The organism is Paraburkholderia sp. CHISQ3 (assembly GCF_030464945.1).
GTDB classification, from domain to species: Bacteria; Pseudomonadota; Gammaproteobacteria; order Burkholderiales; family Burkholderiaceae; genus Paraburkholderia; species Paraburkholderia megapolitana.
In genome coordinates, this window is record NZ_JALPRG010000003.1 from 634,387 (window position 1) to 692,057 (window position 57,671).

The 57,671-nt window shown below is 61.7% G+C and carries 36 protein-coding genes (2 of these 36 only partly in view); 16 read left to right on the forward strand and 20 right to left on the reverse strand.

Annotated features, from left to right (window positions below; all coding sequences use genetic code 11):
* The 5 genes from M0D65_RS09735 to M0D65_RS09755 all read right to left on the reverse strand — a co-directional run.
* A protein-coding gene (locus tag M0D65_RS09735; protein ID WP_091008687.1) for an efflux transporter outer membrane subunit crosses the window boundary here: on the reverse strand, positions 1-381 show its beginning. Its footprint begins 1,089 nt before the window's first position; 381 of the gene's 1,470 nt are visible here — the first part of the coding sequence; its start codon is at positions 379-381; its stop codon lies off the left edge, out of view.
* A gap of 2 nt (positions 382-383) precedes the next feature.
* Positions 384-3,713, reverse strand: a complete 3,330-nt coding sequence (locus M0D65_RS09740) for an efflux RND transporter permease subunit (protein WP_266252470.1) — start codon at positions 3,711-3,713, stop codon at positions 384-386.
* Complete coding sequence (locus tag M0D65_RS09745) at positions 3,710-6,823, reverse strand: efflux RND transporter permease subunit (protein WP_266252471.1); 3,114 nt, start codon at positions 6,821-6,823, stop codon at positions 3,710-3,712. The genes M0D65_RS09740 and M0D65_RS09745 overlap by 4 nt, the downstream gene beginning before the upstream one ends.
* Before the next feature lie 18 nt (positions 6,824-6,841).
* A complete protein-coding gene (locus tag M0D65_RS09750) occupies positions 6,842-8,086 on the reverse strand; it encodes an efflux RND transporter periplasmic adaptor subunit (RefSeq protein WP_266252472.1) in 1,245 nt (414 codons plus the stop codon).
* A 513-nt stretch (positions 8,087-8,599) separates the two neighbouring features.
* Positions 8,600-10,414, reverse strand: a complete 1,815-nt coding sequence (locus tag M0D65_RS09755) for a beta-N-acetylhexosaminidase (protein ID WP_266252473.1) — start codon at positions 10,412-10,414, stop codon at positions 8,600-8,602.
* A gap of 574 nt (positions 10,415-10,988) precedes the next feature.
* Between M0D65_RS09755 and M0D65_RS09760 the strand changes: the two genes are divergently transcribed.
* Entirely contained in the window at positions 10,989-13,898 is a 2,910-nt protein-coding gene (locus M0D65_RS09760) for a sugar-binding domain-containing protein (RefSeq protein WP_266252474.1), read from the forward strand.
* Positions 13,899-13,999: 101 nt separating this feature from the next.
* Positions 14,000-15,184, forward strand: a complete 1,185-nt coding sequence (locus M0D65_RS09765; protein WP_266252475.1) for a hypothetical protein — start codon at positions 14,000-14,002, stop codon at positions 15,182-15,184.
* Between the two features lie 27 nt (positions 15,185-15,211).
* On the opposite strand, the gene M0D65_RS09770 is transcribed toward M0D65_RS09765, so the two are convergent.
* The 4 genes from M0D65_RS09770 to M0D65_RS09785 all read right to left on the reverse strand — a co-directional run bounded on the left by M0D65_RS09770 (position 15,212) and on the right by M0D65_RS09785 (position 19,861).
* Complete coding sequence (locus M0D65_RS09770) at positions 15,212-16,417, reverse strand: glycosyltransferase (protein WP_266252476.1); 1,206 nt, start codon at positions 16,415-16,417, stop codon at positions 15,212-15,214.
* Complete coding sequence (locus M0D65_RS09775) at positions 16,414-17,166, reverse strand: polysaccharide deacetylase family protein (protein ID WP_266252477.1); 753 nt, start codon at positions 17,164-17,166, stop codon at positions 16,414-16,416. Before M0D65_RS09775 ends, M0D65_RS09770 begins: the two co-directional genes overlap by 4 nt.
* 506 nt (positions 17,167-17,672) lie before the next feature.
* Complete coding sequence (locus M0D65_RS09780) at positions 17,673-18,059, reverse strand: hypothetical protein (RefSeq protein ID WP_266252478.1); 387 nt, start codon at positions 18,057-18,059, stop codon at positions 17,673-17,675.
* Between the two features lie 65 nt (positions 18,060-18,124).
* Positions 18,125-19,861, reverse strand: a complete 1,737-nt coding sequence (locus M0D65_RS09785) for a peptidase S10 (protein WP_266252479.1) — start codon at positions 19,859-19,861, stop codon at positions 18,125-18,127.
* Positions 19,862-20,746: 885 nt separating this feature from the next.
* Between M0D65_RS09785 and M0D65_RS09790 the strand changes: the two genes are divergently transcribed.
* The 8 genes from M0D65_RS09790 to M0D65_RS09825 all read left to right on the forward strand — a co-directional run bounded on the left by M0D65_RS09790 (position 20,747) and on the right by M0D65_RS09825 (position 35,901).
* The gene (locus M0D65_RS09790) at positions 20,747-21,823 is read left to right on the forward strand and encodes a toxic anion resistance protein (protein WP_266252480.1); all 1,077 of its coding nucleotides are present in this window, start codon (positions 20,747-20,749) and stop codon (positions 21,821-21,823) included.
* Between the two features lie 22 nt (positions 21,824-21,845).
* Entirely contained in the window at positions 21,846-22,598 is a 753-nt protein-coding gene (locus M0D65_RS09795; protein ID WP_266252481.1) for a VWA domain-containing protein, read from the forward strand.
* 114 nt (positions 22,599-22,712) lie between these two features.
* Positions 22,713-23,312, forward strand: coding sequence for a TerD family protein (locus tag M0D65_RS09800; protein WP_170275720.1), 600 nt, complete (start codon positions 22,713-22,715; stop codon positions 23,310-23,312).
* Positions 23,313-23,405: 93 nt separating this feature from the next.
* On the forward strand, positions 23,406-24,371 hold the full coding sequence (locus tag M0D65_RS09805) for a hypothetical protein (protein ID WP_266252482.1): 966 nt from the start codon (positions 23,406-23,408) through the stop codon (positions 24,369-24,371).
* A gap of 108 nt (positions 24,372-24,479) precedes the next feature.
* The gene (locus M0D65_RS09810; protein ID WP_266252483.1) at positions 24,480-30,587 is read left to right on the forward strand and encodes an MG2 domain-containing protein; all 6,108 of its coding nucleotides are present in this window, start codon (positions 24,480-24,482) and stop codon (positions 30,585-30,587) included.
* 86 nt (positions 30,588-30,673) lie between these two features.
* Positions 30,674-33,079, forward strand: a complete 2,406-nt coding sequence (gene pbpC / locus M0D65_RS09815; protein ID WP_266252484.1) for a penicillin-binding protein 1C — start codon at positions 30,674-30,676, stop codon at positions 33,077-33,079.
* A gap of 481 nt (positions 33,080-33,560) precedes the next feature.
* On the forward strand, positions 33,561-34,274 hold the full coding sequence (locus tag M0D65_RS09820; RefSeq protein WP_245811286.1) for a carbonic anhydrase: 714 nt from the start codon (positions 33,561-33,563) through the stop codon (positions 34,272-34,274).
* A gap of 511 nt (positions 34,275-34,785) precedes the next feature.
* Entirely contained in the window at positions 34,786-35,901 is a 1,116-nt protein-coding gene (locus tag M0D65_RS09825; RefSeq protein WP_266252485.1) for a porin, read from the forward strand.
* A 362-nt stretch (positions 35,902-36,263) separates the two neighbouring features.
* Here M0D65_RS09825 and M0D65_RS09830 read toward each other — a convergent pair whose 3' ends face one another.
* Complete coding sequence (locus M0D65_RS09830) at positions 36,264-37,823, reverse strand: SulP family inorganic anion transporter (RefSeq protein WP_266252486.1); 1,560 nt, start codon at positions 37,821-37,823, stop codon at positions 36,264-36,266.
* 75 nt (positions 37,824-37,898) lie between these two features.
* On the reverse strand, positions 37,899-38,567 hold the full coding sequence (locus M0D65_RS09835; RefSeq protein WP_091006444.1) for a carbonic anhydrase: 669 nt from the start codon (positions 38,565-38,567) through the stop codon (positions 37,899-37,901).
* A 275-nt stretch (positions 38,568-38,842) separates the two neighbouring features.
* Here M0D65_RS09835 and irlR point away from each other — a divergent pair, with 275 nt between their 5' ends.
* Both irlR and M0D65_RS09845 read left to right on the forward strand, forming a co-directional pair.
* Positions 38,843-39,514 carry a heavy metal response regulator transcription factor IrlR gene (irlR, locus tag M0D65_RS09840; protein WP_091006442.1) on the forward strand — a complete coding sequence of 224 codons (672 nt, stop codon included), beginning with the start codon at positions 38,843-38,845 and terminating at the stop codon, positions 39,512-39,514.
* A 5-nt stretch (positions 39,515-39,519) separates the two neighbouring features.
* The gene (locus M0D65_RS09845; protein WP_266252523.1) at positions 39,520-40,917 is read left to right on the forward strand and encodes a heavy metal sensor histidine kinase; all 1,398 of its coding nucleotides are present in this window, start codon (positions 39,520-39,522) and stop codon (positions 40,915-40,917) included.
* A gap of 115 nt (positions 40,918-41,032) precedes the next feature.
* Here the strand turns inward: M0D65_RS09845 and M0D65_RS09850 are convergent, their stop codons facing one another.
* Positions 41,033-41,362, reverse strand: coding sequence for a DUF4148 domain-containing protein (locus M0D65_RS09850; RefSeq protein ID WP_266252487.1), 330 nt, complete (start codon positions 41,360-41,362; stop codon positions 41,033-41,035).
* 89 nt (positions 41,363-41,451) lie between these two features.
* Positions 41,452-41,760, reverse strand: coding sequence for a DUF4148 domain-containing protein (locus M0D65_RS09855; protein WP_266252488.1), 309 nt, complete (start codon positions 41,758-41,760; stop codon positions 41,452-41,454).
* 276 nt (positions 41,761-42,036) lie between these two features.
* Between M0D65_RS09855 and M0D65_RS09860 the strand changes: the two genes are divergently transcribed.
* Positions 42,037-43,425, forward strand: coding sequence for an MFS transporter (locus M0D65_RS09860; RefSeq protein WP_266252489.1), 1,389 nt, complete (start codon positions 42,037-42,039; stop codon positions 43,423-43,425).
* Positions 43,426-43,498: 73 nt separating this feature from the next.
* On the opposite strand, the gene M0D65_RS09865 is transcribed toward M0D65_RS09860, so the two are convergent.
* The 7 genes from M0D65_RS09865 to M0D65_RS09895 form a co-directional block, all read right to left on the reverse strand.
* On the reverse strand, positions 43,499-45,679 hold the full coding sequence (locus tag M0D65_RS09865; protein ID WP_266252490.1) for an alpha-galactosidase: 2,181 nt from the start codon (positions 45,677-45,679) through the stop codon (positions 43,499-43,501).
* A gap of 4 nt (positions 45,680-45,683) precedes the next feature.
* Complete coding sequence (locus M0D65_RS09870) at positions 45,684-46,535, reverse strand: carbohydrate ABC transporter permease (protein ID WP_266252491.1); 852 nt, start codon at positions 46,533-46,535, stop codon at positions 45,684-45,686.
* Positions 46,535-47,500, reverse strand: a complete 966-nt coding sequence (locus tag M0D65_RS09875) for a carbohydrate ABC transporter permease (protein ID WP_266252492.1) — start codon at positions 47,498-47,500, stop codon at positions 46,535-46,537. Before M0D65_RS09875 ends, M0D65_RS09870 begins: the two co-directional genes overlap by 1 nt.
* On the reverse strand, positions 47,497-48,678 hold the full coding sequence (locus M0D65_RS09880) for an extracellular solute-binding protein (RefSeq protein WP_308076655.1): 1,182 nt from the start codon (positions 48,676-48,678) through the stop codon (positions 47,497-47,499). The genes M0D65_RS09875 and M0D65_RS09880 overlap by 4 nt, the downstream gene beginning before the upstream one ends.
* 87 nt (positions 48,679-48,765) lie before the next feature.
* Positions 48,766-49,938: an ABC transporter ATP-binding protein gene (locus M0D65_RS09885; protein ID WP_266252494.1), complete on the reverse strand. Its 1,173-nt coding sequence runs from the start codon at positions 49,936-49,938 to the stop codon at positions 48,766-48,768.
* A gap of 32 nt (positions 49,939-49,970) precedes the next feature.
* A complete protein-coding gene (locus tag M0D65_RS09890) occupies positions 49,971-52,082 on the reverse strand; it encodes a hypothetical protein (RefSeq protein ID WP_266252495.1) in 2,112 nt (703 codons plus the stop codon).
* Positions 52,083-52,214: 132 nt separating this feature from the next.
* Positions 52,215-53,255: a LacI family DNA-binding transcriptional regulator gene (locus M0D65_RS09895; protein ID WP_266252496.1), complete on the reverse strand. Its 1,041-nt coding sequence runs from the start codon at positions 53,253-53,255 to the stop codon at positions 52,215-52,217.
* A 407-nt stretch (positions 53,256-53,662) separates the two neighbouring features.
* Between M0D65_RS09895 and M0D65_RS09900 the strand changes: the two genes are divergently transcribed.
* From M0D65_RS09900 to M0D65_RS09910, 3 genes are all read left to right on the forward strand, one after another.
* Positions 53,663-55,792, forward strand: a complete 2,130-nt coding sequence (locus M0D65_RS09900) for a TonB-dependent receptor (RefSeq protein ID WP_266252497.1) — start codon at positions 53,663-53,665, stop codon at positions 55,790-55,792.
* A 114-nt stretch (positions 55,793-55,906) separates the two neighbouring features.
* Positions 55,907-56,782 (forward strand): helix-turn-helix domain-containing protein, encoded by an 876-nt coding sequence (locus M0D65_RS09905; RefSeq protein ID WP_266252498.1) that lies wholly within the window; start codon positions 55,907-55,909, stop codon positions 56,780-56,782.
* A gap of 86 nt (positions 56,783-56,868) precedes the next feature.
* Positions 56,869-57,671: the 5' portion of a PhzF family phenazine biosynthesis protein gene (locus M0D65_RS09910; RefSeq protein WP_266252499.1), read on the forward strand. It continues 97 nt past the right edge of the window; only the first 803 of its 900 coding nucleotides appear in the window; it begins with the start codon at positions 56,869-56,871; its stop codon lies off the right edge, out of view.

Genomic DNA, 57,671 nt, shown 5'->3' on the forward strand with positions numbered 1-57,671 from the left:
GATGGGTGGCAGATTCGTGCTGGCGGAGCCGGTCGCACTACGCGCGCGCGTGGCCGACCCCGTGACTCCGATGGTCGGGAACAACTGGCTGCGCGCCTCCCGCACTTCGGCAAGCGCCTGCTGATAGTTCGCGTAGTCCTGGCGCACGGTCTGGTTCGACACGGACACGAGCGGTTCGAGCTGATCGATCAGCGGATCGTTAAACGCAGTCCACCAGTCGCCCTTCGGTGCGGACGCAGCGGGTTCGGCCTGGGTCCAGCCGGGCAGTTCCTTGTAGGTCGCGGCGACCGGCACGGGGGGCCGGCGATAATCCGGGCCGACCATGCAACCGCCAAGCAGCAAGGCGAGCGCGGCGACCAGCGGCAGACGGGGTGTCTTCATCTTCATGCCTTGGTTTCCGGTGTAGCCGGGGTATCTGGGGTTTCCGGGTTTTCCTGCTGTCTGCTCCACGGCATGCGTGCAGACCACCGTGCAAGCCTCGCGCGCAAACGGTCGAGGTACAGATAGATCACAGGCGTCGTGTACAGCGTAAAGGCCTGACTGACGATCAGACCGCCCATCACCGTAATACCGAGCGGCTGGCGCAGCGACGCGCCCTGACCGATGCCGATCGCGAGCGGCACCGCGCCGAGCACGGCGGCGAAGGTCGTCATCATGATCGGACGCAGTCGCACGACAGCCGCGTTATGCATGGCCTCCCGCGCATTCTGCCCTTCGGTGCGTTGCAGGTGGATCGCGACGTCGACCATCATGATGCCGTTTTTCTTGACGATGCCGATCAACAGCATGATGCCGATAAAGGCGATCGCCGAGAACGACGTGCCGAACACGAGCATGGCGAGCGTCGCACCGATCAGGGCCGACGGCAGGGTCGAGAGGATCGTGATCGGATGGATCGCGCTCTCGTAGAGGATGCCGAGCACGAGATAGACCACGAAGAGCGCCGCGAGGATCAATAGCGGAATCGTCCCGGCCGATTGCGAATACGCTTGCGCCGCGCCGGCAAACGAGCCGTGAATCGAGGCGGGCATGCCAATGTCGCGGGAGGCCTGGTCGAGTATCGCCGAGGCAGTACTGAGCGAGCCGCCGAGCGGCAGATTGAACGACACGGTCGCGGCGACGAGGCCGCTTTGATGGCTCACCTGGGTCGCCGTTTGACTGTTGCTGTAAGTCATGAACGCCGGCAACGGCACCATGGTTTCGGCGGAGGTGCTGTCCGCGCTGCCGCTCGAGCTGCCGCCCTTGCTGTTGGCGATGCTATTGGTGGTCTGGTTCGCTTCGGCGTTTGAGTTCAGCGAGTTGGTCCCGGCGGCCGTGCTCTGCGCGGTATTGACCGCGCTCACCGTGCCGCCGGGCATCTGCGTCTGCTGCGTGCCGTTGGCATTGCCCGCCGCCGTACTCATGAAGATCTGGTTAAGCGTCTGCGGGTATTGCCAGTATTTCGGCGCGACTTCCATCACGACGAAGTACTGGTTGACCGCGTTATAGATCGTCGAGACGGTGCGCTGGCCAAATGCGTCGTACAACACGTTGTCGATCTGGTTGGGCTGAAAACTGTAGCGCATCGCAGTCGCGCGATTGATGTTGATCAGGGTCTGCAAGCCGTGTTGCTGCAAGTCGGAGTTCACATCCTGAATCTGCGCGCGGTGTTTGTTGAGTTCGTCGACGAGCAACGGCGTCCATTTGAACAATGCCGCGGAATCGTCGCTGGTCAGCGTGTACTGATACTCGGCGGCCGACTGCCGGCCGCCGATGCGCAGATCCTGCGCAGCCTGCAGGAACAGCTGCGCGCCGGACACCTGGCTCAACCGCGGACGCAGGCGGTTGACGACCTCGGTGGCGGACGCGTGGCGCTGGGCGAGCGGCTTCAATTCGATGAAGACCTGCGCGGTATTGAGCGCGCGGCCGCCGGTAAAGCCGGCCACCGATGCGACGGCCGGATCGGTTTGCACGATCGCCTGCAACTGCGCGAGTTTCTTCTCCATTGCGGTGAACGAAATGCTCTGGTCCGCGATGATCTGGCCGATCAGGATGCCGTTGTCCTGCTCCGGAAAGAACGTGCCCGGCACGAAGCGCAGCAGGAAGATGTTGAGCACGAGCAGACCGATCAGCGTCAGGATGCAGATCAGCGCATGATCGAGCACGGCGTCGAGCGAGCGCGAATAGGCCGCCTTGAAGCGCTCGAACTGGTTTTCCACCCAGAGCCCCCAGCCCGCGCTGGAATGTCCCGCGTTTTTGCGGGTCAGCACGTACGCACACATGGTCGGCGTGACGGTCAGCGAGACCACCAGCGAGATCAGGATCGCAATAGAAAGCGTCACCGAAAATTCGTGGAACAGCAGGCCGAGGATGCCGGGCATCAGCAGGATCGGCAGGAACACCGCAATCAGCGACAGGCTCATCGAGACCACGGTGAAGCTCACCTCCTGGCTGCCGCGCAAGGCGGCCTCGCGCGGACTGAGGCCGGCTTCGAGGTAGCGCGTCGCATTCTCCAGCACGACGACGGCATCGTCGACCACGAAGCCGGTACTGATCGTCAACGCCATCAGCGAGAGGTTGTCGATGCTGTAGCCGAGCAGGTACATCGGCCCGAATGTCCCGATGATCGACAGCGGTAACGCGACAGCCGGCACGAGCACCGCGCGCGGCGAGCGCAGGAACACGAACACGACGCCGATCACGAGCAGCACGGCGATGAACAGCGTGCGCAACGTGTCCTGCACCGAGGCATCGACCGATTGCGACGCATCGATCGCGACTTCGACGTGCACGTCTTTCGGCAACGTGGCTTCGATGGACGGCAACACGTTGTTGATCTGCTTGACCGTGTTGACCACGTTGCTGCCGGGCGTCGGATAGATGATCGCCAGCACGGCGGACTTGCCGTTAAAGAGCCCCGCGTTGCGGATGTTTTCGTTCGAATCGATGACCTGCGCGACGTCGCGCAGCATCAGCGGCGCGCCGTTGCGATAGGCGATGACAAGGTCGAGGTAATCCTTCGCCTTGGTGGCCTGATCGTTGGAAGTGACCTGGTAGCGCTGGCCATTTAGATCGAGATGACCTTTCGCGCTGTTGGCGTTGGCGGCACTGATGGCGGCCCGTACGTCTTCGAGACCGACGCCGTAACTGTTGAGCTTGCCGGGGTCCAGTTCGACGCGCACCGACGGCAGCGCGCCGCCGCCCAGCGTAATCTGGCCCACGCCGGTGACCTGCGACAACTGCTGCTGGATGACCGAATCGGTCGAGTCGTAGAGCTGCGCGAGCGTCAGCGTCTTCGAGGTCAGCGCGAGCACCATGATCGGCGAATCGGCCGGATTGTATTCGCGGTAGATCGGGTTGCTGCGCAGCGTACTCGGCAGGTCGGCGCGGGCGGCCTGGATTGCAGCCTCGACGTCGCGCGCGGCGCCGTTGATGTCGCGGTTCAAACCGAACATCACCACGATCAGCGACGAGCCAACCGAACTCGTCGAGGTCAGTTCGGCCACGTCGGCAATCGTCCCGAGCCGGCGTTCGAGCGGTTCCGCGACGGTCGATGCCATGATGTCGGGGCTCGCGCCGGCCATGCTCGCCTGCACGACGATGACCGGAAACGCGATGTTCGGCAGCGGCGCGACCGGCAGCCGGAAGTAGGCCAGCAAGCCGGACAGCGCAATCGCGATCGCCAGCAAGGTCGTGGCGACCGGTCTGCCGATAAAGAGCGCCGTGATGTTCACTGCGCACCCTCAGCGATACCGGGCTGCGATTTGCGCCGGCGGCGCACGCGCTCGGCGAGGCGATCGAAGAACAGATAGATGACCGGCGTCGTGAACAGTGTCAGCAACTGGCTCAGCGTCAGCCCGCCGATAATCGCCAGACCGAGCGGCCGGCGCAGCTCGGAACCCGTGCCGGTGCCGAGCAGCAGCGGCAGCGCGCCGAGCATCGCGGCGAGCGTGGTCATCAGGATCGGCCGGAAGCGCAGCAGCGAGGCTTCGAAAATCGCGTCGCGCGGCGACTTGCCGTGGTTGCGCTCGGCGTCGAGCGCGAAGTCCACGATCATGATCGCGTTCTTCTTGACGATACCGATCAGCAGCACGATACCGATGATGCCGATCACGTCGAGATCGCTGCCCGCGATCATCAGCGCGAGCAACGCGCCGATACCGGCCGACGGCAGCGTCGAGAGGATCGTCACCGGATGGACGAAGCTTTCGTACAGCACGCCGAGCACGATATATACGGCGACCAGCGCGGCGACCAGCAGGTAGACCTCGCTCGACAGCGAATCCTCGAACGCCTGCGCGGCGCCCTGGAACGTGGAGGTGATCGACGGCGGCAGGTTCACGGCCTGCTGGGCGCGCTTGATCTCGTCCACGGCCGTGCTCAGCGACGAGCCCGGCGCGAGGTTGAATGACACCGTGACGGCAGGGAACTGCGCCAGATGGCTGACCACGAGCGGCGACTTGACGACCTTGATCGTCGCGATGCCGTTGAGCGGCACCTGGCCGCTACTGCTCGTCTGGCTCGGCAGATACAGGTTGCCGAGCGACTGCACGGTCGGCAGGGATTCAGGCTTTGCGACCAGGATCACGCGGTACTGATCCGACTGCTGGAAGATCGTCGACACAATGCGCTGGCCGAGCGCGTCATAGAGTGCGTTGTCGATCGTGGCGGGCGTGATGCCGTAGCGCGCGGCCAGTTGCCGGTTGACCTCGACGTTGATGCTGAGGCCGTCGTTGTTCATGTCGCTCGTCACGTCGGTGATCGAGGCAATCTTCTGCATCCGCGCGATCAGCTCGGGGACGTACTTCTGGAACGCCTGCTGGCTCGGTCCGCGCAGCACGAACTTGTACTGGTTCGGCGACACGGTGGTGTCGAGCGTCAGGTCCTGCTCGGGCTGCAGGAACAGCTTGATGCCCGGCACGTCGGCGACTTCCTGCTGCAGCCGCCGCGCGATTTCCACCGCGCTCAACGAGCGGTCGTCCTTCTGCTTCAGGTTGATCAGGAAGCGACCGTTGTTCAGCGTCGTATTGGTGCCGTCGATCCCCACGTACGACGTCACCGAAGTCACGTCCGGGTCTTTCAGGATCGCTTCGGCCAGCGCGGACTGCCGCTTCGCCATGGCCTGGTAGGACACCGTGTTGTCGGCGACGCTAAGACCCTCGATCACGCCGACGTCCTGAACCGGGAACAGCCCCTTCGGAATCACGACATACAGGATTCCGGTAAGCGCGAGGGTGAGCACGGCCACCGTCAGCGTCAGCTTCTGGTGATCGAGCACCCAGCGCAAACCGCTCTCGTACGCATTCAGCGTCTTGTTGAACAGGTTTTCGCTGACGCGCTCGAAGCGGCTCGGATGCCGTTGCGCCTGAGCTCGCAGAATGCGCGCGCACAGCATCGGGACGAGTGTCAGCGAAATCACCGCCGAGATAACGATCGTTACCGCGAGCGTGACTGCGAATTCGCTGAACAATCGCCCGATCACGCCGCCCATGAACAGCAGCGGGATCAGCACGGCGATCAGCGACACGGTCAGCGACAGGATCGTGAAGCCGATCTGTCCGGCACCTTCGAGCGCGGCCTCGAGCGGCGTCTTGCCTTCCTCGAGATAGCGCACGATGTTCTCGATCATGACGATCGAATCGTCGACCACGAAGCCGGTCGCGATGATCAGCGCCATCAGCGACAGGTTGTCGATGGAGTAGTGCAGCTCGTACATCATCGCCAGCGTGGCGATCAGCGAGACCGGTACGGAAATGCTCGGAATCAGCGTTGCGGGCACATTGCGCAGGAACACGAAGATCACCATCACCACGAGCCCGATTGCGAGCGCGAGTTCGAACGCGGCGTCGGAGACCGACGAGCGGATCGCCTTCGTACTGTCGGCGACGACCGTGACTTTTACGCCGGCGGGCAACGATGCTTCGAGCGTGGACAACTGCTTCGTGATCTGGTCGACGGTGGCGATCACGTTCGCGCCCGGCTGACGCTGCACGTTGAGAATGATCGCCGGCGAGTGGTTGAACCACGCACCTTGCGCCGTGTCTTGCGCCGCCGTGCTGACGCGCGCGACATCGCGCATGAACACCGGGGCGCCGTTCTGATACGCGATAACGGTGTCCAGGTACTGCTGCGGATCGGCGATCTGATCGTTGGCGTTAATCGTGTAGTCGAGCTCCGGGCCGTCGAAGTTGCCCTTCGGCTGGCTCACGTTGACATTGCCGAGCAGCGTGCGCAGATCGTCGAGACTCAGGCCGTAGGCGGCCAGTTTTTGCGGGTCGGCCTCGACCCGGATAGCCGGCACGTTGCCGCCCGAGGTGGTGACCACACCGACGCCGCTCACCTCGGAGATCTTCATCGCGAGGCGGTTGTTGGCGGCGTCCTGCAACTGCGTCAACGACATCGACGTGGACGTGACGGCGAGCGTCAGGATCGGCTGGTCGGCCGGGTTCACCTTGGCGTATGTGGGCGGTGCGGGCAGGCCGCTCGGCAGGTAGCTGTTCGCCGCGTTGATGGCCTGCTGGACGTCCTGTTCCGCAATGTCGAGGTTCAGCGCGAGATCGAACTGCAACGTGATCACCGACGATCCATCCGAGCTGAACGACGTCATCTGCTGCAGGCCGGGAATTTCGCCGAGCTGCACCTCGAGCGGCGCGGTGACCGTCGTCGCCATCACGTCGGGGCTCGCGCCGGGATAGAACGTCTGTACCTGGATGGTCGGGTAGTCGACGTCGGGCAGCGCGGAGACCGGTAGAAAGCGCACGGCGACCAGACCCACCATCACGAGGGCGATCACCAGCAGCAAGGTCGCTACCGGCCTCAGCACGAACACGCGGGAAATATTCATCGGCGCGCGGGTCCGTGGTTACGAGGCTTGCGATGCATCGGCGCCTGCCTGGCGATGCGCGGCGTGCTGTGCACGAGCGGCGGATGCGCCGGCGGCGTCGCTTGCCGGCGCGGCGGGTTTGGCACCGGCCACCCTGATCTTCGCGCCGTCGCTCAGGCGGTCCATGCCGTCGGTTACGACGCGGTTGCCGGCGGTGAGGCCGGTCAGGATGACGGTGTTCTTGCCGTCGTTGGGGCCGAGCGTGACCTTGTGCACGGAGACCGTGTTGTCGGCATTGACGAGAAACACGTAGTTGCCGGGCGCGCCGCTCTGCACGGCGGGCGTCGGTACGAGCACGGCGTTCTGCAGCGTATCGACCTGCAGCTTGACGTTGACGAACTCGTTGGGGAAGAGCGCTTCGTTATCGTTTGCGTAAGTCGCCCGTAAGGTTACGGTGCCGGTGCTCGTCGCCATCTGGTTGCTGATCGCATACAGCGTACCGGTCGCGATTTCCTTGTTGGTGTCGCTTGTGTACGCGGTCACCGGCAGCTTTGCGCCCGAATTGAAGCGCGTCAGCACGGAGGCGAGCGAGTTCTGCGGCACGGTGAATTCGACGGTGGTCGGCTTCATCGTGGTGATGACCACGACGCCGCTCGTACTCGACGAGGTCACGTAGTTGCCCGGATCGACGAGACGCAGGCCGACGCGGCCGGCAACCGGCGCGGTGATGTGGCAATAGATCAGGTCCAGCTCGAACTGCGCGATGTTGGCGCGATCCGCCTTGACCGCGGCTTCGTCCTGCTGCACCGTGAACTGCTGGTCCACATAGGTCTGTTCGGCGATCGACTTCTGCTGGTTCAATTGCGTATAGCGCGCGAGGTCGGAGCGCGCCTGGGCGAGGCTCGCGAGGTCCTTCGCCAGTTGCGCCTCGGCCTGCTGCTTGTCGATCTCGTACTGGCGCGGGTCGATCTGCACGAGGAACTGGCCTTTCGCCACATCCTCGCCTTCGTGGTAGGCCACCTGTGTGAGGTAGCCGCTTAACTGCGGCAGCACGGTGACGGTTGCGACCGGTGTGACGGTGCCCAGTTCGCTCAGTACTTCGGGCATGTCTCCGAGGGTCGCCGGGGCCACGGTGACGACCTGCGCCGGCGTGGCGACCTTGGGTTTCTTCCCGCGCAATACGTGAACGAGCACCAGCGCGATCACGATCAGCAGTACCAGTACGAGCACGATGCGCCCGTAGTGCCGACGCTGTCCTGGTTGGTTGGACCCGACCTCGCTCATATAACCTCGGTAAAGAGTGATTGCCGCAGACAAATAAGAGCAGCCGCTGCGAAAGGACCCGGTGCCGGGTGTTTAATTGCCATGCAAGATAGCTAACTCAGCAATCGCTTGACGAGAGAGTCTAGCGAATCGCACGTCGCGTGTTTATACCCGCCTGCTTCTAGAGGTTGCAAGCCGTTACGAAAGCAGCCTGCCGCAACGCTCTGTAAAGAAACCAGGATTTCGCAAGAAAGCGGTGGGCTGGTTTGGGGTGGCACGGACAGAAGAGGGCATGTGTCGTGTTGTGAAGTCCTGAGTCAGGGTTGCGGAAGACCGCGCCGCGATGAGTTCGCTTGTCGGCGCATGTTACGCGTCGAAGGTTGCGGGAAGATTACGCAGAGGAGTGCGGGGAGGTGGGGCGGGTCGTGCAGCGCGGGGGGCGGCGTTTCGGCTTGATCAGGATCGCCAGTGCGAAGCGCCGTTCCTATGCGTTATGCAGGAACGGCGCTTCGATCAATTCACAGATGCGTTAGCTCATTTCCACGCAATCTCCGGCGACCTGTAGAACGCGACACCGAACGCGTCCCAGCGCTGACCTTGCGTGATCAGTCGTTGCTGGAAGGCCGTCCAGTCGTGCGAGGACAGTTTCGACCAGCCGATCTCCGCCATCGACGCCATGCGCGGGAACGCCATGTAATCGGCATATTCCTGCTGCGTCGCCCATACCGTGTTGTTATCGGGCAGGGCGGTCGAGCCGACGTAGGTCCGGTCGCTCCACAGCGGCGCCTCGAGGCCGGCTATCTGCCGGGCCGGCAAGAGGTTGATCGAACCATCGGTCGACGAGAGCTCGGTAGTCGGATCCCATGAGTAGGATTTCTGCACGCTCGTGTAGCCCTCCCACAGCAGACCCCATGGCGTGAGCTGGCTGTACTTCATGTCGAGGTACGCATGGTCGGCCGGCGAGAAAATGAACTTCGCCCCTTGCGCGATTCCCGATACGGCGTCCTGAACATCCGCCGACTGTGTCGCGGTACCGATCGTTGCACGGTCCGTATCGTCGCCCCAGTATTCGAGCAGTGTGCCGGCGGGAATCTTCGCGGAACCGATCTGATGCCAGCCGATCGGCGTTTTCCCGGCCGCGGTGACCGTGCCGGTTGCAGCGCTCACATAGTCGCCGTACTCCGCCGGTGTGATACCCGTCGGGGTTTCGTCGCCGCCGACATGCACGTAGGGTCCCGCCGTCATGCCGGCCAGGCTGCTCAATACCGTGCCCAGATAGCTGCGCATGTTGGCCAGATGGGCCGGATCCGTCAGGCACAACAGGCTCAGCCCGGGACCGTCGAAACCGGAGTAAGGCTGAAGCGCCGTGTTACTGCAGTTCAGGTTGGCAAGCGAAGCCTGGGCCGCGCTGACGTGGCTCGGTCCGTCGATTTCCGGTACGACGGTAATCGAGCGATCGGCGGCATAGCGCACGATGCCGCGGTAGTCATCGGCGGTGTAGTACCAGGGCCGCGCGGGCACCGTCGGGAAGCTGCTGAGCGTGCTGCCGCTTTGCGTGCTGGCGCCGATCGCCGTCAGGGACGGGAGTGCGGAGATCGCGATACGCCAGCCCTGATCGTCCGCGAGGTGCAGGTGCAGCGTGTTGATTTTCAGCAGCGTGATTTCGTCGATGTAGTGCTTGACCTGAGCGACGGTGAAGAAGCGTCGCGAGACATCGAGCATCGCGCCGCGATAGGCGTACCGCGGCCAGTCGGCGATCACCACACCCGGCGCGGACCATATGCCGGTTTGCTGGCTCGTGCTGTAGACGGCGTTCGGCAGCAACTGCAGGAGCGTCTGGATACCCATGTACACGCCGTGTGCGGTTGCGGCGCGAATCACCACGCCGAGTTTTCCGGAGACGAGCGTATAGCCTTCCTGTCCGAGCGCGCCCTGGCGGCTCGAGTCCACGTCGAGCACAATGAAGTTCTCGTGGCGCACGTCGTCACGGCCATTGGCCGCCGGCAAGGTGAAGCCGGTCGATTTGCCGACGATGCCGCGCAGATAGGACACGGCGGCGGTCAGATCGGCGCTTCCGCTGGTGACGATGTGGGTGTCCGCGGAGAGAGTGAAGCTGCCGCTCGGCAGAGCGTGTTCGAACACCGGGACCGGAAGCAGCGACGGGGCGCTGGCGTCCGGGCCACTGCCTGCCTTTGCCGCCCTGATCGCGGCGCTGTCATCGAGCGCCGCAGCGATGCTTTTTAATGATGTTGTTTCTTGTAGTGACGCCGCAGCCGCGCTGCTCGATCCGAACGGATCGCAGGTGGCCAGCAACAGAGCGACGGCGCAAAGAACGCCAGGATGCCTCATGTTCGCACTCCAGAAAATGGGGTTGAGATGGTGTTGACGTATCGGCACAGCTTGCGAAGCGCATGCATGCAATCAAAACGGAAACGGGCAATCTCTAATGCGGTGAGGGATGTGGAAGGGTTCGCGCGATCTTTGACCTGTGGGATATCAGGACCTGAAAAGAAAAACGCTTTTGGCGTGAAAAGAAATTACATCACTAATGATGGGATTCCTGTAATGGTTAACCCTTTTTAAACATTGGCACATTCTTCTGAATTCTCAATAATTCTCAACTTATGCTGGTGAGATTCTTATGGAAGCTTTGATGTAGGCACATGCAGCTTGCATACGGTGCGTTGAACAACAGGGGCCCGGTGTTCATTAAAATTACTAAAATTTTGTCAAATATCCGTTGCAATTCGAAAATCATGGATTAATTCAAACATCTTGACTTGTATAAATCGAGCCATATAAACTGAGTAACACGTTGAAGAGATGTGAGTTTATAAATCAATGTTTATGCAGTCAACTAAACATTGTTCTATTGAATCTGTTTAGCACAATAAATAAACAAAATATAAATGGAGAAGACAGCATGCAATCGAAACAGCGCCGTAGATTCCTTGTGTACAGCACGACATTGGCCGGAAGCGGCTGGCTGGCCGCATGCGGAGATGGTCTCCAGAGCACGGATAGGGCGCTAGGGGAAGCGGGAGCAGGTGCGACACCCGCTGCACCCTCAGCGCCAGGGGCACCAGTGACACCCGGCACGCCAGGACCCGGCGCCATACCAGTATCGCCGCCCGCGAACCTCGCGGCATCGGGCGAGATCGCCGGGCAGTGGACGTTCATTGCCGCATCGGAACGTCCGACCCTCACGGGCGCGCAACTGGCAAGCGCCGCAGGCGCGCCCGGCATGTCGGCCGCGACGGTGCCCGGCACCGCGCTGACCAGCATGATCGCGAACGGCAAATACCCCGATCCGTTCTACGGCAAGATCGTCACCGATACGATTCCGGACACGCTGAAGGACACGAACTACTGGTACCGGACAACCTTCGCGACGCCGCCATTGCGGCCCGGCCAGCGCTTGTGGCTGCGCTTCGACGGCGTCAACTACATGGCCAGCATATGGCTCAATGGCGCGCTTGTCGGCACGCTCGAAGGCGCGTTCAAGCACGGCTATTTCGATGTGACGAAGCTCGTCGCGGCCACAGGCGGTGTCGCGTATCTCGCGGTCAGCGCGATCAAGCTCGACTTTTCGGAAGGGCCGTTGAAGCCGAGCTATGCGAGCGGCGTCACGCGAGGCGGCCGTAACGGCGGCCCGACCGGCGTCACGCTGAAGAACGGCCCGACGTTCTTCTGTACCGCCGGATGGGACTGGCTACCGACCATCCCCGACCGCGACCTCGGTATCTGGCAACCGGTGTCGTGGTTCACGACCGGCGCGGTACGCATCGCGGATCTGCTCGTAGACAGCACGCTCGCGGATGATCTGGGCAGTGCCGCGCTGCAACTCGATCTCTCGCTCGACAATCGCTCGGGCACGAACCTCGCCGCCACGGTGACCGGAAAAATCGGCGCGGACATCGCGTTCAGCCACGCGATCACGATCCCCGCAGCCGACCAGCCGACGACCATCACGCTGACATCGGCCGACGTGCCGCAACTGTCGCTGGCCAATCCAAAGTTGTGGTGGCCGAACGGCTATGGCGAGCCGAATCTGTACGCGGTGTCCGTATCGATTGCGCTGCAGGGACAGGTGTCCGATACGCGGAGCGTCAACATCGGCCTGCGCCGTATCGAGTATTCGCGCAACATCGGCTTCGGACCGCAGCTGAGCATCACCGTCAACAAGCTGCCCGTTCTCATCATGGGCGGAAACTGGGGGCTCGACGAAGCGCTCAAACGGATTCCGCGCGAACGGCTGTTCAATCAGGTCCGACTGCATCGCGACGCGAATCTGAATCTGATCCGCAACTGGAACGGACAGAGCACGAGTCGTGATTTTTTCGACGCCTGCGATACGTACGGGATTCTCGTCTGGCAGGACTTCTTCTATTCGACGGAAGGGCCGGCACCCGTCAACGTCACGCGCGATCTCGACAATATTCGCGACGTCATCGTCCATTACCGCAATCATCCGTCGGTCCTGCTATGGTGCGGCGGCAACGAGGGCTCGCCGCCGGCGGCGCTCGTCAGCGGACTCGACTCACTCGTCAAGACGCTCGATCCGCAGCGCCTGTGCCTGACGAGTTCCGCGGGCGACACCGGCACCGGTGCGGTGAACGGCTACTCGTCGGGCGGCCCGTACAACTGGGAGCCGCCGTCGGCCGCGTTCAGCCGCGGCTACGGTACGTCGAGTACGGCCTTCCACAACGAGGTCGGCTCGCACTCGATCCCGACGCTGGAATTCGTCGAGGCGATGTTGCCGTCTTCATCGTGGGAATGCCCCGACGATTTCTGGGCGGATCGCGATATCAACGGCAATGGGGCGTATCTGGCGGGACAGCAGGGCGGTGCGGGCTACATCGCGATGACCGGCGCGCGCTACGGTGCGATCGCCAATCTCGCCGACTTCGTCCGCAAGGCGCAGATGATGAACTATGAGTGCATCAGGTCGCTCTTTGAGGCGAATGCCGCCGTGATGATCGGACCCGCGACGGGCAAGATTACGTCGCCCGCGACCGGCGTGATCATGTGGATGACGAATCCCGCGCAACCGAGCTTCGTCTGGCAGATGTACAGCCACGATCTCGAACAGCACGCGTCGTTTTTCGCGGTTCAGCATGGTTGCCGCCGCATCAACGCAATTCTCGATGCACGTACGTTCGACGTAACGATTGCCAACCACACGGCGAAGGCGGTCTCGGGGAGCGTCGAGATGCGCGTGTACAACCTGGACAGCACACTGGCCGGGAAGGTCACGCAGAACATCGCGAGCGTTGCGCCGACGTCGTATCAGGTGGTCGCCAATCCTGGCACACAGATCGCTGCGGCGACATCCGACGTCTGCATCGTCACGCTCACGCTGCGCGGCGCGAGTGGCGCGACGGTTGCGGACAATCTCTACTGGTGCCAGAAGAATGGGCAGGATACGGACTACACGTCGCTCGACACGATGAAGGCTGCGGCTATTGCGATCAGCGCATCGGCGGCGGAACTCGACGATGTCACCACGCGTATTACCGCGAACGTACAGAACATCGGCAGTTCGATCGCGCTGATGACACACCTGCAATTGTTCGATTCGTCGAGCGGTCAGCGCATCCTGCCCGCCTTCTTCAGTGACAACTATCTGAACCTGGTGCCCGGCGCATCGACGCAGATCGTCATCGATGTGCCGCATGCGAAAGGCAAACCGGTGGCGGGCGCGGGGCTGCGTGTCGATGGCTGGAAGCTCGATCGTGTGAATTCGAAGCTTGGATTGAGCGGTATACCGGTGATCTTCAACGAGAGAGCGCTCGCGGTGACGAGCCCGGTTAGCACGTTTGGCAAATGCTAGCGCTAGCGCCGACACTCGCGCCAGAGCGCTCGCGGTGAGCAAATTCTCGAGCGGTTTGGGCTTACACTGCTAAGCCCTTATCCTTGGCGTTCACCAGAATCATGATCAAGTTCGCGCTGCTTGCCCTCGCGTTGTGCTCGACGTGTAGCTGGGGCGCCAGTCTTAAAGGCGGCGTTTATCGCGGGGACCTGGCCGGCCAGCCGGTCGTGATGTCGATCCAGCCGAAGGCCAACAGCGGGACGTACGCCGGAACCTACTTTTACGAGCGCTACGGCAACGATATCGGTATCGAAGGCACACCGGACCACCTGAGCGAGTTTCCGTTGCGCAAGGACGGCTCGAAAGGCAAGTCGACCGGCGTCTGGTCCGGCGCGGCGTCCGGTGACGCGTTTGCAGGTCAATGGAGAAATCCGGCTGGCAAGACGCTGTCCTTCCATTTGCAGCGCGTGAATGAACCGGCCGGTGTCGCGGGTGTCCCGGCAACCTCCGGCGATGATCTGTACTCCCAGTTGCGCGATGCTACTGGACCCCGCAAGGTCAGCCAGCCGGTAAACAAGCGCGGCGTGGGCTACGTCACGGTGACGGACGTGCGCACCGGCGTCAGCTCGCCGCACCTGGTTCATCTCGCCGATCAGGGCGCCATGCAGAAGGTGAACCAGGTACTCGATGGCGCATTCATGTCGCGCGTGCACGAGCAGAACGACTGCAATGCCAATGCGTATTCCAGTGACATCAATCGCGAGTCCAGTGCGTCGGCTTCCGTTACTTATCTGTCACCTACGCTACTGAGCGTCGAATGGACCGGCGAGGTCGATTGCGGCGGTGCACATCCGCAGTTCGTCTACGAGATACAGACGTTCGATCTTCTCACCGGGGCACCGCTCGATTTCAACAAGTTATTCGACGCGCTGACTTACACACCGGTTAGCGGCGACATCAACAGCAGCGATCCTGCTGTGCTGGCCGAGCAGATGCGCGCGCTTCGTGCGGGCTCCAGCTCCGGGATCTGGGGGCCAAGCCCGGCAATGTGGGCATTCATCGAACGAAACGCCAACCGCTATCGATTGAAAAACGAAGGGCAGGGCGATGACGATTCCGAGCAGGCGTGTATGGCGCTGTTGCAGAAGAGCTTCGGTCTGATATTCGAAGAGCCCGGCCGGCTTGCGTTTGCCGTGACCGATGCGCCGCATGCGGACGGCTACTGCCTGGGCGTTCAGCGGAGTGTGCCGTTTAGCGCGCTGACACCGCTGGAGAAACCGGCCGCGCGGCAATACCTCGGACTATGAGCCTGCGCTCTGTGCAGCGATCCGGATTCAGATAGGCGGAAGCGAAGTAATCGCCGCACGGATGGCACGCCGCAGCGCGCCGGCCCGTGCGCGATTCTGGCTGGCCACGGTACCGCCCGCGCGCCGCAGAGATTCCTGGTAGACCGCTTCGGTCCGCTCCGCGAACGTCTCCATCGAAAACTGCTGCTCGCTTTTAGTCCGCGCCGCCGCGCCGGCACGCGCGAGCTCCGGGCGGTTGTCGAGCAGGTGCGCGAGCAGTTGTGCCAGATGCGCGTGTCCGCGCGGCGGGACGATCCATCCGTCGACACCGGCGCTGATATTCTCCGGCAGGCCGCCGGCGTCCGAGACGATCATCGGTTTGCCCATCGCCATCATCTCCCGGCACGCGAACGACAGCGTTTCCCGTTGCGAGAGGACAAACCCGACATCGAAGGCGGTCACGAGCGAGCGGACGTCACGCAGCAGGCCCGCGTAAATCACCTGATCGGTCATGCCGAGTTCCGCGACTCGCGCGCGTTGTCGTTCATTGGGCAGGTGACCGGCCAGTGCGATGCGGATGCGCTTGCGTTGTGCTTCGGGCAGCAGCGCAACGGCGGCGACCATATCGATCCAGCTCTTGTTGTCGTCCATGCCCGCAGTGCTGCCTACGATCAGCGTATCGTCGGAAAGCTCGGGAAACCAGAATTGCCGGGTCCGGGTGACGGCGGAAGCTCTCGCGGGGATGAAACGCGAAAGGTCGACCCCATGATGAACCACCCGCATTGTCTTGCGGCCGTACACCGTTGGCGTCAGGAAGCGTCGCGTGTATTCGGAAACACAAATGACGGAGTCGGTTCCCAGCATTCCCTTGAGCCATGTACCAAGGCCGCTCGCGGGCAGGTCGTTGTGTTTCGTGAAGACGATGCGCGGGCGGTTTCTGGACATGCCGAGTGTTGCCAGGCCGGCGACGCGGTGATCGGCGGAACCGTTCACGTGCACGACATCGTAGCCATTCAATTCGATCAGACGACGCAACGCCAGTGCGGTACCGGTCATGCAGCCCAGCGTGTTGCGGAATGAGAAGTCGAAGGCCTCGACTCCAGGCATGTTGCGCGCGCTCTGATACAGCCGGCTCGAGCGCGGCGCGGCAACCGCCACCTGATGACGTCGGCTCAGCACGCGAACCAGATTGAGGATGTAGGTCGTATGACCGCCCCCATCCCCGCTATGAAAGTTTGTGTAGAGTATTTTCATGCACCCACCGCGCCGCGTACCGCACTCTTCAGTTGCTTGATGCCGTAGTACGCCGGTCCCCATACCGGGTGGCGATAGCGCCAGAGCTTGCTGGCCAGCCACTCGTCGCCCTTGCCGTTGTCCACCATGCGCTGTATCTGATGCCGGTCGCTACCGGGCGCGTTGAGGCGCACGTTGCGGGTCGTGTAGAGGTACTCGTATCCGGCGTCGATGGCCGCGCCGATGTAGTCGGTGTCGTAATAGCCTTCGGGCCAGCACAGGTGCTTCGATTCGATCCCCAGACGTTCGCGCAGGATCGATTTCGCGGTTTCGATGTCGGCGCCGATCATGGCGCGCTTGCTGCCCGTGTCATTGCAGGACAGATCCCAGCGACGATGGCTGTGCGTATGGCTATGGAACTCGAATGTGCCGGCCGCACGCATCGCCTCGATTTCGCTCCAGCGTACCGTTACGTCATCGGCGCGACCGGCCTCGATGAGACGTTCGCATTCTTCATGCGAGGGTGTCGTGTGCGCGGGGCGCTCGGCGAGCGAGCGGGCCGGACCGTCGTGAATACGCTCGGTCACGAGAAACATCAGCGCGTTGTGTCCGTAGCGGTTGAGGACGGGATGCGCGTGCAGATAGTTGTCGAGATACCCGTCGTCGAACGTCAGCAGGATCGACTTGTCCGGCATGCGTTCGCCGTGCAGATAACCGGCGAACTCGTCGGCTGTGAGCGTGACGTACCCGTTACTTGCCAGCCATTTCATCTGCGAGTCGAGACACGCCATGGAAATAGACAGCGGTCCACCCGTCGGAGAGACATGGTGGTAAGTCAGTACGGGTATAGGACGAGAAAATGATTCAAATGATCGCTTCATTGTTTATGCACACCGAGATACCGTGAACCGGTCATTTGTTTCTGTCCTGACCATTTTCAGGCCACGCTTTGCGCAACTGGAAACAGGTCCCCGTGCGCCATACCCAGGACACCGGATGTGGTCAGGTACGGAGCGTAATCGGACGCGCCGGTGTTGTTTGTCGCGATTTGTAGTGTTTTGTTGAAAGCTGAGTGAAATGACTGCCGGTGGCGGGTTTGTTTTGTCACACGGCGACGAATGCACATAAAAAAAGGCCGCCTGCAAGCAGGCGGCCGTACGATTTCACACAACATTTCAGGTCGTCGAACGTGACCTTGAAGGTGTCGATTCCCGCAGACTTTCTGGGGTTATCGACGACGTAACCGGGACCGGGTGGGCCGGTCCGAAGTCAACGCTTATTGCCGGTTCAGATACTGCTGAACGTCCTTCAGCGAGATCTTGCCGCTTCCCGCGGTATCGATCTGCGAGAAGTTCTTCGCGACGTAGTCAAGGCCGCTCGCCTGCGCCTGCGCTTTCGTCAGCGTGGCGCCGTTAGCGAGCGCACCGTTCGCGGCGAGACTCGTGGACAGGCGCATCTGCGCCTGACGCTGGAGGTCGGCGCCGGTCGTTTCGGAAGCGGGCGCGGCGACCGCTACACGTGGGAAGAACGGGCCGTCGACGCCGCCACCCTTGGGTGGGGTCGCCGTCGACACGGCTTGCAGCGGCACAGCGAACGCGCTGCTTGCAACGGCCGCAAGTGCCAGGAACGAAAGACTGCTGAACAAAAATTTATGCTTCGACATGGTGTTTCTCATCTAAAAAGGAGTCGCGCTCGCGTGCGACCAGCTGCACGCGAGCCCAGGCGTCGTCAACGGGCGGCGGCTTTTACAGTGGCTTTCATCGCAGCCACGGTGGTAGCCGTATTCGCGGGATGCTCGTCTGTCCACGGCGCCGACAGTTGCGCGAGCGATAGCGAAGCTGCAAGCGGCTTGTTCTGGTAGTACGACACGAGGTCGGCCTGCATCTTCGGTCGCGCGACGTTGTCCAGATAGATCATGTGGCCGCCCTGGTAGAACGTCAGCTGGATGTTCGGATTGAGCCCCGGAACGGTCTGCAACCGCGCCAGTTCCTTTTCCGTTTCGAAGTACGGCGTCGCGAGATCGTGATAGCCGTTTTCCGACAGCACCTTCAACTGCGGATTGAGCGTGAGCGCGGCGAGCAGATCGGGGATCGTGTCAGGTTGCGGCTGGCCGCCGTGACTGAAATTCCACACACCGATGATGTCGTCGTTCAGCAGCGAGAACGTCGCATTGGGTGCTGTGTAACCGAGGTAGCCCGGCATCTGCGTGGCGAGCGCATTCGTGAACGGCGTGTTGATCAGGATGTCCGACGGATCGTTGTCGCTGGCGAGACGCGGATCGCTGTTCGGCAGCACGACACGTCCGTCGTACCGGCCGATCGTCGAGCCGGGCACGAGCACCGTCTGCCCCGGCGACGCTTCCGTGTCGTAGTAGTACTGGAAGTAGCCGCTCAACGCCGCATTCGTCAAACCCGTCTGACCCGACCACGACGCAAGCGTCGCGGCATCGATCACCACCTGTGGGTTCGCCGTCGAGTACTGCACGATCTGTGCGTATTGACCGGTCACGAAGCTCTGGATCTGCTGGGTGTACGCGCCGAGATTGGTCGGCGACGGCGAGACCTGATTGAAATACGCAGCGACTGCCGCATAAGACGGGATCGAACCGGCAGACGTGTCGCCGGTCGAGGCCATGTAGTTCAGGATCGACGACTGCAGCACGATCCCGGTCAGATGGACGCCCGCGGATTCAAGCGACAGCGCGAGCATGTCCGTGCGCGGCGTACCGTACGATTCGCCGTACAGATAGATCGGCGAGCTCGCGCGGTTGTTGGCCGTCAGGTAGCGGCGGATGAAATCGCGCATCACGCTGACGTCCGGATCGGTGCCCCAGAACGTCTTGTTGGTGTTCGGCTGGATCGCTTCGGACAGACCTGTACCGGGCGGGTCGATGTACACGAGATCGGTCGTCCCGATCAGGCTTTCCTGGTTGTCGACGATCGGGAAATTGGGCCAACCGGTCAGCAGCGGGTCGGGTGTCGCGACGCGGGTCGGCGCAAACGAACCGAGGCGCAGCCAGACCGACGACGAACCCGGGCCGCCGTTGTAGACGAACGTGACGGGGCGCGGCGAACCATCCGTACTCGGCGCGGTGTACGCGACATAGGACATGCTCGCTTCCGCATTGCCGCCCGGATCGGACGCGGTCAGGTGACCCATCGTCGTCGTGTAGTTGACCGCGGTGCCATTGGCCGACCACTGGTGATGCATGACAGCCGCGTGTTCGTTGACTTGCGCCGCGGCGAGACCGTCGCCGGCTTTCGACGAGTAGGCGGTGTTGTCGACGAGCGGCTGGTCGGCCGGCGTGGTGATGTCGTCGTTACATCCGGTCAGTGCGAGCGCTGCCGTCAACGCAGCGACGCCAAGACCGATATGCGTAACGAGCCGGCGCGGATGGCGCTGGATCTGGCGAATGTTCGACGAACCCGTTAGTGACGGGTGTTGTGAATCGTGGGTGTCCTGCATCGCTTCTTTTCCTCCTCGTGAGAGTGCCGTGTCTGCCCAGCACGTTGGCGCAAGTCAATACGCGCCGGTGCGGGAGTCTCTCCGCGCAGCGGCTTCTTATATTTTTTAGTCAAGCTAATTAAACAGGCTCTACCTGTCACAACCGGAGTGCCGTGGCGGTCTGTTCCGCGCGGCGGTTAATGACGTAGAGAATTCGGGGGTCGTGCCGAATGGAGCGAGACAATATCACAGCGTTCGCAGCTCTTTGTCACATTCCACTGGTAAGGCGAGCGCGCTGAACGACGCCGGATTTGAAAGTCTTTTCGGCTCAGTGGGTTATCGCTTTTATGCCCAATCAACCTTACAGTTTCTAACCCGGTGCGGACGGGAAAACGGGTGGGTTGAGAAAAAAATAACTCGCGAGCGTGGCTGGCGATCTGCTGCGTTCCGGTGTGCTCAATACCCAAGCGAATTTCACGCCAATATCGTTTTCGGAGGCCGGGAAAATAGAAAGATCACGTGAAAGTCCTTGCTGCGATTACTCGTTGGGCTTTCAGACGGACTAGCTGAGAATCGCCGGATTGACAAACCTTCACTTATGCATTTCAATCGCTTCAAATCGCCGCTCGATGGCGGCTGTGAGACATTTGAAAGAAAATACCAAGCATTGCGATATGCCTGAGACGAGTTGACGAAAATAGTCCATCAATCCGTTTCTGAAAGGCAATATTCATATTCATGACATGCTCCACCAGACCGTCTGGTGCTGATACGGGTGCCCTTCGAAATTATTATCCGCGCAACGCAAAGGCAATTGTCGGTTGACTAAAACCGGGGCGGCGCACGCGCGCCGGTTTTAGATAATCCGCAATTTTTGCCGTTACCGATTTGAGCAGGGAGTAAATAATGACCGTCACGGTTACACCGTTATTCGATGCAGATTCCCCCGAGCCGGACAAGCGGACTGAAGACCTTTCGGCGTCGCTCGACGCCGTCGTGGCCGCTTCGTCCCCGGCGGTCGTGCCGGCAGCTCTGCCGAGCGAAGACGACATCACCAATCTGGGTGCGAGCAGCCGCAATACCTATGCAACGATCACGAGCAGCCTGCTGTCGCAGCACAAATCTGCCGATGCCGGCGAAATGGGCGCGAAGCTCACCGAACTGATCTCGACGGCCAAGGGGCTCGACCCCGAGCAGGCGAAGCATGGGCTAGTGGATAGGGCGGTCGGGTTCTTCAAAGGGCAGCGCGAACAGCTTCTCGCCCACATGCAGTCGGTCCAGGCGCGCATGAATACGCTCACCGAGCAGATGGACCGGATGGCTGCGGAACAACGCGATCGCATCCACACGCTCAATGATCTGCAGCAGGCCAACCTGCATCAGCATGAGCAGTTGCAGGTGGCCGTCCAGCAAGGGCAGACCTGGTTGCAGGCGATCGCCACGGCGCTGGCGGCGCCGCTCGATACGACCGATCCGTTCGCCGCGCAACAGCGCACTGCCATCCAGCACACCAATCAGCGGCTCGAAGTCGCCGTCAACGATTTGCAGAACGGCATGACGCTCGCGAAGCAGCAGGCGCTCGAAATCCAGCAGACGCAGGACAATGCGCGCGCGATTCTCGACGAATTCGAGCGGGCCAAGACGACGGTGATCCCGGCATTGACTTCGTTGCTGACGCAACAACTGATCCAGATCGAACAGAAGCACGCGCTGGCAACCGACGACATGCTGCGCTCCACGCTCGATGCCGCCATGCGCCAGTCGGCCCGGACGCTCGGCGAAAACACGGTGCAGGTGGCGACCTTGCAGCAAAAGTCGCTGATCAGCACGACGACGCTCGAAGATTGCCAGAAGATCCTCGAGGCGAGCGCCGACAAGGTGAAGCAGCTCGAGGAAGCCGGGCGTCAGCAGCGTATCGCTGACGGTCAGAAACGCACTGAGATCGAACAGCGGCTGCTCGCGCAGGTTTCGAATCCGCGGTGATCACTTAAGGATACTTTTCCACATGGCTGTCGATCTGCATAAAAAAGCCGAGCGCGCGGGTATTGTCCTGAAGAAGCAGGGCATCGCCAGTCCGCCAAGACTGCGCGTCGGTCTGATGATGGATATCTCGGGCTCGATGCGAGGGCTCTATAACGACGGGACCGTTCAGGAGGTCGTCAATCACGTGCTGGGACTTGCGATGGCGTTCGATCCCACGCACCGGCTCGATGTCTTCGTGTTCGACCACAAGTACGCGCAGTTGCCGTTGCCGGCGACGCCCGACAATTTCCACGATTACGTCGAGCGCCAGATCCTGACCGAAGACGAAATACCGAAGTTCGGCACGACGCGCTACTCGGGCGTGATCCACGCGTTTCAGGATCACTACTTCGGCCTCGATCCGAAACATCAGGAACACCGCCAGCACAAACCGGGCTTGCTCGGACGGCTCTTTCACCATCAGTCGGGCGCAGAGCCGCAGGTCGACCCGTCGCTCGCAAAGATTCCGGTGCTGGGGCTGCTGATTACCGACGGCGACAACGAGGACCATCGCGAATCGGAAGTGGCCATCCGGCGCTCGGAGGATTTCAACGTGTTCTGGTCGCTGGTCGGCGTGGGCGAGCATCGTTTCGAGTTTCTGCGGCGCATGGACCGCGAGTTCGAAGATTCCGAATTCGTCGATCTCGAGCACCTGAACATCTCGGACGAACAACTCTATGCGGAGCTAGTGAGTCCGAAGCTCGTGCAGTGGTTGAAGGGTCACCCGCCCATGTAACCGCGATAACCGCGATAACTGCCGTATCCGCAGGCACTCCAGAACCTACCCGGGACGTGCAAGGCTCGACACCTCCCGCAGGACACCAGAGTCATTTCTATATGGAATTCGAACGTGATTAACCTGCAAAAAAACCAGGGCATCAACCTCTCGAAGGATCATGCCCACGTGCGGCGCTTTCTCGTGGACACGAAGTGGGACGTCAATGCGGCGGCACAAAGCCGTCTCGACCAGTTCGAGGTCAACGTCAGCGCCTTCCTGCTCAATCACAAGACCGGCAAGCCGCTGGCCGCCCGCGACGAAGACTTCGTGTTCTACAACAACCGTCAGGACCCGACCGGCGCGGTCGTGCATCGCCCGGACGACTGGCAGGACGGCGACGATGCGATGACGCTCGACCTCGACATCCTGGCTGCGCAGAATCCCGGTGTCGACGAAGTGTCGCTGATCGTCGAGATCTACGAAGGCCTGAAGCGCAGGCAGAATTTCGGCCACATCAATCACACGACCGCGGTCATTAACGATGCCGATACGAAGACGCCGATCGCGCAGTTCCGCCTGACCGAAGACGATGCGACCTATACGGCTGTACAGATGGGCTCGTTCGTGCGCGAAAACGGCGACTGGCATTTCAAGGCCATCGGCACCGGCTACAATAAGGGCCTTGCCGCATTCCTGAGCGCCTATGGCCTGCAGGCCGCAGACGAGGAATAAGCGAGCCATCAACGAGTTGCACATGCAACGAGCGGTGCCGTCCAGACGGGCGGCACCGCTGCTTTGCGCAGCTGACCCGATCAGGACGACGTCGTGGATCCCAAACCCTTGTTCGATGAAGAGGAGCCGCTCAAACCGGAGCCGCTTTTCGGGGATACGGGGTCGGCCACGGTAACGCCGCTGCCGCTTGAATTTCCCGACGCACCGGCGGCGGCGCCACAGTCGTCAACCCAACCGCAAACGTCGCAAGCACCGCAAGTTGCGGCGCTTGATCTGTCCGGTACGCCGGACCCAGCGCCGGCTCGCTCATTTGCACCGGACCTTGCACTCGACCTTGGTCCCGACACACCGACACCGGCACCGGTGACGGCGTCGCCCATGACCGCCACCGCCAGCGCCGCGATTCCCATCGACGAGCATCCCAGCATCGCGCAGGCGATGGTACGCGGTACGGAAAAGTTTCCGGACGTGATGCGCGACTACGGCTATCTGGTGAGAAACAACCTCAACCGGATCGTGCCGCTCGATTTCCGCACGCTCACCGATTTCGGCAGCGATACCTTGTCGCGCGCAGCGGATCTGATCGGGCAGGTCGTGAAGGTCAGTCAGAGCCTGCACGATCTCGGCGCGGAAGATCTGATCAAGGACATCCTCGACAGGGCGGGGAACGCCGGCAAACACAAATCGATGCTGAACCTGCTGGTCAGCCACACGTTCGATCCTCAAGCCGCGATGCTGCAACTGACGGACATCGCCCAGGCGATCCGGCAGTCGCTTACCCAGGTCGACACGATCGACGATCTGCTCTCGCGCGTGCGGATGACGCTGACGGTCGAAACGGCCACGATCGGGATCGTCGACGACATGGCCGATCGCGGCACGATGGGCGACATGCTGGCACGCAAGGCCAGCGCGATGACGACGTCGCTGCAGGAAGTGGACATGGCGATACGGCAGGCCGCGAACATTCGCAGGCAGGCCGAAGAATGGGTGATGCGCTGTGACGAAGTGAGAACGCTGACGCTGCCTGCAATGGGCTTTCGCAGCAGTTTAGGGTAAAGGCGTTTTTAACGGGGCTTCGGGCGATAAGGGCTAGGCATCGTTCGATCCGAATATGAAGAAGACAGGCGGCACATGCTCGCCGACGAGAACCGGGAAATATAACAAATGGGCTTGCTGCGCTTTCTGTTGATGTTGCCGATCCGGATCGTTGCCGGCCTGATGCATCTGCTCGGCTGGGTGCTTCGTCCCATTGTGGGTAAGGTGTCGTGGTCCGCGCCGGCCTGGTTGCCGGTGTCCGTGGCGTTCACGAAGCGGCGGCCCTGGCATGTCGGCGGCGGTGCGCTCGCTGTCATCGTGCTCGCACTGGCAAGCTGGTTTGGCTGGCAGTGGTATCAGCATCGTCCGAAACCGGTCGAACCCGAGCACATCACCTTCAGCGTGAAGGCGCCGCCGGTCACCCGCTATGTCGGCGATGACGGCACGCCGAAGATCACGATCTCGCCGCTCGAGATCGACATGTCGCATTCCGCGGCGCCCATCGAGCTGGTCGGCAAACCGGTCGTCAAGGGCATCACGATGAAGCCGGCGCTCAAGGGCGACTGGATCTGGGTGGACGACCACACGCTGCGTTTCACCCCGGCCGCCGACTGGCCCGTCGGCGTGCATGTCACGGTGACGTTCGACATCGCTCAGGTATTCGCACCGCACGTGCTGATGGCCGACGACCACATCGATTTCGACGTGCAGGCGTTCACGGCAACGATCGGCTCCGGCGAGTTCTATCAGGACCCGCGCATCGAGACCGCGAAGAAAACCATCATCCCGATCAGCTTCAACTACCCGGTCGATGCCGCGCAGTTCGAAAAGCGCATCGCACTGGGACTGGTCGGCCGCGATGGCAAGTCGTCACCGCTGCGCTACACCGTGGTGTACGACGCGGCGAAGCTGAATGCATGGATACATTCGGAGCCGCTCAGCCTGCCGCACGACGACACATCGGTGGCGCTCACGCTCGACAAGGGCCTGCGCAGTTCGCGCGGCGGCGATGGCACGAAGGATCCGCTGCAGACATCCGTGCGCGTGCCGGGTCTGTACAGCCTCACGGTCAGCAATATTGCGCCGACGCTCGTCGACAACGATCGCTATGAACCTGAGCAGGTGCTGCTGACGGAGATCAGCAACCCGGTGCAGGGTGCGGATCTGAGTAGCCGCGTGAAGGCCTGGGTATTGCCGAAGCGCAACCCCAAGGTCGAACAATCCGACGACGACCCGCCGTACGAATGGGGGCCGTCGGAAGTCAGCGAAACCGTTCTGCGTCAATCGAAGCCGCTCGCACTCGCGCTGGTGCCGACCGAAGACGACTACGCAGCGCTGCAAAGCTTCAAGTACCACGCCGATCCGGGGCAACGCGTTTACGTCCAGGTGGGAGCCGGCCTGAAGGGCTTCGGCGGATATCTGCTCGGCGGTCCGGTGACGCAGGCCTTTACGGTGCCGCCTTATCCGAAGTTGTTGCGCTTTATGGCCAACGGCTCGCTGCTGTCGTTGACCGGTAGCAAGCAGGTGTCGGTCGTGTCGCGCAATCTGCCGGGAATGAAGCTGGAAATCGGCCGCGTGCTGCCGGGCCAGTTGCAGCATCTGGTGAGCTTCAATCAGGGGACGTATTCGCAACCGCAGCTCTCGTATAACTTCAGTGAAGACCACATCGTCGAGCGCTTCGACCAGAAACGCGTGTTCCCGGCCGCGGACCCCGGCAAGGCGCACTACGAAGGGATCGATCTCGGCCAGTATCTGAAGAGCGGCAAGCGCGGGGTCTTCCTGCTGCATCTGTCGGGCTACGACCCGGTGGCGGAAAAGAAGAAAGCGGACGCGGCTGCAAAGGCGAAAGCTGACAGCGACTCGCAAGGGGCCGACAGCTCGGACAGCGCCGATTCGGATAACGCCGATAGCGCGGACAGTTCCAGCAACTCCGACAGCGGCGATAGCGACGACAGCGCAATGCCCACCGACACCCGCATGATCGTGGTGACCGACCTCGGCATGCTCGTGAAGAAAGGGCTGGACGGCAGTCAGGACGTCTTCATCCAGTCGATCAGCACCGGTCAGCCGGTTAGCGGTGCCAGCGTTTCGGTGCTCGCCGTGAACGGCCAGGCGCTCTACACGCAGACAACAGCCGCAGACGGCATGGTGCATTTCCCGGCGCTCAAGGGGCTCGACCGCGACAAGCGCCCCGAGCTATACACCGTGCAGAAGGATGACGACCTGTCGTTCCTGCCGGTCGCCGGTCAGGACCGGCAACTGGACTTCTCGCGCTTTGACGTGGGCGGCGAACGCAATCCGACGAGCCAGGGGCAGCTGTCCGCCTATCTGTTCTCCGATCGGGGCATCTACCGTCCGGGCGACCTGTTCCATATCGGCACGATCGTGCGCGCGGCAAACTGGACGCGTAGCCCGGCCGGCATTCCGCTGCAGGCGGAGATCGTGGACCCGCGCGGCATCACGGTGAAGACGCAGCCGGTTTCCGTCGATGCGTCGGGCTTTAGCGAGCTGCAATATACGACGACCGACACGGCGCCGACCGGTGCGTGGACGGTGAACCTCTACATCGTCAAGGACGGCAAGGTGACCGACGACCCGATCGGCTCGACCACCGTGCAGGTCAAGGAATTCCTGCCCGACCGCATGAAGGTCGAGGCAAAGTTGTCGCAGCAGGTCGCGGACGGCTGGGTCAAACCGGATGGGCTGAAAGGGATTGTCGATGCACAGAACCTGTTCGGCACACCGGCCGCCGATCGGCGTGTCGAAGCTTCGCTGACATTGCGCCCGGTGTGGCCGACGTTCCGCAGCTGGCAGGGGTATTACTTCTTCGATGTACGGCGCGCGAAAGAGGGCTACACGACGACGTTGCAGGACGGCAAGACCGATGACAAAGGCCACGCGGAATTCGATCTCGATCTGAAGAAGTACGCCGATGCGACGTATCAGCTGTATTTCCTGACCAAAGCCTACGAGGCCGACGGCGGCCGTAACGTCGCGGCTAACGCGCAGACGCTTGTATCGAGCAACAACTGGCTCGTCGGCTACAAGAGCGTCGACGATCTCAGCTACGTGCAACGAGGCAGTCCACGCACGGTGAAACTGATCGCCATCGACCCTCACGCGAAAGCGATCGAGCTGAAGGACCTGCGCGCGCAACTGGTCGAGCGTCGCTACATCTCGGTGCTGACGAAGCAGGATTCGGGCGTCTACAAGTACGACTCGCGTCTGAAGGAAGTGCCGGTCGACGACAAGCCGCTGACGATCCCCGCTGCCGGCCTCGACTACACGCTGCCGACCGACAAACCCGGCGACTACGCGCTGCTGATCCGTACGGCGGACGGCACCGAAGTCAACCGCGTGCAGTTCTCGGTAGCGGGCCAGGCCAATGTATCGCGCTCGCTCGATCGCAACGCGGAACTGCAGATCAATCTGAGCAAGACGGACTACGCACCTGGAGAAACCGTCGACGTCGCGATCCGCGCGCCTTATGCGGGGAGCGGCTTGATCACGATCGAACGCGACAAGGTCTACGCACATGCGTGGTTCCGTGCGAGCACGACCAGTTCGGTCCAGCACATCACGGTGCCGGCGGGTTTCGAGGGCAACGGCTACATCAACGTGCAGTACGTACGCGATCCGTCGTCCGACGAGATATTCATGAGCCCGCTTAGTTACGGCGTCGTGCCTTTCTCGGTAAATGTGGATGCGCGGCGCAATGCGTTGACGGTGGATAGCCCCGCGCTCGTCAAACCCGGCCAGACGGTGACGTTCAATCTGCATTCGGCTCATCCCGCCAAAGTCGTGGTGTTCGCGGTGGACGAAGGCATTCTGCAGGTCGCGGGCTACAAGCTCGGCGATCCGCTCAAGTACTTCTTCCGCAAACGGATGCTCGAAGTCGGTACGTCGCAGATTCTCGACCTGATCCTGCCTGACTTCGCCAAACTGATGCAGGCGGCCGCACCGGGCGGCGATGCTAACGACGCGATCGGCCGGCAACTGAATCCGTTCAAACGCAAACGCGACAAGCCAGTGGTGTACTGGTCGGGGATCGTCGACGTCGATGGCGACAAGACCTTCAGCTACACCGTGCCCGATTATTTCAACGGCAAGCTGCGGGTAATGGCGGTAGCGGTGTCGCCGGATCTCGTCGGCACGTTCGAAGGCTCGACGATCGTGCGCGGCGACTTCGTGCTGTCGCCGAACGTACCGACCACGCTGGCCCCCGGCGACGAGGCGGAGGTCAGCGTTGGCGTTGCGAACAATCTGACCGGCGGTGGCGACAAGCCGGTACCGGTTGCAGTCGCGCTGAAGACAGGCCCGCAGTTGCAGGTGCTCGGTGCGGCGGTGCAGAGCGTGAACCTTGCGTCGATGCATGAAGGTGTCGTGACATTCCGCGTCAAGGCGACCGACAAACCCGGTTCGGGCAATCTGACTTTCGGCGCACGGTATGGCGACAAGTCCGCCGTGCAGAGCGTCGATCTGTCGGTGCGCCCCGCGGCGCCGTTCCGCACCGAAGTCGACGTCGCGCGTGTCGACCCAGGGATGAAATCGAATCTACCGAATCTGCGCAACATGTACGACGCTTACTCGTCGCGCGAGGCGAGTATTTCGACCGTGCCGGTCGTACTGTCGGAAGCGTTGACGTCGTATCTGGTCAACCTTCAGAACTACTGCAGCGAGCAACTCGTCAGTGCCGCGGTGCCGCGTCTGATCGCGCAGAACTGGCCAACGCTGCCGTCGCTCTCGAGCGCGTTGCAGCCGCGCCTCGCCGATGCTCCGATCACGAACGACGCTGCGCTCGCGCAGTTCCTCGACGTGTTGCGCTCGCGGCAGAACGCGCAGGGCGGCTTCGGTGTCTGGACCGCGACGCCGGACGCTGATCCGTTCATTTCGGCTTATGCGATGAACGTGCTGATCGATGCGCGCGACCGTGGCATGGCGGTGCCGAAGGACATGATCGATGCGGGCAATCAGTACCTGCAGAAACTCGCCGCCGACGACAGCCTCGAGTCGCTCGATCTGATCCGGCAACGCGCCTACGCGGTGTATCTGCTAACCCGGCAAGGCAACGTAACGACCAACAGCCTCGCGGCCGTGCAGAAGCGCTTGCAGGAGGCATTCCCGAATGACTGGAAGAACGATCTCGCCGCCGCGTGGCTGGCCGCGTCGTATGAGTTGCTCAAACAGGACAAGGCAGCCAGTCAATTGATTGCCGGACCACAGCGGCTGATCGAGCGCAAGCCTAAAGACGACGCTTATGCGTACGGCTATTACATCGACCCGTTGACGCGCGACGCCAGCGTGCTTTATCTGCTGGCGAAACACTTCCCGGATCGCGCCCACAACCTGTCGCCGAACGTGATGGAGAACATCTCGAGACCGCTTGCGGACAATCAGTTCAATACGCTTTCGTCGGCGATGACGATCATGGCGCTCGACGCTTACGCGAGTTCGAATGCGATCGGCCTCGACAAGCTGGAGATCGACGAACTCCATGCCGACGGCAGCGCAAAAGACATTTCGTCGATCGAAGCCAACCTGTGGCGAGCGGGAACCTGGAGCAAGGCGGCGACCCAGTTGCGCTTTGTTAACGGTGGGCCGCTGCCTGCCTGGCGCATCGCGACCCAGTCCGGTTACGACCGCGGCGCGCCGGACAAGGCGATCAAGAACGGGCTCGAAATCGTGCGCGAATATACCGGTACGGACGGCAAGCCACTCGACAAGGTCACGACCGGTCAGGAAATCGATGTGCATGTGAAGATCCGTGCGACCGGCGACAAGGGCGTCGGCAATGTCGCGATCGTCGATCTGTTGCCGGGCGGGTTCGATCCGGTGCTGTCGTCGCCGCCTGCGCCGGACGCGCAGGACAGCAGCGCTGCGCAAGCCCAGCAGGGGGACAGCGGCAATACCGACAACACGGACAACTCGGGTGATCAGTCCTCGCAGGGGGACGATAGCGGGGCAAGCGCTGCTGCCGCGTCGGCGCCGGCGTGGCGCTCGCCGGTCGGTCTGGCGACATCGACATGGAAGCCGGAGTACGCCGATATTCGCGAGGATCGTGTCGTGATCTACGGTACGGCGACGCCGGATGTGCGCGAGTTCGTCTACCGGATCAAGGCAAGCAATGCCGGGCGTTACATCGTTCCGCCCGCATACGGCGAGTCGATGTACGACCGCCGCGTGCAGGCGAGGTCGCCGGGCGGGGCAACGCTCACGGTCGTCGCGCCCACACCCTGACCGACATGCGGCGTGCGGGGTGTCGACGATGACACCCCGCCGCCGCGTGGTCGAGCCGTTGCGCGAATCCGTCTTCGAAGAAGTCCATGATTTTGTTTCGTTCCGTGCTGTACGGCCTTGGCCGCTGGATGCATCGCTGGCAGAACTGGCTGACCGGGCTGCTGCTCGTGGCGGCCGCGCTGGTCGGATGCAGGCTGTGGCCGCATGCGACGTTGCAGAGCTGGAAGCCGTCGTCGGTTGCGGTGTTCGACGATCGCGGCCGGTTGCTGCGGCTTGCGCTCTCTAAAGACGATCGCTACCGGCTGTGGGTGCCGCTCGACCAGATGTCGCCGCGGCTCGTCGACGCGGTGTTGCTGCATGAGGACCGCTGGTATCGCTGGCACCCCGGCTTCAATCCCTATGGACTCGCGCGCGGTGCCTGGGTGACCTATGTGCGCGGCGGCAATCCGCAGGGCGGCTCGACCATCACGATGCAGCTCGCGCGTTCGCTATGGCGCATCAATACGCGCACGCCGCTCGGCAAGATGAAGCAGATTGCCCGCGCGATCGAACTGGAACTGTTCTATTCGAAGCGGCAGATTCTCGAAGCGTATCTGAACGACGCGCCTTATGGACGCAATGTAGAAGGCGCGGGGACCGCGAGTCTCGTCTATTTCAACAAACCGGTAAGCGCATTGAGCCTGCCCGAAGTGCTCGCGCTTGCGGTGATTCCCCAAGACCCGGTGCGTCGCTTGCGTAACGCGGCGCAAGCCGAACTGATCAACCCGCAGCTAACAACGTCGCGCAACCGGCTCTACGCGCGCTGGCTGAAGTCGCATCCGCAGGATGCGGCACTCGCTCCGCTGTTTGCGTTGCCACTGACGCTGAGGCAACCGGCGCAGTTGCCCTTCGATGCGCCGCATGCCGTCGATCAGGCACTGGCCGCGCAACGCGCGCTCGGCGAGCGTTCGGACGGCCCGGCTGTGAGCGACTCATCACGCCTCGTAACGACAATCGATCTCGATCTGCAGCGCAGTCTCGAACGCCAGATCAATCTCTATGTTGCGCGCAACAATACGCACGGTGTGCGCAACGCATCGGCGATTCTCGTCGATACGCGCGACATGGGCATCAAGGCACTGGTCGGATCGGCTGGTTTCTTCGATCGCTCGATACAGGGGCAGGTGAACGGCACGCTCGCGCGCCGCTCGCCGGGCTCGACGCTCAAGCCGTTTATCTATGCACTCGGTTTCGATCAGGGCGTACTGCATCCGCAGACCGTGTTGCGCGATGTGCCGAGCTGGTTCGGACCGTATGCACCGGAGAATTTCGACGGCCATTTTCTGGGCCCGATTACCGCGACGGACGCGCTGAACCGTAGCCGCAATGTGCCTGCCGTATGGGTTGCATCGCAGTTGCATCAGCCCGACCTGTATCAGTTTCTGCAGCAGGCCGGTGTGGCGCGCATGGCGAGTTCGCAGCACTACGGTCTTGCGCTCGTACTGGGCGGCGGTGAAGTCAGCATGCAGGAGCTGGCCGCCATGTACGCCATGCTTGCGAATCGCGGTGTGTTGAAGCCGCTGCGTTTGAATGCCGCCGATCCGGTGGTCGAAGGCAAGCGGCTATTGAGCGCCGAGGCCAGCTTCATGGTCATGGACATGCTGCGTCAGCATCTGCGCCCGGACGAAACCACGGGCGCGCAACCGTCGCATCTGCCGGTGTACTGGAAGACGGGGACGTCGTGGGCGTTTCGCGATGCGTGGACGGCCGGCAGCTTCGGACCGTATGTGCTGATTGTCTGGGTCGGCAACTTCGACAGTACGAGTAATCCGGCGTTTGTCGGCGTCGATGCAGCGGCGCCGCTGTTTTTCCAGATCGTCGATAGTGTGGAGGCCGAGCATCCCGATCTCGTCGAACCGGCGCGGCGCGGAACGTTGAATGTGAAACGCGTGCAGATCTGTCTGGCGAGCGGCGACCTGCCGAATCAATGGTGTCCGCAAAAGGGCTGGACGTGGTTTATCCCCGGAACGTCGCCGATCCGCGTCAGCACCGTGCATCGGCCCATGGTGATCGACGACGCGACCGGATTGCCCGCGTGTCCGCCGTATGCGGGCAAGCGCACGCATGAGGAAGTGTACGAATTCTGGTCGTCGGATTTGCAGCAGGTATTTGCCGAAGCGGGCATTCCGCGCCGCAAGCCGCCGCAAAATCCGGCCTGCACGGGCGCGGGCGCACCGGACGACGATCCGCCGCAAATCACATCGCCATTGCGCGGCAGCGAGTACACGATGCGTCTGACACGAACCGGCGACACGCGCATCGCGTTCAAGGCGACGGCCGACGCCAGCGTGCATACGCTGTACTGGTTCGTCAACAATGGCTACGTGGGACGTGCGGCGCCTAGCGATGCGTTGTACTGGCAACCCGCCACGGCAGGCAATTACCGGGTACGCGTCGTCGACGATCACGGGCGCAACGACGAACGTCCTCTTACGGTCGGACTGGTGGAGTGAGGCAGGGCGGTAGTGCACGAAACATCTCACTGACGTTCGTACATTCGATGACAGAAAAATCATGAAGCGGTCACGTCCGCAAAGCGTTCGCTCTGCAGAATATATTCACCGACGACGCATTTCTCCAGCGTCGAAGGGGTCTCAAGGGTAGCGCGATGGACGGATGACTGTCGCGAACTCTGACGCACTCCGAGTCAGAGTAGTCATTCCGCTTGGCCAGTCCGGAATCTCCGGGCTGGCGTTTTTTTTGTGGCTGCCGGTTTGGAACACGCGTTGCGCGTCAGTGCGACGAGCCATCAATTGACAGACATCCATCAAACCTTCGTCTATCAGACGAACGGCAAACGGTAATCGCGGCACGGCGTTTCTGGATCGCCTTTCACAGTCCGACCTGAGCGGCGTAAGTGGACATGTCGGTCCAGAACAGTATGCGTAACTACTTCAAGGGTGTCGAATGTGTGATTCGCAAGCCTGTACGACGATGGCATCAGCGCCGACCCGTCGATTGTTCCTGCGCATGAGCGGTGCGTCGGCATTCGCCGCCGCGCTGACTGGCAATCTGGCTGTGGCTGCGGAACCCATCGTGCTCCCCAAGCCGCAAAACGCGTTGTCACCAGACGCTGCGGCCACGAGTCTGATGGAGGGAAATGCGCGGTATGTGTCGGGGGTAACCCGGCGTCACGATTTCGTTCACGAGCGAGAGGCGCTCAACAACGGACAGAATCCTTTTGCTGCTGTGCTGAGCTGTGCCGATTCGCGAATCGCGCCCGAGTATGCGTTCGATAGCGCGCGCGGCGATCTATTCGTCACGCGCGTCGCGGGAAATTTCGTCAATGGCGACGTGTTGGGCAGCCTTGAGTACGCTGTCGTGGTGTTGAACGTACCGATCATTCTCGTGCTCGGACACGACCGGTGTGGCGCGGTGGATGCCGCGGTCAAGGTTGCGACGAAAGAAGCGACGTATCCCGGAATGATCCATTCACTCGTGACGACGATGCTGCCTGCGGTGGAGAAGGTCAAAGGCAAAACCACCAATCTGCTGGATGCGGCGATCGCGCAGAACGTTCGCGACAGCATGGCCAACCTGGTTGCGCAATCGGCGATCATTCAAGAGGCAAAGAAGGCCGGGAAGCTGAAGGTGATCGGAGGTGTTTACCGCTTGTCCACCGGAAAGGTCGATCTCCTCGAGTCATGAAGGTTTTCCCGGTTTCGAGCGCCCGATCGGGGCGACGAATCTGGACCGTGCATATCGCAAAAATAATCGACGAAGCTAATTAATGGCGCTATGCACGTGTGTCTCGTCGGGGTGCGAGTTCACATACCGCTTCCTTATCTTGAAACGCGCCTGCGCAGGCCATCGCTTTACGTGAGAAAGCAGATTCTGCGACACGAAAGGTGCGCCGACATGATCGCTAGATGACATTCCGGTCATCTCCCGAGCGAGTCATGCTTCGTTTTTTTAGTGAGATACGGCGGGAAACTACTTGGGACAGCCAACTGATGGCGATCGGGGCGTATTCCGTGACGAGTTGTCGCATCGGACAAGCGTTGTTTCTTCGCACTCCGTATGCAAATCGTAAGGCTATCAACTAGACTTTCACTTTGAAAGGTTTGGGCTCGCAGGGCACACACCGTTTTACTGGAGGCCATAGCGCTCCACTGTCCCACCCAGGTCGCAAGACCTGTTTTTACAAGGAATCTCCCTCATGAAAAGAACGCTGATATTTGCTGCGGTTGCCGCTTCGTTTGCCGGCACTGCACACGCACAAAGCAGCGTCACGCTGTACGGCCTGATCGATGCGGGCCTCACCTACACGAGCAATGTCGGTGGCGACGCCAACTGGGAACAGAAGAGCGGCAGCATCAACCAGAGCCGCTGGGGTCTGCGCGGCGCTGAAGACCTCGGTGGCGGTCTGAAGGCAATCTTCACACTCGAAAGCGGTTTCGAACTGGGCAACGGACGCGTTGCGAACAATGGCGGCTTGTTTAACCGCCAGGCGTTCGTTGGTCTCTCGGGAGAATTCGGTACCGTGACGCTGGGCCGTCAGTACGACGCGGTGCAGGACTATCTGGCACCGCTCACCGCGACGGGTAGCTGGGGCGGCACCTATTTCGCGCACGTGGGCAACCTCGACAACCTGAACACGAACGACGGCTCGTCGGTGAACAACTCGGTCAAGTTCGCGAGTGCGAATTACTCCGGTCTCACGTTTGGCGGTACCTACGGTTTCTCGAATCAGGCCGGCGCGTTCGCCAACAATCGCGAGTACAGCGTGGGGGCGGCTTACAAGAACAGCGGGCTGCGCGTCGCCGCAGCGTATGCACAGCAGAACAACGCAGGTGCGACTAACGTCTTCACGGATGCGTCCAACGGCGGTGCTTCGGACTTTGGTTCCCTCGGCCGGCAACGTCAGTTTGGTGTCGGCGCAGGCTACACGTACGGCCCGGTGGAAGCCGGCGTTGCATGGACGCAGGCACGGATCGACAACCTGCCCACAGGCGGCTCGTTCCGGGTGAACAACTATGAGGTGAACAGTAAGTACAATCTGACGCCGGCGCTTGGTCTCGGCGTCGCGTACACGTTCTCGGATCTGCGCGATTCCGCGTTTGGTGGCGACAGCAAGAATCGCTTCCACCAGATCGGCGCGCAGGCCGACTACTCGCTCACGAAGCGTACGGATGTGTACACCCAGGTGGTCTACCAGCGCGCGACGGGTGACGGGGCAGGTGCGTCGATCTATAGCGGCAATGCACTCAACGCAGTAGGGTCCAGTTCGCGCGATCAGACGGCTGCAACGGTAGGCCTGCGTCATCGCTTCTGACGCGTAGAGCTACACCAGGCTGATGGACGAGGGAGGCGCCCGCGAGGGCGCCTCCCTCTTTTTGTCGGAAGCCTGAGTAGCAGGTGGAAGGGTGACGAGCTGCTACGAACGAGCGTGGATGCGTGGATACGAGACTAAGAAATTGAACGTCTCTTTGCAAAGCGAAGCTAACAGGAATTCGCTTCACAGCCACTCGAAGCATTGAGGGCGTGCAAGAGATGCGGTGACGTATGACGACGGACGGGGAAGATCCACAGACCACATGAGACACGCCGCTTGACCGGAACGGCACCAAGCGGCGTAGACGAATTCACTACACTGACGCACTGCCACGTACAACACGTGACAGTGAATTTCCCAGCTTACCTGCTGCGCTGAAACATCCGGAACCCGGTATACGGCACGGTTTCCTGAACTATGGGCTCAAGCTGCCGGCATTCGACATGAATACCGCGCGCCGGCGCCTCGCGCACGAACTCATCGATCAACTCCCGCACGTCCGGATCGATAAAGTCGGCACGACTACCATCCACAACGACGGTCGCGTGATCGGGAACCGACTTCAAATGCGCTTTCAGGCTCACCTTCGCGAGAAACGACACGTCCTTGCGGAAAGACAGCAGGAAGTGATCGTCGTGTCGCGCCATCGTGATCGGTCGTTGCATGTGCGCGCGAACCGCGAGGATGATGCTGCAGACGATGCCGAGCACGATACCGATCAGCAGGTCGGTCAGCAGCACGCCTACGATCGTCACGATAAACGGCACGAAACGCGCACTACCTTGCTTTGCGACATCCGCGAACATCGACGGTTTGGCGAGCTTCAACCCCGTGAAGATCAGGATCGCGGCGAGACAGGCGAGCGGAATCAGGTTGATCACGGCAGTCAACGCGAACACGCTGACGAGCAGCAGTACCCCGTGCACGAACGCCGACCAGCGGCTCTGCGCCCCCGCGTGAACATTGGCCGAACTGCGCACGATCACGGAAGTGATCGGCAGTGCACCCAGTACGCCTGCCACCATGTTGCCGATGCCTTGCGCTTTCAGCTCACGGTCGGGCTGTGCGGCGCGTTTCTTCGGATCGATCTGTTCGACGGCCTCGAGACTAAGCAGCGTTTCCAGACTCGCGACGATCGCGATGGTGACTGCGAGGCGCCACACATCGGGGTTCATCAATTGCGAGAGCGCCGGCCAGTTGAACGCCTGTTCCAGTGCCGCAAACGAAGCCAGCGAAGGCAACGACACGCGATACTCGGCCGGCGGCGCAAGGCCGGGTGCAGCGACGTCCAGCAACAACGTCACGCCAATGCCGAGTGCAACAACCGCGAGCGGCGCAGGCACGGCGCGCACCAGCGCGAAGCGTCGCATGCTTTTGGTGTCCCAGCTTGCGAGGATCGCTATCGACAGCAACGCCACCGCGCAGGCAGACAGCGAGAGCGCGCCGAACGGAGTGTCGATGGTGCCGGCTGCTGCATTCAGTGCCTCTGCATTGCCGTTGGCAAGCCCGGCCGCGAGCGGTAGCTGCTTGATGATCAGCAACAGACCGATGGCGGCCAGCATGCCCTTGATGACCGACGAAGGCACATAGGCGGCGAACCGCCCGGTCTTGAGCATCCCGAAGCCGAACTGAATGGCGCCCGCGAGCAACACCGCCATCAGGAACGAAGAGAAACTGCCGAGCCTTGCGATTCCGTCGACGACGATCACCACGAGCCCGGCGGCAGGGCCGCTCACGCTCAGATGCGAACCGCTAAGCAGCGCGACAACGAGTCCGCCGATAATGCCGGCCAGCAGACCGGCGAACGGCTCGACGCCCGACGCGTTGGCAATGCCGAGACACAGCGGCAATGCAACGAGAAAGACGACGGTGCCGGCAAACATGTCGCGTGGAAACGATGCAAACTGTTCGCGTAGGGTCATAGGGTTTGAATTCCAGAGGTTTCTTTATGAGAGATAAAAGGGCGATGGCTGGCGCGCTACCGGAACATCGCGCTATCAACGAGCCATCGTCTCCACCGCATGCAGATACTCGCGTACCGACACCATGCGGCTACTTGTCGCACCGTGCGGCAGGTGAGGATCTCCGGACATCAGCACTTTGATACGGCCGTCGTGCAGCCCGAAAATCCAGCCGTGTACGCGCGGTGCATGATCGGCGTCGCGCACGATCGAAGTGGCGCGGATCGCGCGGACCTGCGCCATCACGTTGAGTTCCGCCAGACGGTTGACCCGCTCGTCGATACCCGCCAATTCCTCCAGTTCCTCGTCGTGCGTGTGTGCCAGCGAGCACAACGGCGCGATACGCCGCGCGACATGCGGCAGATCCGACGGCACGGGTAGCAGCGCAGCCTTGACGCCGCCGCAGCCGTAGTGCCCGCAGACGATGATGTCCGGCACCTTCAGGACCTTGACCGCGTACTCGAGCACGCTCATGGCGTTGTCGTCGGTAGGCGAAAACAGGTTCGCGATGTTGCGGTGAACGAATAGATCGCCGGGCGAGCAATTCGTGACGATCTCCGCAGGCACGCGGCTATCCGAACAGCCGATCCAGAGCGCTTTGGGACTCTGGCCGAGTGCCAGACCCTCGAAAAATGCCGGATCGCCGTGCGCCGATTCGGTGGCCCATGCAATGTTTTCCAGCAGCATGCGTTTCGTGCGGTTCATTGGGTGCTCCAGTGATGTGTTGTCCGCTTGCGCGGAACTACACGGTCGGATGGGTGTCTGTTGCAGTGGACTTTTATTACAATTTGCCTTCATCGCTCCGCTTGCCGGCGGATCAACAGGCCTGAATCGAGACGATGTATCCGCTAGCGAAGGCGCATACATCGAGACTTCAGTGACCTAATCTAGCGATGACCCAGTGCGCGTGCATGACCGCCAGATGAGAAATTCGTCATGTGCTAACGCGCTGTGCAATACCTGCAATGGAAAAAATAGAAATGCGAATTCTGATCGTTGAAGACGAGGTTAAAACAGGGGCGTATCTGCAAAAAGGCCTGAATGAAGCGGGTTTTGTGACGGACTGGGTGCACGACGGCGTGACCGGCCTGCACCAGGCGAGCACCGAGGCTTATGACCTCGTCGTGCTCGACGTCATGCTCCCGGGTCTCGATGGATGGTCGGTGCTGTCCGCGTTAAGACGCACACACATGACGCCGGTGCTGTTGCTCACGGCCCGCGGCGACACCAGCGACAAGGTCAAAGGTCTCGAGATGGGCGCCGACGATTACGTCGTGAAGCCCTTCGATTTCGTCGAACTGCTCGCGCGCATTCGCACGATCCTGCGTAGAGGGAAGGGCCGCGATCCGTCGGTTCTGCAGGTGGCCGATCTTGAGCTCGATATCACGCGTCGTAAGGCGACACGCCAGGGCGATACGATTCTTCTTACCGCGAAGGAATTCACGCTGCTGTGGTTGCTCATGCGGCGCGAAGGCGAGGTACTGCCGCGCTCGACCATCGCGTCGCAGGTCTGGGACATCAACTTCAGCAGCGACACCAACGTCGTCGATTCCGCGGTGCGACGGGTCCGGGCGAAGATCGACGATCTGTATCCGACCAAGCTGATCCATACGGTACGAGGCATGGGATATGTGCTGGAGTGCCGCGAGTGAAACGGATGACCTACTGGTTTCTGCCGCGTACGCTGAGCGTTCGACTGGCCATCCTGTTCGCGCTCGCCAGCTCGATCCTGCTCGCCTTCAACGGGTTGTGTCTGTACGCGGCGCTCAAGCAGAACATCACCGCCGACGCTGCACAGCAGATCTATATGACGTTGTCCGCGACGCGTTCGCACCTCGTCACGGAGCACAGCGAAGAGTCTGTTGCGAGTCATGGTCCTGCATGGTTCGATCCATTCCATGCGCACGACAACATCGAAATGGCGATCTATGCCGCGGACGGGCGCGAACTCGTGCGCACTGTGCGCTTCAGGCTGCGTGAGGGCATCCTCGTCGATTCGGGCCGCGATCGCCCGCGAGCTGTCGATCGAACCTACGGTGTGTTCCGCTACGTCAGCGAGTCGGTGCCGCTGGTGGGTTCGGAGGGTAGCGAGGGTCGCGCCGTTCGTGTGGTGGTTCAGTACGACGGTAGCCGTCAGGCGGCCTTGCTTCGTACCTATTCGATCAACGTCATGCTGGTCACACTGCTTGGTGCGATTGCTTCCGCGCTGATCGCGTATGCACTTGCGAAGTTTGGTCTACGGCCGCTGAAGTTGCTCGCGGCGCGCGCCGATCAGGTGTCGTGCAGCAAATTGATACAGCCGTTGCCGGACATTCTCATGGCCGATGAGATGCTCGCACTGAACCAGGCATTCAACCGGATGCTGCAGCGCCTCGACGATTCCTTCGCACGCCTGTCGCGCTTTTCCTCCGATCTCGCCCACGACATGCGCACGCCGCTGACCAACCTGCTCGCCGAGTCTCAGGTGGCTTTGTCGAGACCAAGGGAGTCGCACGAATATCGTACGGTGATCGAATCGGGCATTGATGAAACGCAACGCTTGTCAAGGATGATCGATGACATGCTGTTCCTCGCCCGATCCGAAAATCGCGCGGATCGCGTGAACTTCGTGCGGATAGAGACGCATGAGGAAGCAGAGCGGGTTGCGGGATACTACGAGACGCTTGCCAGCGAGAAGAGTGTCGCTATTCGCGTAACGGGGAAAGCGCAGATCGACGGGAACCAGTTGCTCGTGCAGCGTGCATTGAGCAACCTGATATCGAATGCGCTCGCGCATGCGCCGATGGGCAGCGACATCCTCGTGCAGTGTACGGAGCGCGACGTGGTATCGGAAGTCGCCGTTGTCGATACTGGGCCGGGTATCGGCGCTGAGCATCTCGGGCGTATTTTCGATCGCTTTTACCGGGTCGATCCGGCGCGCCATGAATCGGCGTTGGGTTCGGGGCTCGGACTGGCGATCGTCAGTTCAATCATGGACGAACACGATGGCGAGTGCTCGGTGACAAGCGAGCCTGGTGTGCGCACGGCGTTCGTGCTGAGTTTCAAGCGGCCCTAGATCCAGCCGGCAAGAGAAACGGCACAGCGAGCGAAATCTCACAGCGCCGGATGAGTGCGGCAACTGCATGCCTCATCCGGCTTTCGCTTTCGTCGCCGTGCCAGTCAAGCTGCATTTACGAGCCGAAGTAGATATTGCAGAAGCTAACCGGTCCGACGCAGTGCGGGTTGCCGTGCGGCATCGGCAGCCCGTGCGGCTTCTCTCCAGCTTGCTGCGATCCGGCAGGCACACCGCCGTAGCTGCTCTTTGCCGCTTGCGCCTTGACCCGGTGTTCGTAGATCGGATGAACCGCCGGATAGGACGCGTCGGTCACGTAGCCGAGCCCGTTGGCCTGGGCTTCGATGAGTTGCTGTTTGACTTCAGCGCGTGTGAGACCTTGAGCCTGAACGGCCGCAGTAGAAAAGAGCAGGGCCGAAGCAAGGATGAGCGTGGTGATGGATTTCATGTACGACTCCAGTTATCTGTGGGACAGGCATGCGCCCATTGACGCATCTTCCCGATTGAGTAGTAAGGCGCTCACAAGCGCCAGGTTGCTTACTTGCCGGCGTTGTGGCGCTCGTACGCGGCATAGCGCGCCTTGTTGCGTTCGATGGTGCGTTCGTTCGGCGGGTAGTTCACGTCGTTCGTCGGCACGAGGCCATTTCGTTGCGCCTCGATCAGTTCCTGACGGACCTCAGCACGCGTCTTGCCGTGATGCTTCGGCTTGACCTTCTTGTGCGTGTCCGTAGCGCCGGTGTGCACGTGGGAGTGCTGGGCTGACTTGTGCTGGTCCACTTCTGCGGAAGCCAGGGGGGAGAGGAAGGCGGCGAGCAGGCCAATCCCAAGTACGTTTCGAACTTTCATTTGAGCCTCCTTTAAGGTCGGTGCCGTGATTGACTCCGAGTGACTTCAGTGTGGCGTTCAGACGAATCCTCAACGTGATCTCAGGATGATGTTTCTGTCACAAATGCTATTTGGAGCGGGGATTTCAAATGGGTGTCACAAAGAGCCGGTAGCGGCGGGCTTCGATATGCTTCGATCCGCGTCGAAGCATCCCGAAGAAAAAGACACTTAAGCTGGGGCCACCTCCTGCCCAAGCGATACCCCCATGACCCCACACACCGATATCGGGCGCTGAGCATGGCCGAACTCGTTTCCGGCCGCAGCACTGCACAGCGCGTTCTGGCCGCAACCAGCATCAGCTATACGGTCGTTCTGCTCGATGCATCCATCGTCAACGTCGCGCTTGCGGCAATTCGCCACACGCTGCACAGCGACGTCGCGGGTCTGCAATGGATCGTCAACGCCTACACGCTGACGTTTGCGAGTCTGCTGATGACGGGCGGCACGCTCGGCGACCGCCTCGGCGCACGCAACGTCTACTTTGCCGGGCTTGCAATATTCGCGCTTGCATCGGCGCTGTGCGGGCTCGCCCCGAACCTCGCCACGCTGGCGCTTGCACGCGCGTTGCAGGGCGTCGGTAGCGCGATGCTCGTGCCATGCTCGCTTGCGCTCATCAACGATGCCTATCCTGTACCGGCCGAACGAGCCGCGGCTATCAGCGTCTGGATGGGCTGCGGTGGTGTCGCGATGGCTTCGGGGCCGCTCGTGGGTGGGCTGTTGATCCATCTGTTCGGCTGGCGCGGCATCTTCTTCGTGAACGTGCCGATCGGGTTAATGGGGCTGTGGCTCACGCTCTCGGTGGATCGAACGGCAGCCTCGCGCACGCGCCATTTCGATCTGGCAGGGCAGGTGGCCGTTGTCGTCGCATTAGGCACGTTGATCGGCGTGCTGATCGAAGGGCATGTGGTGGGATGGCAATCGCTGCCGATACGCCTCGGTATTGCGGCGAGTTGCATCGCGTGGGCAGCGTTCTTTTTCATCGAAACCCATACGCGCAATCCGATGCTGCCGCTGCAGTTGTTCCGCAATGCGCTGTTCTCGGGGTCGACGGTCGTGTCGATGGCGTCGGCGTTTATCTTCTACGGCATGCTGTTCACGTTCAGCCTCTACTACCAGCAGGTGCGCGGCTATTCGGCCCTCGACACCGGCCTCGCGTTCCTGCCGATGACCGGTATGGTGGCGCTCGGCGGCCTGCTGTCGAGCCGGTTCGTCAGGCTTCTGGGCGCGCGGCAGTCGATGTGTATCGCGTTCGGTCTCTATGCGGCGGGTGCGCTCGGGATGATGCTTTCGACGGCCAGTTCGCCGTACTGGCGCGCCGTGTTGCCGTTGCTCGCGATTGGCCTGGCATCGGGTTTCATTTCGCCGGCCGCCACGTCTCCGGCGCTCGGCACTGTCGAGAAGAGCCGCGCGGGCGTAGCGGCGGCCGTGCTGAATTCGGCCAGGCAAAGCGGCTCCGCGCTCGGCGTTGCGATTGTCGGCACGTTCATCTCGACCGTTCACGTGTTCCAGTCGGCGATGAACGCGGTGCTCGGCATTGTCGTCGTGCTGTCGACGGTGGCCGCGTTTGTGTGGTGGGCGACGTCGCGACCGAGATCGAGACCGGCCGGTGCGCGTCAGGCACGATGACGCGATGCTGTCGGCATCGCAGGGACCGAGAATGCGCCGGAGCAACCAGCGCTTCCCGTTCCCGGACAATCGCTCAATCGTCCACTGCCACGCAACTGAACACGACCGCCGATTCCGGCGGCAGCGGCGGCACCGGCAAGCCGAGATCGCGCAACGTCGCGCCGGACAGCACGACACCCTCATCGGCCAGTGCCGCGAGAAGCCCCGACGGTTTCGCAAAATGCGGCGCCACGGGCATGTGCAGGATCTTCACGCGATAGCGGCGCTCTGCGTCGAGCCCCTGCACGAGAAGCGGTGCGATATAACGATTCGCACTTTCGAACCGCCGATAAACCGTAACGAGCGCCGCGCCGAGATCGCGAGCGACGATCTGCACCCACGCCAGCGACGGTTCGATATCTCCCTGCCGAAGCGTCCCACTATGCGCGACGCCGCGCCACTCCTTGAAGAGCGCAATCCAGCGCGTCAGTTCGGCGCGTTCATCGGCATCGAGCAGGCGCACATCCATTTCCAGTCCAAGATGACCCGGTAACGCCACCGCCGCGCGAAACGCCATGCTATGTCGGCGGCCTGTGGTGTGCGAATCGGCGGGACCGATGTGCGCGCCCATGATCTCGGGTGGGAAGAAGCGCGTGAATCCGCGCTGGATGCCGATACGTGTCAGCGCGTCGTTGGAGTCGCTGGTCCAGATGCGATGCGTGTGCTGCAGCGCGCCGAAATCGGCGCGACCGCCGCCGGATGCGCAGCTCTCGATCTCGAGTGCGGGGAAATGGTCACGCAGGCGCGCCAGCAAGCGGTAATACGCCTCGGTCTGACGACGATACGCGGCTCGACCGCGGTGTCCAGCCGCGGCGAGATCGCGATTCATATCCCACTTCAGGTAGGCAATCGGATATTCGCGCAACAACACACCAAGCGTGGCGAACAGGTAGTTCGCCACCGCCGGATTGGCCAGATCGAGAACGAGCTGATTGCGGCCTGTGATCAACGGACGGCCCTCCAGTTGCATCGCCCAGTCGGGATGCCCGCGATACAGATCGCTATCCGGATTGACCATCTCCGGTTCAACCCATAAGCCGAATTGCATGCCGAGCCCGCGCACGTGATCGACGAGCGGTGCCAGCCCTTGCGGATATTTGCGCGCATCGGGCCACCAGTCGCCGAGCGCCGCGCGGTCGTTGTCGCGCCGATGGAACCAGCCGTCGTCGAGGACGAAGCGCTCGACGCCGAGTCGCGCCGCCGCGCTCGCAAGCGACTTCAGATCGTCCGGATCGTGCTCGCAATACACGGCTTCCCACGTGTTCAGATGGACCGGGCGAGGTGTCATCGTGCCGCCGGGCCACGCAAGCACATGTGCTCGCACGAACTGGTGGAAACCGGCGCTCAGCGCGTTGAGCCCCTGCGTGCTGAACGACAGATACGCGGTAGGCGTCCGGTAACGTGCGCCTTTCTCGAGCACGACTTCGCCGGGCGCGAGCCATTCACCGATCTGCAATTGTCGTCGGCCGTCGGCGAGTGGCTCGATCAGCATCGTGTGATTGCCGCTCCAGCCGAGGTGGGCGCCGAGCACCGGACCGTCGTCGGCGGCGAGCGTGCTGCCCACGATGATGCCGGGAAAGCAGTCATGCGAGGTACGTCCACGGCGGTTGTCGCGCCGCCAGGTAGCGATACCAAGTGGTTCGCGGTTTTCCTGAAACTCGAGTGTCCATCTGCCGCTGAACCCCAGTACCTGATCCATGCCAGGCGCCAGCGGAACGCAAGCCGCGGCCAGCCAGTCCAGCCGGAACGGCGTGTCGGCGCGATTCTCGATTTCTGCCCATGCGCTGACCACACCGGAAGTCGGGTTGAGCGTATAGCTCAGCGTCAACCCAAGACCCGCGACGTCGTCACTCAACGCTATCCGCAACGCGTGCTCGTCCCAGCTCAAATCGTCTTCGCGAAAATCCTGCACCCAGTCGAGGTCGCCGCCGCTTGCAGGTCGACTGCCGGCAAGAGCCGGCTGGTTGAACCATCCCAGGCCGTGAATGGGCAGCAACGTAAGCGGTGGGTCGTTGGCCAGTATCGTCGGAGGAAGGGGCCGCGCAGCTGCGGCGGGCCACGCATCGGCAAGCGCATCGGAAAGCGGTATAGCGAGCGGATCGGCACTCGCGCCGAGTTTCGCGCCGAAATGCCGCCACACAGGCAGAGCGCCGTTGGGTTCGAGAACGAGGCTGATGGCATCGCCAGTCAGATGAATGAGGCGTGTTGCGTGCATGCGTTTATCCCTTGGTGGCGCCCATGGTCAAGCCGGCGATGAAGTCTCTTTGCTTGAGGAAGAAAATGGCAACGGGCGGCAGGGCTGCGACGAGCGAGCCGGCGGCCACCAGGTGCCACTGCGCGACCCATTGACCGTTCAGCGCCCTGAGGCCGGCCGTGACCGGCATCGCGTGATCGCCCTGGATCAGCACGGTGGCCCAGAAATAGTCGTTCCAGACAAACGTGAAGATGAGGATCGAGACAGCCGCGATGGCCGGCCGCACGAGCGGCAAGACCACGCGCCGAAAAATCTGCCACTCGGTGGCGCCGTCCATGCGGGCGGCGTCGATAAGTTCGCCCGGCAGTTCCAGAATGAAATTGCGCATGAAGAACGTGCAGAAGCCGCTTTGAAACGCAGTGTGAAACAGCACCAGTCCGAGCACCGAGTCATACAGACCGAGGTGCAGACTCAGCGTGCGAACCGGCACCATGAGAATCTGGAACGGCACGAAATTGCCGGCAACGAACAGAAAGAACACCGGCAGGTTCATGCGAAACCGGTAGATGCCGAGCGCGAAGCCGGACAGGCAGCTCAGCGCGACCGCACCGATCACAGCAGGAACGGTGATCAAAAAACTGTTGAGCAGATAGCGGGCTAACGGCGTGCCCTGAAAGATCGCGAGATAGTTCGACGCCACCTGCCACTGCGTGGGGATGCCCCAGTAATTGCCTGCGAAGATGTCGGCGGGACCACGCAGCGAGGTCAGCGCGATGGCGATGAGCGGCAGCAGCCAGACGACGAGCAACACCGGAAGCGCGATGCGGTAAAGCCATTGCACCGGTTGGCTGGTTTGCGCGATGGGTGTCGGAAACATCAGCGGTGCTCCTTTTCCTGCCGGTAGATGCGCACGAGCACGAAGCCGATGTAGAGCAGCATGATCAGGAACAGCACGGTTGCGATGGCCGAGCCGTAACCCATCCGGAAGCCGTACTCGCTGAGTGCCTGTTCGTACATGTAATAGGCCAGCACACGCGACGATCCGTACGGACCGCCTTGCGTCATGATCGAGATCATGTCGAAGCTGCGCAACGCGCCAACCACGGTCACGACCACCGCCACGAAGGTCGCCGGGCGCAATTGCGGCAACACGATGCGCGTGAGCATCGTCCAGCCCTTTGCGCCCTCTAGCCGTGCCGCTTCGATCAGATCGGTGCGCACGTTGTTGAGGCCCGTCAGATAGAGAATCATGCAGTAGGCGATCTGCGGGTAGAGACCCGCGACGACGATCCCGTAGGTCGCGTAGCGCCCGTCGGAAAGCACGGCGATGCCATGCAGGCCGAGCAGGTGCAGGAGATGCGCGAGCAGGCCATTGGTCGGATCGTAAAACCAGCTGAACACGAGCCCGATCACAGCCTGCGAAATCACGAACGGAAAGAAAAACAGCGATTTGACGAGGCGAATGCCAAACACCTGCTGGTTGAGAAACAGCGCCATGAAGAGACCGGCAGGGATGGCGAGCATGAAGCCGATCAGCCAGATCAGGTTGTTTCTCAACGCGCCCCAGAAATCGGGATCGTGATACAGCTCGACATAGTTTGCGATGCCGATAAAGCTCGCCTTGCCGAGTCCGTCCCAGTTGTACAGGCTCAGCGCGAGCGACTCGATGACCGGCACGATCACATACACCGTGAATGCGATCAGTGCCGGTGCCAGGAAGAGCCACGGCGCAAGCGAGCGCTGGTGGCGCTCCCAGAACGCCGCCACGCTGCGTCGAGGGGTGGACTCCGCGGATGAGGGCCCGTGCGGGTATGCATCGGCCCCCGAATGCCGTCCGGTCATTTGTAGACCCGCTGGCGGACCTGCTCGAGACGCGTCAGCACCGCTTCGCGTGCGTCGGGTTGCAGCATGTAGTGCTGAAAACCGTCCATGCCAGCTTTGGCCATCTCGGCGGGCGCATCGCGATCGTAGAACTGCGAGAGTCCGGCCGCATCGGCCAGCATCGCCGCACCGGCTTTCAGGTACGGGTCGGTAGGGGTGGGTGCGTTGCGGCTGACCGGCAGTTCCTCCGTCATCGCACCGAACTTCGCCTGCACATCGGCACGTGACATGTACGTCAGGAAGCGTCGTGCGTCGGTCTTGTTCTTTGCCTTCGACGGAATATGGACGGTTTCGATCGGCGCTTCTTCCGCGCGTGGCACGTTCGGCGTAATGGCGGGGAACGGCATGAAGCCGAGACGGTCTTCACCGAGTCCCGCCTCTTTCATCGGCGCGACCGCGAAGGTACCCATCAGGTACATGGCCGCTTCGCCCTTCACGAGTGCCGGCACTGCTTCCTGCCAGGTGTAGGACGCGTGATTGGCAAGGAAGTAACCCGGTTTGGTCAGCTCGTCCCAGCGATCGAACACCGCTTCGACGCGCTTGTCCGTGTACGGTATCTTGCCGCTCGTCAGATCCATGTGGAACGCGAAGCCGTTCACACGCATGTCCAGATAGTCGAACCAGCTCGCGGTGGTCCACGTCTGCTTCGTGCCGATCGCGAACGGCGTGATGCCGTTGGCCTTGAGTTTCGCGCACGCATCGAGCAACGCCTTCCATGTGGTGGGCGGCTCGATGCCGAGCTTCGCGAAGAGATCCTTGCGGTAGTAGATGCCCCACGCGTAGTAGGTGTAGGGGATGCCCCACTTCTTGCCGTTGAGCGTCATAGCCGGTGCGGCGCTTTTCAGGCTCTGGTCCAGGCCGTTTTTAGCCCAGATGTCGGACACATCCTCGAACAGACCCGCATCGACGAATGGTGCCATCCGGTGGCCCGCGTACCACGTCACGACGTCGGGCGGTTCCGCGGAAAGAAAGTTGCGAATCGACGTCTTGTAGCCTTCGGTGTCGAACGTGTTGACCTTCACGTCGACGTCGGGATTCTCCGCTGAGAAGCCCTTCACGACCGCATCGAATGCGGTTCTCACCGAAGTATCCGCTGCGTTCGAATTGATTACGAGTGTGCCGGCCTGGGCACACGACATCGCCGCCGCGAGCAGTAGCGATGCGGCGCCGGTCAGCGCGGTTTTTGCCATTTTCATTGTGTCTCCTCCAGTTGCGTGTCTGATGTGTCAGTGGGGCAATGCCATTGGAAGTGCCTGATCTTCGGTACAGCGTGTCAGTGCATCGCCGCGCGCATCGAAGACATGTAGCGATGCAGCGGGGATCGATATCGGCAGTCGCTGTCCGGCATCGGCGCTCGCGTTGCCGGGCAGCTTGACGACCCAGGGCGCGAGCGGATCGCCGCTGTCCAGATAGACGTAGGTGCTTTCGCCGAGCCGCTCTTGCCACCGGACCTCGCGCATCAGATGCTGCGCGTCGGTGCCGTTGCCGGTACCGACGCCGGCGTGCTCCGGCCGGATGCCGAGCGTCAATGCTTCGCCCGGTTGCAGGCGCCGTGCGTCGACCGATGCGATCAACGTTTCACCGGTGTCGAGACGGACCTGCGCGTGTTGTTCGCTGGCCGACACCAGCCGGGCAGCGATGAAGTTCATTTTCGGCGAGCCGATAAAGCCCGCGACGAAGCGATTGCGCGGCCGGTGATACAGCTCGAGCGGCGGCCCGCATTGCGCGATGCTGCCTTCCTGTTCGACTGCTGTGCCGGCATTGAGCAGCACGATGCGATCGGCAAGCGTCATCGCTTCGACCTGGTCGTGTGTCACGTAGATGCTCGATGCGCCGTCGATGCCGCGATGTATGCGGGCGATTTCATGGCGCGTTTGCAGTCGCAACGACGCATCGAGATTGGACAACGGTTCGTCGAACAGAAACACGCCCGGCTGGCGCACAAGTGCCCGACCGATCGCCACGCGCTGCCGCTGCCCACCCGACAGCGCCTTGGGCAAACGATCGAGCAGATGTTCGAGTTGCAGGGCCTGCGCTGTCGTATGGACCTTCTCGTCGATGACGCTCTTCTTCAGCTTCGCCAGCGTCAGACCGAACGAGAGATTTTCATACACGGTCATGTGCGGAAACAGCGCGTAGCTCTGAAACACCATCGCGATGCCGCGCTTCGCGGCCGGCACATCGTTCATGCGCCGGCCGCCGACGAACAGGTCGCCCGTCGTCAACGCTTCGAGTCCGGCGATCATGCGCAGCAAAGTCGATTTGCCACAGCCCGATGCGCCAACGAACACGCAGAACTCACCGGGCGCGATCTCCAGATCGACGTTGCGCACCACTGCCGCATGACGCCCGGCGGGACCATACGATTTGCCGACGCCCTTGAGCGCAATACTTGCCATGAATAACTCCGCCTGCGGGTCTGGTTACGACTTCATTGCGGCGCGGAGGCCGTGGTTGCCGTGGTGGCCGATGCGTTCACATCGTTGGCTTTCAGACGGCAACTGGACGGTGCATCGACGACAGCGGTTTCGCCAGGCTGTACGGTCAGATCGGCGTAGGTGAACGTCGGACCTTGACGGCCTTCGGGTTGCACGATCCGGCCGATCCGGTGTTGTCCACGAACCGTCAGGCACAGATAGGCGCCGGGGAATCCGGCGTGCCACAGATAAGGCGCCGCGCGAGTCTGACTCGTGTTCGTCAGCGTGCTGCGAGTCTTGCCGTCCTGCCGCAAGGTGATCGAGCCGTTACCGACCGGAATGCTCGCCACCTGTAGCCAGCCGATGTCGGACGGCAACTGCGAGACCGTCGAGACTGCACGCTGCGCCGCATCGGGCTGCACGCCTAACAATCCATCGATCACCTGGCTCACGAGCGTGAACGAAGTCTCCGGATAGTCGCCATTGAGAAACCCGCCCGAATGCAAATCGTTGATGCGGTTATAGACATACTGCATCCACGCCCATGCAGTCGTGCCGTCGTTGACGGTGAAGAACGCGTCGGGCAGATACGTGACGGCTTCCAGATTAGGCGGCGTGGAGGTGAGGGCTGTCGTGTTGAGCCAGGACATGTACTGGTCGCGTCGGCTGCCGGGCGCCATGATGCCTTTCATCGGCGCGAACCAGCTCATTTCGGAGCCCCACGCGGTAGACCCGACCGAGTCGATGTTGTAGCTGCGGATCACCGCGAGCGGGTTCGACGGCGGCACGCTCCACGTCGTGTTGTAGTAGCTGTAAAGATCGGCGGCTTTTTCAGCGTAGGTTCTTGCCGATGCAAAGTCGCGTCGCGCCGCGGAGAGCGAGGACATCGCGAGATAGGCCTGGTATTGCGTCGAGACGGCGTCGGCGGCTTCGACCGGATTGTCGCCGGCGCTTTCGTTATAGCTCGCTACACCGAGGAAAATGTTGCCGCCGTTCTCCTGCGCGAGACTGATCTGCCGGCCATGTACCTTGCCGTCGGGGATGAGTCCCGTGTGCGCCGCAATGAACGCGCTCACGGTGTTGGCGACGAAGCCCGTCAGAGCAGGACTGGTGGCGTAGTCGGCGTCGCCGGTCCAGCGGTAGCCGTCGTTCATGCGCTGCGAGAGGTCGAACGGAGCGGGCAGTTCGCGGACGAAGTTGGTGTCGCTCTTGTAGTCGGTGGTGCCAGTCGAACCGTCGAAATTGATGGCCCACAACGGAAAATAGCCACGGCTCGCGGTTGCCGAGGTAGCGAAACCTTCGAGCATCGTCTTGTTCTGCACATCGAGCCCGAGCATGTGTGCGCCGAGGAACTGATGGGCGAAATCGCGCGAGTAGTAATACGAGCGGAACGGATAGCCGGCCCAGTACGACGGCGTGTAGACACCGGTGCCGCTGCCGCTGCGATTGTTCTCATCCATGTTGACGACACCGGTCGTGCCGGTCTGCCGCACCCAGGAATTGGCCTTCACTTTCGCCCAGTCGAACATCGCCACGACGGTCGGATTCGACGAGGTGATCTGCGGGTCGTTCGGTGCGGACGGCACGACTTCGATATCGTCGATATTGATCCAGCCGCGTCCGCTCGATGAGGCGAACGTGATCGTGACCGTGTCGCCGGCTGTGACGGCAATGCGCGGCAGCGTGTACTTGACGTACACACCGGTAGCGAGCGTTGCAGGGAGCGTGATTGTTTGCGCCGGTGCGCTGCCGCTCCTGATCGAGAACGTTCCGCCAGTGCCGTTGGGCAACGCTGCGATCCATGCGGAGAAATCGTAGGAGCCCGTGACCGTCGATTGAACAGATTGCGAGACCGAATAGCCGTCGCCCTGATCGAGAAATGCCAGATGCGCGCCTGAGTGCGGATTGTTGGTCGCACACCCTGCGCCGGAAGTAACAACCCACCAGGATGAACAGGCGTAGCCCGATCCGGCCTGCTCGAAACCTTGATCGTCGAATTGCAGTACCGGCGTGGTCACCGCCCTTGCACCAGGTGCGGCGGCAAGCGAGGCGAAGAGGGCGATTGCAGCGAGACGGCCAACACGTAATTGCTGTTTCGACGAACCTGCACGTGAGATGCTGTTCATGAGTCTTGTCTCCTCCGGGGGATGTCGTTCTGGTCGACTACGATAGAGATAGCGATAGCGGTACGGTTGCCGGTGTATCGCATGCCCACCGGTTCCACCGATCACTGCAACTTCGTTCTGCGGCACACGCTTTCAGGTCGGGCTCGCACCGCAAGAGCGCCTGACCACCAACGGCACGATCGCTTTCACGTGTGCCCTTGCCGACGATTCGCCGGCCATGATTCGGAGCAGCATCGCGGCTGCTTCGCTGCCTTCGGTGAAGGGCTCCGTGCGCATCGTCGTCAGCGGCGGGGCGGCGTACGCGGCGAGCGGAATGTCGTCGTAGCCGACGATCGCCATGTCGTCCGGAATGCTTAAGCCCGCGTCGCGCAGCGCGGCCATCGCACCGAATGCGATCGTGTCGTTGCCTGCGAACAGCGCCGTCACGCCGGAACTGCGCGCGAGAATCGCGCGCATCGATTCGGCGCCGCTCTCGGCGCTGTAGTTACCGTACGAGACCCATGCGGGATCGACCTCGAGATCGGCGGCCTGCATCGCATCGCGAAAGCCGAGCAGACGTTCGCGCACGATCGGATAGTCGTCGTGGGCGAAAGCGATGTGCGCGATGCGCCGATGACCGAGCGCAAGAAGATGTTCGGTAGCCCGACGCGCGGCGTCGCGATTGTCCGCGTCGATGCTGTGGACGTTGTCGTGCCCGGTCAGATTCGATCCGAACACGATCAGCGGGAAGCCGTTGCCGGCCGCATCGTTCAGATAGCTGAAATCGGCCTGACGCGGGTTCAACGCGATCAACCCGTCGATCCGTCCGCTGTCGACAAGGTTCAGACACGCGCCGGGAGGGGCCGCGTGATTGAGCGGTTCGAATAACACCTTGTAGCCGCTTGCCTGGCACGTGAGCGTGACGCCGGTCAGAAAGCGCGGAATGTAGGCGTCGACGTTGGCGTGTACCTGATCGTCGTGCGGCATGAGCAGGCCGATGGTCTGGGTGGCACCGCTCGCGAGCGACAGCGCCATGGCATTCGGCACGTAGCCAAGTTGCCGGGCGGCCGCGAGGACGCGCTCCCGTGTCTCGTCGCTGATCCCCATGCCAGGGACGTTGTTGAGCACGAACGAGACGGTGGTGCGGGACACGTTTGCAAGGGTTGCGACCTGGTGGCTGGTGGCGCGCTTCATCGACTTTTCATCAGACTTTTTGGGCTGACTAACACGTGTTAGTCGCAGATTCAAAAAAATGGCTGCTGACAGCCACCGGTGCGTCGAATATCGCCAGAACACTCTGGCTAACGCGAGTTAGTAGAGTAGATTCTCGAGAGGGTAAAAAGCAAGCTTCCTGTTCCAGGGAATTCCCGGGGTGGCTTCGGCTGGCATCTCAATTTCTGGCGACAATTTGCCGCGCTATGCGACGTATGAGCGCAAGCGCAAGTTCGATAAAGTTCGCGATTGAGAAAAACCATCAACGTCCATCGAAGAAGGCCGCACGACTCGCGAGTCGAAGCGGTCTGCCCAAGAGTTTCTCCATACTGCGCGTCGCTCTTTTTCGCCGACATCGATCCGGCGCGGAACATCCTCAAGTATTGACAATGAAGATTCGCAAGCACAAAGAGAAATGGCTGGTACCGGCCTGCTTCGCCATTGCGTTGACGGCACAGGCCGAGCCGCTATCCCGACAGGACCCCGACACCGATACGGACGAAACCGCCGCTAGCGAGCAGGACAGAACCGCCGCTGCAAGATCGAAACGAACCGCGCCCGCAAGCACCGAAGACTCGACATTCGTACTAGGCGCTATCGAGGTAAGCGCAGTGCGTACCGGACCGCTTTCGACACGAAACATCCTGAGCTCCGTCGATCGCGTCGAAGCGAGCCATATCGAGAACCAGAACGTGCGCAGCCCGTGGGAGCTGTTTGGCCAGATGCCGGGCGTCCTGCTCACCGACTTCAATCAAGGCACGACCTCGGGCAAGATCTCGTTTCGCGGCTTTAATGGCGAGAGCGAGATCAATGCCGTCAAACTGCTGATCGACGGCATTCCATCGAACAGCAACGATGGCAGCATGCCGTTCATGGATGCGGTCTTTCCGCTCGAGATCGAATCGCTGGAAACCGTGCGCGGCACCAACGACCCCCGCTATGGCCTGCACAACATTGCCGGTAACGCGACCATCACGACGCTGAATGGCGGCAACTACGCCAAAGGCCGCGTCGGTTACGGAAGCTACAGCACGTACAACGCGGAAGCAGTCGCCGGTCACGAGAGCGACACGTTCTCGCAAAACTATGCGTTCGGCTATCGTCGTTCGCAAGGCTACCGGGATCATTCGGACATGGACAAGGTAGGGGTCGCGGGCAAGTGGTTTTACAGCCCGAGCGCGGCAGTGCGACTGGGACTCTCCGCGCGTTACGGCCGAACCGCCGCCGACGAACCGGGCTATCTGACCCAGGCCGACGCGCATGGCAATCCGACCGGCTCTTACGCATTCAACAACACCGATCAGGCAACGCGCGAAACCGGTCAGTACGCCGCGTATTTCGATGTCGATCTGACTGACCGGTTGTCCTCGTCGTCGAAAGCCTATTTCAACACCTACAGGGATCGCCGCTGGGTCAGGTTCTCCGCATCCGTCAGCCAGCAAGAGCGCTTCTCGGACGAACAGCAGTTAGGCTTTCTGAGTTCCCTGACGTACCGCCCCCACACAACCGGGTTGCCATGGATCAAGGATCTCGCGCTGGAAGCGGGCGTCAGCGGCGAGTGGCAAAACAATCGCAGCCAGCGCTGGCTGACGCGAGACCAGGTACGCACGTCGCAAACCCGCGATCAGACGTTTTCGTACGACACCACAGGCGCCTATGTGCAGGCCACCTTCAAGCCGTTCGACACGCTCAAGCTGATTCCAGCCTACCGCGTCGATATGGCGAGCGGCCATCTGACGAACCATCTGTCAGGCCAACGCTACGACATGAACGACTACGGTGTGATCCAGCAGCCGAAGTTCAGCGCGGTCTACACGCCGTGGTCCGGCTACAGCTTCTACGGAAACTACGGGCGGACGTTTCAGATCGGTGTCGGTGCGGGGGCCTACAAGATTCCGCCGCGCGTGACGGACCTTGCACCTTCGGTCAACGACGGCTGGGAAGTTGGTCTCAAGTTCAGCCCGTTCGAGCGGCTGGACGGACGCGTAGCGTACTGGGAGCAAACTGCTTCCAACGAGGTGCGTCGCAAGGCGAACGATCCCACCGGCGATTTCGACAATCTCGGCAAGACGAAGCGCAAGGGTTTCGACGTGCAAGCCAATCTGCTGCTCGCGCGCGACCTTAGCGTGTGGTTTGCGTACACGTACCAGATGGCCTGCATTGTCGATCCTGGCCCGACCAGTCTGGGGAGCGCCGGCAAGCAGGTAGACCATGTACCGAATCACCTGGTATCCGCGGGTGCGGACTATCAGGCCACCCCGGACCTGCGCCTGTCGACATGGGGCAACGCGCAGAGCGCGTACTACCTCGAACCGACCAATTCGACCGGCAAGTTCGGTTCTTCGGTGCGGTTGAATGCGAGTGCGTCGTACCGGTTTTCGAAAGCGGTGACATTAGATGTGCAGCTAACCAATCTGCTCAACCGTTACAACGAGTACGTCTGGTATGACGGTACGCAGACGCTGCATTCGCCGGCAGCAGGCCGTGCGGCGTTTGCTTCGCTCACCATGAGTTATTGACGTTGTATCCTTCGCCGGTACGGCAGCGGAATTGCTCTCGAAGCACGCTCCTGTGCCGTCGGCGTCATGAAGCCGGCAATGTGTGTCCCATCTCCTGTTGCAAGGGGCATCGCCATGCTGCGATCGTTTGTAGAACTCCGCCAGCCGGCGGACAGGAATGCGCTGATAGCGGCCGACGACGGGCACGCCACGCTCGCGGGCGGTGGCAACTACGCGATGCCGTGGCATTGGCACGATTGTCTGATGTTCATCCTGCCGCGCCACGGAACCGTCGAACTCAAGCACGAAGATCAGCGCAAAGGCACGTGGCTGTCGCAGGACCGCTTTGCGGTCGTGCCGGCCGATCGGGCACACCAGACTCAGGCCGGCTGCGGCGCGCACAACCACCTCGCGCTCTACGTTACCGACGAGGCACTTCGTCGGCTCGATACCGACACCGGTTCGCTCAACGAATTCCGCCGACGCACGCGCACCACGGCACTCGTGCGTCGAACCTCGGCAATTCGCGCGCTACAGGAACTGTCGATGCGCAGCGATATCGGCGCTTACGGTAACTCGAACATCCGCCAGGCCCTGTCGTCGGCGTTGCTGATGCAGTGCATTGCCGAGGTGATCACCGGCAAGACGATGCCGGCCACGTCGCCGCGCGAGCATGGCATGGCACTGGTTACGGATCTGAAAGCGTTCGTGATCCGGCACGCCGACCAGAACATCCCGCTCGATGCGCTGGAGAAGCGCTTCGGCATCTCCCGGCGACACATCACCCGCCTGTTTCGCGAAGATACCGGTTTGTCGATCGGTGAGTTTCAACAGCGGGCACGTTACGAGAATGCATGCAGGCTTCTCGCCGAAACGGATCTTCCAGTCGGCGAGGTGGCATTTCGCGTCGGATTCGACAGCGGCGCCGCACTGGCGCGCGCCATGCGCCGCATCGGTGGGCATTCGCCATCCGATGTGCGTACACCGATGGCCCGTTCGATCAAAAGGTAGGGCCCGCTCGAACGCGCAGTCTGCCGTCGTTCCCCCTAAACTGGCCGGACAGAAAAACATTCCTCGGTCAGCGGGGCAATACCGTCATGCATCAACGCCACAGAGTCGAGCTGGTCAATGTGTTCGCAGCGGGTCCCGGCGGCGGTAACCCCGCGCCGATCGTCGTCGACGCCGCCGGTATGACCGACGAGCAGATGCGCGAGGTGGCCCGCCACTATGGCTATGAGAGCGGTTTCGTCTTTCCCGCAGCGCCGGATTCGGGCTGCGACTTCGAGTTTCGCTTCTGGGTCCCTAACCATGAGATGTCGATGTGCGGACACGCAACGGTCGGCGCACTCTGGCTGCTCGAGCGGATCGGGCGGTTGCAGCGGGATCATGCTTCCATCTGGACTCGAAGTGGCCGCGTCGATGCACGCATTACGCGTGATGCGACCGGTGCCACTGCTGTTGAGATTTCTCAACCGGCGGGCCGGATCGAACCGTTGCCTGACGCGGAACAGAATCGCGCGGACATTCTCGATGTACTCGGCATCGTCAGCGAGCAACTGGCGGCACTGCCGATTCAAAACGCGTGCACCAGTCGCGTCAAGACGCTGATTCCGCTAGCCAACGCAAGCGACCTCGATACGCTTGAACCGCGGCTCGACAAGGTAGAAGCGCTGTGCGAGCGAATCGGGTCCACGGGGCTCTATCCCTACGTCACACTGGACGCAAGCCGGCAAATCTTCGATGCACGGCAGTTCCCGAAATCTTCGGGCTATCCGGAGGATGCGGCGACCGGTATTGCAGCATCGGCTCTCGCCTTCGGGCTCCTTTCGAACGATATGGTGGAGGCATCCGATCGCGTCATTACGATTCGTCAGGGGCGCGTCATGCAGCGTCCGTCGGA

Bases quoted from the DNA above. Each gene is read 5' to 3' on its own strand.
- M0D65_RS09825 (WP_266252485.1), top strand. From the start codon at position 34,786: ATGAAAAGAACGCTGATATTTGCTGCGGTTGCCGCTTCGTTTGCCGGC.
- M0D65_RS09905 (WP_266252498.1), top strand. From the start codon at position 55,907: ATGCTGCGATCGTTTGTAGAACTCCGCCAGCCGGCGGACAGGAATGCG.
- M0D65_RS09880 (WP_308076655.1), bottom strand. From the start codon at position 48,678: ATGTCGTGTGCCCAGGCCGGCACACTCGTAATCAATTCGAACGCAGCG.
- M0D65_RS09875 (WP_266252492.1), bottom strand. From the start codon at position 47,500: ATGACCGGACGGCATTCGGGGGCCGATGCATACCCGCACGGGCCCTCA.
- M0D65_RS09770 (WP_266252476.1), bottom strand. From the start codon at position 16,417: ATGAAAATACTCTACACAAACTTTCATAGCGGGGATGGGGGCGGTCAT.
- M0D65_RS09795 (WP_266252481.1), top strand. From the start codon at position 21,846: ATGGCTGTCGATCTGCATAAAAAAGCCGAGCGCGCGGGTATTGTCCTG.
- M0D65_RS09845 (WP_266252523.1), top strand. From the start codon at position 39,520: ATGACCTACTGGTTTCTGCCGCGTACGCTGAGCGTTCGACTGGCCATC.
- M0D65_RS09900 (WP_266252497.1), top strand. From the start codon at position 53,663: ATGAAGATTCGCAAGCACAAAGAGAAATGGCTGGTACCGGCCTGCTTC.
- M0D65_RS09750 (WP_266252472.1), bottom strand. From the start codon at position 8,086: ATGAGCGAGGTCGGGTCCAACCAACCAGGACAGCGTCGGCACTACGGG.
- M0D65_RS09865 (WP_266252490.1), bottom strand. From the start codon at position 45,679: ATGCACGCAACACGCCTCATTCATCTGACTGGCGATGCCATCAGCCTC.
- M0D65_RS09790 (WP_266252480.1), top strand. From the start codon at position 20,747: ATGACCGTCACGGTTACACCGTTATTCGATGCAGATTCCCCCGAGCCG.
- M0D65_RS09830 (WP_266252486.1), bottom strand. From the start codon at position 37,823: ATGACCCTACGCGAACAGTTTGCATCGTTTCCACGCGACATGTTTGCC.
- M0D65_RS09780 (WP_266252478.1), bottom strand. From the start codon at position 18,059: ATGTCGAAGCATAAATTTTTGTTCAGCAGTCTTTCGTTCCTGGCACTT.
- M0D65_RS09765 (WP_266252475.1), top strand. From the start codon at position 14,000: ATGATCAAGTTCGCGCTGCTTGCCCTCGCGTTGTGCTCGACGTGTAGC.
- M0D65_RS09870 (WP_266252491.1), bottom strand. From the start codon at position 46,535: ATGTTTCCGACACCCATCGCGCAAACCAGCCAACCGGTGCAATGGCTT.
- M0D65_RS09755 (WP_266252473.1), bottom strand. From the start codon at position 10,414: ATGAGGCATCCTGGCGTTCTTTGCGCCGTCGCTCTGTTGCTGGCCACC.
- M0D65_RS09890 (WP_266252495.1), bottom strand. From the start codon at position 52,082: ATGAACAGCATCTCACGTGCAGGTTCGTCGAAACAGCAATTACGTGTT.
- M0D65_RS09745 (WP_266252471.1), bottom strand. From the start codon at position 6,823: ATGAATATTTCCCGCGTGTTCGTGCTGAGGCCGGTAGCGACCTTGCTG.
- M0D65_RS09855 (WP_266252488.1), bottom strand. From the start codon at position 41,760: ATGAAAGTTCGAAACGTACTTGGGATTGGCCTGCTCGCCGCCTTCCTC.
- M0D65_RS09895 (WP_266252496.1), bottom strand. From the start codon at position 53,255: ATGAAGCGCGCCACCAGCCACCAGGTCGCAACCCTTGCAAACGTGTCC.
- M0D65_RS09810 (WP_266252483.1), top strand. From the start codon at position 24,480: ATGGGCTTGCTGCGCTTTCTGTTGATGTTGCCGATCCGGATCGTTGCC.
- M0D65_RS09885 (WP_266252494.1), bottom strand. From the start codon at position 49,938: ATGGCAAGTATTGCGCTCAAGGGCGTCGGCAAATCGTATGGTCCCGCC.
- M0D65_RS09820 (WP_245811286.1), top strand. From the start codon at position 33,561: ATGGCATCAGCGCCGACCCGTCGATTGTTCCTGCGCATGAGCGGTGCG.
- irlR (WP_091006442.1), top strand. From the start codon at position 38,843: ATGCGAATTCTGATCGTTGAAGACGAGGTTAAAACAGGGGCGTATCTG.
- M0D65_RS09760 (WP_266252474.1), top strand. From the start codon at position 10,989: ATGCAATCGAAACAGCGCCGTAGATTCCTTGTGTACAGCACGACATTG.
- M0D65_RS09860 (WP_266252489.1), top strand. From the start codon at position 42,037: ATGGCCGAACTCGTTTCCGGCCGCAGCACTGCACAGCGCGTTCTGGCC.
- pbpC (WP_266252484.1), top strand. From the start codon at position 30,674: ATGATTTTGTTTCGTTCCGTGCTGTACGGCCTTGGCCGCTGGATGCAT.
- M0D65_RS09775 (WP_266252477.1), bottom strand. From the start codon at position 17,166: ATGAAATGGCTGGCAAGTAACGGGTACGTCACGCTCACAGCCGACGAG.
- M0D65_RS09850 (WP_266252487.1), bottom strand. From the start codon at position 41,362: ATGAAATCCATCACCACGCTCATCCTTGCTTCGGCCCTGCTCTTTTCT.
- M0D65_RS09835 (WP_091006444.1), bottom strand. From the start codon at position 38,567: ATGAACCGCACGAAACGCATGCTGCTGGAAAACATTGCATGGGCCACC.
- M0D65_RS09785 (WP_266252479.1), bottom strand. From the start codon at position 19,861: ATGCAGGACACCCACGATTCACAACACCCGTCACTAACGGGTTCGTCG.